We start from the raw sequence: 47,417 nt of genomic DNA on the forward strand, positions 1-47,417 counted from the left end.
GCCCGGGCAGTCAACGTGTGCATAGTGACGGTTGTCTGTTTCATATTCAACGTGTGCGGTGTTGATTGTAATACCACGTTCACGTTCTTCCGGAGCCTTGTCGATATCGGCATAGTCTTCGAATTTAGCGTAGCCTTTTTCAGCCAAAACTTTGGTGATGGCTGCCGTCAATGTCGTTTTGCCGTGGTCGACGTGACCGATCGTGCCAATGTTGACATGCGGTTTGGTTCTTTCAAAATGTTCTTTAGCCATTTGTTGTTCCTCCAGTGTGATTTAAATTATATTAGGCATTAGCCTTTTTCACTGATGACTTTTTCAGCTACGTTCTTAGGAACTTCTTCGTAGTGGTCAAAGGTCATCGTATAAACGCCACGGCCCTGCGTACGGGAACGCAAATCCGTTGCATAGCCAAACATTTCTGCCAGCGGTACGAAGGCGTTGATATGTTCTGCACCGGAGCGCATTTCCATACCTTCGACACGACCACGGCGGGAGTTGAGGTCGCCGATGACGTCGCCCATGTATTCTTCAGGAACGACAACTTCGACTTTCGTGTACGGTTCGAGGAGAACCGGATCGGCTTTGCGGGCGCCTTCTTTAAAGCCCATAGAACCTGCGATCTTGAAGGCCATTTCCGAGGAGTCGACTTCATGGTAGGAGCCGTCATATACGGCAACTTTGATGTCAACCATCGGGAAGCCTGCCAAAACGCCAGTTTCCATTGCTTCTTTAACACCGGCTTCAACAGAACCGATATATTCCTTAGGAATAGCGCCGCCAACGACTTTGTTTTCAAATTCGTAGCCTTTGCCCTGTTCCTGCGGAATGAGTTCGAGCCAGCAGTCACCATACTGACCACGGCCGCCGGACTGACGTTTGAAGAAGCCGCGGGATTTGATTTCTTTGCGAATCGTTTCGCGATAAGCAACCTGCGGTTTACCGACGTTGCAGTCTACTTTGAATTCGCGGGACATACGGTCGACGATGATATCCAAATGGAGTTCGCCCATACCGGAGATGATGGTCTGACCCGTTTCAGCATCGGTCTTAACTTTGAAGGTTGGATCTTCTTCAGCCAGACGAGCCAGGGCAATGCCCATTTTTTCCTGGTCAGCTTTGGTCTTCGGTTCAACAGCGACAGAAATAACCGGATCCGGGAATTCCATCTTTTCGAGGATGATCGGATTCTTTTCATCGCAGAGCGTATCGCCTGTCGTCGTATCTTTCAAACCTACGATGCCGCCGATATCACCGGTATAAGCTTCCTGAACTTCTTCACGGTGGTTAGCGTGCATACGAAGGATACGGCCGACACGTTCTTTTTTGCCCTTCGTCGAGTTGTAAACATAGGTGCCCGACTGGAGGGTACCGGAGTAAACTCGGAAGAAGGCCATCTTGCCAACGAAGGGGTCAGCCATGATCTTGAAGGCCAAGGCAGACAAAGGAGCCTTGTCATCAACAGCACGGGTTTCTTCTTCATCGGTGTCGGGGTTGGTGCCTTTAACAGCCGGAATATCCAGCGGCGACGGCATGTAATCGACGACAGCGTCGAGAAGCATCTGAATCCCTTTGTTCTTGTAAGCAGAACCGCAGAGGACCGGGAACAATTTGTTCGTGCAGACGCCCTTACGGATAGCTACTTTCAATTCGTCGACGGAGATTTCTTCGCCTTCGAGGTATTTCATCATGAGTTCTTCATCGGTATCGCAAACAGCTTCAACCATGATGTCATGATATTTTTTTGCTTCTTCTAATTCGTCTTCCGGGATGTCAACGATTTCGATTTCTTTACCGAGAGCATCATCATAGATTTCAGCTTTCATGGTAATGAGGTCGATAATACCGCTGAATGTCGATTCAGCACCGATCGGGAGCTGAATAGCGACGGAATTGGCCTGAAGACGGTCTTTCATCATTTCGACAACGTTCAGGAAGTCAGCACCGGTCGTATCCATCTTATTGACGAATGCGATACGGGGAACATGATAATGTTCAGCCTGACGCCATACCGTTTCCGACTGCGGTTCTACGCCGCCCTTAGCGGAGAAAACAGCAACAGCACCGTCGAGTACGCGCAGGGAGCGTTCAACTTCAACCGTGAAGTCAACGTGCCCCGGAGTATCGATGATGTTGATGCGGTGATCTTTCCAGTGAGCTGTCGTAGCAGCAGACGTGATCGTAATACCGCGTTCCTGTTCCTGAGCCATCCAGTCCATGGTAGCAGCGCCGTCATGAACTTCGCCGATTTTATGAACTCGGCCGGTGTAGAACAGAATACGTTCGGTTGTCGTGGTTTTACCAGCATCGATGTGAGCCATGATGCCAATGTTTCTCGTTTTTTCCAAAGAAAATTCTCTTGGCACGGTTTTTTCCACTCCTCAAAAAATAATAAATATCGTAAATTACCAACGATAATGAGCGAAAGCTTTGTTAGCTTCTGCCATTTTATGAGTATCTTCCTTTTTCTTGATAGCAGCGCCTGTGTTGTTGAAAGCGTCCATCAATTCGCCAGCGAGCTTTTCTTTCATCGTACGTTCGCCGCGCTGACGGGCATAGCCGACAGTCCAGCGGATACCGAGGGACAAGCGACGGTCTGCACGTACTTCAACAGGAACCTGGTAGTTAGCACCGCCGACACGACGAGCACGGACTTCCAGGACAGGCATAACGTTGTTGAGAGCCTGTTCAAATACTTCCAAAGGATCTTTATTCATTTTCGAACGGATGATGTCGAAAGCATCGTAAACGATGGTTTCAGCGACACCTTTTTTGCCGTCCAACATAACTTTGTTGATGAAGCGCGTTACCAATTTGGAATGGTACACCGGATCCGGCAGCACATCACGCTTCGCAACGGGGCCTTTTCTTGGCATGTCTAATTCCTCCTCTATATTGTGTATGTCATCTGTTTCATCTTAATGGTAAATCTTACTTACCTTTTTTTGCGCCGTATTTCGAACGGGACTGCTGACGATCTGCAACGCCAGCTGTATCCAAAGCACCGCGGACGATATGATAACGTACACCAGGAAGGTCTTTGACACGACCGCCTCTGATTAATACAACACTGTGTTCCTGTAAATTGTGACCAATGCCAGGAATATAAGCTGTTACTTCGATAGAGTTCGTCAAGCGAACACGGGCAACTTTACGCAGAGCCGAGTTAGGTTTCTTCGGCGTAGCAGTGTATACACGAGTGCAGACACCACGTTTCTGCGGGCTGTTTTTCAAAGCCGGCGCATTCGATTTGGTTAAAGCAACCTGACGTCCTTTACGAACTAATTGGCTGATTGTTGGCATGTGGGCACCTCCTCTCCAAACAATTAGATTTATAATGTAATCATCAACGAGCAGAGCTCATAAGATGATATTACCAAAAGTTATTTCAACAAGCCTACGGCCGCAGCCTTTACTTTGATATGGCAGGCCACTCCCAGCTCTGCCATGGTATACGTGCGGTCGACAGGAATGTGCGCCCCTTCAGATGCTTCTACAAGCGGCGCTACGACTTGCTCATCGCAGTCCTTGGCGATGTACAAGTGTGTGACTTCGTTTCGTTTCATTGCCTTCAAGGTTTGCTTGGCCCCCACAGTTTTGCGGACACCGGCAGCGACATCTAAGCTCACGAAACCTCACTCCTTACGTCTTGCAAATTAGGCGCAATGCACGCATTGCGACACTTAGATATTTTATCATCATGGTAATTATCTGTCAATGCGTTTTTTGGTAAAAACTGCGTAACCAGTACATCTTTTATTACACTCTCCCGTGTGTTTCATATTCTTTCTGAGCCACTCCAAGCAGGTCAAAATCAGGACGCTCTGTCAAAAATAAAAAAGAAGCCCTCTTGCGAGGGCTCCCTTTCTCTCTTAGTGTCCGGCTTCCGGTGCTTCGACAGCACTTTCAGGGGCATCTACGGGATTTCCGTCTTCGTCTTCATAGCTGATGGACGGGACGGTCTTTACTACTTTTACTTTACGGTAGCGGCTCATGCCGGTCCCGGCCGGGATGAGTTTACCGATAATGACGTTTTCTTTGAGGCCTAAGAGCGGATCGATCTTACCCTTAATAGCGGCATCGGTCAGGACACGAGTCGTTTCCTGGAAGGATGCAGCCGACAGGAAGGAATCCGTTGCCAGTGCGGCCTTGGTGATACCGAGGAGCATCGGTTTGCCGATGGCGGTCTTGCCGCCGTTGTTAGCGATGCGCTTATTCATATCTTCAAAGATATTGACGTCGATATAATCGCCCGGCAATACATCTGCATCTCCGGATTCTTCAATCTTCATCTTGCGCAGCATCTGGCGAACGATGACTTCGATGTGCTTATCGTTGATACCAACACCCTGTGATTTGTATACCTTCTGTACTTCGTATACCAGGTAGCGCTGTGTTGCTTCGACGCCCTGGATACGCAGGATATCGTGGGGGTTGATGGAGCCTGCCGTGATACGGCTGCCCTTTTCGATGACATCGCCTTCGTGTACGACGAGGTGCGAACCGAAGGGGATCGTGTAGCTCCGTTCTTCGCCATCTTTCGAGAGGACGTGAACGATGTTGATGTCGTGATGGTCTTCTTTTTCTGTAATCGATACGGTACCGCTGATTTCCGTGACGATAGCGTTGCCCTTCGGCTTACGAGCTTCAAACAATTCTTCGACACGAGGAAGACCCTGGGTAATATCGCCGGCCGATGCAACACCGCCGGTATGGAAGGTACGCATCGTCAGCTGTGTACCCGGTTCCCCGATGGACTGGGCTGCAATGGTGCCGACCGATTCGCCGACATTGACCTTGCCGCCAGTACCGAGGTCGCGGCCATAGCACTTAGCACAGACACCGTAACGGCTGTGGCAGGTAAGGACGCTGCGGATGCGGACGGTATCGTAATATTTAGCAATTTCTTTCGCCTGATCGGCCATGATTTCTTCATTGAGGGCCACGATGACGGCACCCGTTTCCGGATTGACCAGGGTTTCAGCGGCCGTACGGCCTTCGATTCGTTCTTCGAGCGGTTCAATGACGCCGTTGCCTTCGACGATGGCCGTGACTTCTACGCCGCGGATATCGTTGTTGCGGGCTTTGACTTCTTTGACGTCGCTATTGAGGATGCGATCGATAGCGTCTTCCGTAAGCGGCGTTCCTTTGGCGCAGATTTCAATGCCATTGGAATCGATGACGGCTTCTTCGATGGTCTTGCCGAGCATGTTTTCCGCCATGGATTTGCGGATCGCTGCCCGGAACCCTTCTTCCGGAGCGCCGAGGGAAACCGTTTCGATGACGTTGGTATGATTGAGGTCATCGTTGATATCCATCTGGCTGCCGCGGAGATAGAGTTTCGGAATCTGGTGTTCAATGATCGTGTCCATGTCGTCGTTGGTCAGGAGGTGTTCTGCTTCAAATACAGCTTCACCCGTTTCCGGATCGATGGCTTCGCGGGCGAGAACCCGGCCAATCAGTTTATCGCGAAGGAGGTTGACAGCCTGGCGGCAGGAGCTTGCCAAGCGGGCCCGTTCGCGGACGAGATCGATGCCGAATACGTCGCAGTCGTCTTCGCGGACGATGACATCCTGGGAGACGTCGACGAGACGGCGGGTCAGGTAACCCGAGTCAGCTGTACGGAGAGCCGTATCGGCCAAACCTTTACGGGCGCCGTGAGACGAGGTGAAGTAGTCCAGTACGGACAGGCCTTCACGGAAGTTTGCCTTGATCGGCAAGTCGATGATACGACCCGACGGGTCAGCCATCAGACCACGCATACCGGCAACCTGACGAATCTGCTGTTTATTACCACGGGCACCGGAGTCAGCCATCATGAAGATGGAGTTGAACGGGTCCATGTTATCCATCATGACTTCCGTAACGTCGTCGGTCGCTTTTTCCCAAATAGCACAAGTCTTGCGATACCGTTCATCTTCCGTAATGAGACCGCGCTGATACATCTTGGATACGTTCTGTACCTGTTTGTCAGCAGCGCCGAGGATATCCCATTTTTCTTCCGGAATCTGAATGTCCGAAATCGCGATGGACATACCGGCCTGACGAGCGTAGTGGTAGCCGATAGCTTTAATATTATCGAGAAGTTCTGCCGTCTTAGTGTTGCCAAAGAGGTGGAAGCAGGCATCGACAAGTTTGCCGATTTCCTTCTTGCTCATGAGGACGCCGAGGCAATCGACGTCGACATATTCCTTGCCTTCTTTGAAAGCTGCGACAGCATCTTTATCAATCTTATGTTTCGGAAGCTGGCGGACGGCCATGAGGTCGACGCCGAAAGCTTCTTTCAACTGGGAGAAACCGTAATCCAGGATCTGACCGTTTTCATCTTTGACTTTGATGAAGTGCGTCCAGTCGATGATGCCGTTTTCGTAAGCAAATACGGCATCCTTCGGATCGTCGAATACCATGACCTTATCCGTATGGAAGAGGCGCAGCGGTTCGTAGATCTGGTAGTTGTACAGGAGCTTACCTGCCGTCGTTTCGATGAGGCCGTGGCCCGGAATGCGGACCTTGATCAAGGCTTCGATATCGATGACTTTGGCATCATAAGCCAGCATGACTTCATCGTAATCGGAGAAGATCTTGCCTTCACCCTTGGCAGACGGTTTAACCAAGGTCAGGTAGTAAGCACCGAGAACCATGTCCTGCGTCGGAACAGCAACCGGCTTGCCGTCTTTCGGAGCCAGGATGTTGTGCGACGACAGCATGAGCGTCCGGGCTTCAGACTGGGCTTCTACCGACAGCGGCAGATGGCAGGCCATCTGGTCACCGTCGAAGTCGGCGTTGAAAGCCGTGCAGACCAAGGGATGGAGCTTAATGGCTCGACCTTCCCAAAGGACCGGTTCAAAGGCCTGGATGCCCAAGCGGTGCAGTGTCGGGGCACGGTTCAAGAGAACCGGATGTTCCTTGATGACGTCTTCGAGAACGTCCCAAACTTCATTGCTGACGCGTTCGACTTTTTTCTTAGCGTTTTTAATGTTGGTCGCAATTTCTTTTTCGACAAGCTTCTTCATGACGAAAGGCTTGAAGAGTTCCAATGCCATTTCCTTCGGAAGACCGCACTGGTGCATCTTCATTTCCGGACCGACAACGATAACCGAACGACCGGAATAGTCGACACGTTTACCGAGCAGGTTCTGACGGAAACGGCCCTGCTTCCCTTTCAGCATATCCGAAAGAGATTTGAGGGGACGGTTACCGGGGCCCGTAACGGGACGGCCGCGGCGGCCATTGTCGATGAGAGCATCGACGGCTTCCTGAAGCATGCGCTTTTCGTTGCGGACGATGATGTCCGGCGCACCCAATTCAAGGAGGCGGCTCAAGCGGTTGTTACGGTTGATGACCCGGCGATAGAGGTCGTTTAAGTCAGACGTTGCAAAACGGCCGCCGTCGAGCTGAACCATGGGGCGCAGTTCCGGCGGAATGACCGGAATGACGTCCATGACCATCCATTCCGGTTTGTTGCCGGAATGACGGAAGGCTTCGACGACTTCCAGACGGCGGATCGCACGGACGCGGCGCTGGCCGGAAGAATCGCGGAGTTCATCGCGCAGCTCTTTATCGAGCTGGTCGAGGTCGAGTCCCTGAAGGAGCTCTTTAATCGCAGCGGCACCCATGCCGACGCGGAATTTATCGCCGTACAAGTCGAGATACTGGCGATATTCCGTTTCCGTCATCAGCTGCTGCTTCTGGAGAGACGTATCACCGGGATCGAGGACAATGTACGAAGCAAAGTATAAGACTTTTTCCAGCGAACGGGGCGAAATGTCGAGGATCAGCCCCATCCGGCTGGGAATGCCTTTAAAATACCAAATATGAGAAACAGGTGTAGCCAATTTAATATGGCCCATCCGTTCACGACGGACTTTGGCGCGCGTGACTTCGACGCCGCAGCGATCGCAGACGACACCTTTATACCGGATACGTTTATATTTACCGCAATGGCATTCCCAGTCCTTCGTCGGCCCAAAAATGCGTTCGCAGAACAACCCATCCCGTTCCGGTTTTAATGTACGGTAATTGATCGTTTCTGGTTTCTTGACTTCCCCATGAGACCATTCGAGAATCTTTTCGGGCGAAGCAAGGCCAATCCGCATGGAATCGAATTCATTCACATCAAGCACTAATACCGCTCCCTTCTATCGACTCGTTATTCATCTTCGTCAGTAGTATCATCATCGTCAGCCTGTTCTGCTTCGGCAACGGCATCGAGGCTCATAGCACTCATGACGTCATCTTCGTCGCCGTTGGCAGCGGGTTCCTGATCGCCATCTTCACCGTTTTCATCACTGCCTTCAGCAGGTACTGCCGGAGTATCCGGACCATTTTCACCTTCCATGACGCGACGGAGTTCGTCGTTCTTTTCCGGTTCCGTTTCATCGTCTTCGTCAAGTTCCTTGATGACGACTTCATCGCCGTCTTCATTGAGGATCTGAACATCGAGGCCGATAGCCTGGAGTTCCTTGAGGAGGACCTTGAACGATTCCGGTACGCCCGGTTCCGGAATGTTTTCACCTTTGACGATCTTTTCGTAAGCCTTGACACGGCCGACGACATCGTCAGATTTAACCGTAAGCATTTCCTGGAGGGTATAGGCTGCGCCGTAAGCTTCCAGAGCCCAAACTTCCATTTCCCCGAAACGCTGGCCGCCGAACTGGGCTTTACCGCCGAGAGGCTGCTGCGTAACCAAGGAGTACGGGCCTGTCGAACGAGCATGGATCTTATCGTCGACAAGGTGATGCAGTTTCAGGAAGTATGTATAGCCGACAGTGACGCGGCGATCCATCGGTTCGCCCGTACGGCCGTCGTAGAGGACGGACTTGCCGTCACTGGGGAGACCTGCGATTTCAAGGGCATTAAATACATCTTCAGCCTGAGCGCCGTCAAAGACCGGGGTAGCAATGTGAATCCCGGCTACGTCCGGTTTCGGCATGCCGTACTTATCAAAGTCATAGCCGGCAGCACGAAGTCTTTCTTCGAGACCCGGATCCATTTCCTTGATCTGTTTGCCCAATTCATGGACAGCCCAGCCAAGGTGAGTTTCCAAAATCTGACCGATATTCATACGAGACGGTACGCCCAAGGGGTTCAGGACGATCTGGACCGGCGTGCCATCGGGCAGGAAAGGCATATCTTCCTGGCGCATGACGCGGGAGACGACACCTTTGTTACCATGACGACCGGACATCTTATCGCCTTCGTGGATCTTACGTTTCTGAGCGATGTAGACGCGGACCAGGCGAGTTACGCCAGGCGGCAGTTCGTCGTTGTTTTCACGGGAGAATACGCGAACGTTGACGACCTTGCCCGATTCGCCGTGAGGAACGCGCAGGGACGTATCACGGACTTCCCGTTCCTTGTCGCCGAAAATAGCGCGGAGGAGACGTTCTTCCGGAGTCAGTTCCGTTTCACCTTTCGGCGTAACCTTACCGACCAGTACGTCGCCAGGGAATACGTCGGCACCGATCATGATGATCCCGTTTTCATCGAGGTTTTTCGTGCTTTCTTCGCTGACATTGGGGATTTCACGGGTGATTTCTTCAGAGCCGAGTTTCGTATCGCGGGCATCGCATTCATATTCTTCAATATGGATCGAAGTATAGAGGTCGTTCTTCGGCAGTTCTTCACTGAGGAGAACGGCGTCTTCGTAGTTGTAGCCTTCCCAAGGCATGTAAGCTACGAGGATGTTGTAACCGAGGGCTAATTCGCCGCCATCGGTTGCCATGCCGTCGGCCAGGACCTGACCTTCGGTAACGACTTCGTTTTTGTAAACCAAAGGACGCTGGTTGATGCAGGTACTCTGGTTGGAGCGAACAAATTTAATCAGTTTATACGTATCAATCGAGCCGGAATCAGTACGGACTTCGATGGTATCGCCGGTAACGTGGGATACGACGCCGCTGTGTTTTGCCAGGACGCAGACACCGGAGTCGCAGGCTGCCTTGTATTCCATCCCGGTCCCGACGAGCGGAGCCTGGGTACGGAGGAGCGGTACAGCCTGACGCTGCATGTTCGCACCCATGAGGGCACGGTTGGCATCGTCGTTTTCAAGGAAGGGAATCATCGAGGTACCGACAGATACGACTTCCTTCGGCGATACGTCCATGAAGTCGACGCGGTCAGCCCGGAATTCACGAGTATCTTCACCGTGACGGCAGGCAACGCGTTCGTTGACGAAATGGCCGTCTTCGGTGAGCGGTTCGTTGGCCTGAGCAATGACGTACTGTTCTTCTTCATCGGCGGTGATATAGTAAACCTTTTCCGTTACGACGCCCGTTTCTTTGTCGACGCGGCGGTACGGAGCTTCAATGAAACCGAATTCATTGACCTGGCCGAAACAAGCCAGGGACGAAATCAAGCCGATGTTCGGACCTTCCGGCGTTTCTACCGGGCACATACGGCCATAGTGCGAATGGTGGACGTCGCGGACTTCAAAGCCTGCACGTTCACGGGACAAACCGCCGGGGCCAAGGGCACTCAGACGGCGTTTATGTGTAATTTCAGCCAAGGGATTAGTCTGGTCCATGAACTGGGACAGCTGGCTGGAACCAAAGAATTCTTTAATGGCGGCTACGACCGGGCGGATATTGATCAGGACCTGGGGCGTAATGCTTTCGGCATCCTGAATCGTCATGCGTTCGCGGACGACACGTTCCATTCGGGTGAGGCCGATACGGAACTGGTTCTGGAGGAGTTCGCCGACGCAGCGCAGACGGCGGTTGCCCAAATGGTCGATATCGTCGACAGTGCCAAAACCATCCATCAAATTGAGGAGGTAGCCGATATGAGCGATGATATCTTCGCGGGTAATCGTCCGATGGTCATAAGGCAGGTCGCTGTTATTGCAAATAATCTTATAGACAGAGCCATCCTGCTTTTCAACGAAGGCTTCTACCAAACCGCCGCCATCACCGAGGGGTGCATCAGCTGCGATTTCACGGTGGAAGACACCGCTTTCACGGATTTTTTCAACTTCTGCCGAGCCGATTTCCGTATGGGCATCGACGATGATTTCCCCCGTTTCCGGATTGACGATCGGTTCGTGAAGGGTAAGGCCGAAGAGACGGCGTTCCCAACCGAGCTTCTTACCGGCTTTATAACGACCGACACGGGCCATATCATAACGGCGCGGGTCGAAGAACAAACCTTCAAAGAGATTGCGGGCGCTTTCAACAGTCGGCGGTTCACCGGGGCGAAGTTTTTTATAAATTTCAATTAAGGCTTCGTCCTGATTTTCCGTCGTATCTTTTTCAAAAGTAGCCTTCAGGCGTTTGTCATCGAAAAAGAGATCAAGGATATCCGAATTGGACGCCCAGCCCAGGGCACGGATGAGAACCGTAACCGGAATCTTACGGTTGCGGTCAATACGGGCATAGATGATATCGTTGGCATCGGTTTCGAGTTCAATCCAGGCGCCGCGGTTCGGGATGACCGTCGAATTGTAAAGGCGGATGCCCATCGGGTCAATTTCGCGACCGTAGTATACACCCGGAGAACGAACGAGCTGGCTGACGATAACACGTTCGGCCCCATTGATAATGAATGTGCCTGTATCAGTAATCAGAGGGAAGTCACCCATGAATACTTCCTGGTCCTTAATTTCACCTGTTTCGTGGTTGACAAGACGGATTTGGACTCGGAGCGGTGCGGCATAAGTCGTATCGCATTCCTTACATTCACGAATGTCGTACTTCGGTTCCCCTAATTTAAAACCCTCAAAGGATAAAGACAGGTTGCCCGATGCATCTTCGATAGGAGAAATGTCTTTGAAGATATCTTTAAGTCCCTTTTCGAGGAACCATTCGTAGGATTTATTCTGTAAATCCAACAAATGAGGCATTTTCAAGACCTCGTTAATCTTAGCATATGTGTATCGAGTCCTTTTCCCTACTTGTACAGGTTTGAACATGCTGATTCTTCACCCCTTATAAAAAGTAAACCATTATAATCGCGCCAAGCGCGTCGTTAAGCGCTTCATAAAGCGACAAAAAAGCAAGGCTCTTAGAGACATTGAACCTTGCTTAATTTTTTGCTCACCGGAAGCGTTTCCTCCATGCATCTCATAACATCAATTGAACATTCTGCAATGAGTTATTATAGCATATAGAAAATATTCCGTCAATATTCTTTTTTAAATAATTTAGCCTGATTTTACTGCTGAACCCGGGCCAGGGTATATTTCTTTTTGCCCTTGCGGACGATGACGAATTTCCCGTTCGAGTTCTTATGGGGTTTGACGATTTCATCGACGCTGGTCACTTTGACGCCGTTGATGGTGACGGCACCGTTGGTGATGTCTTCACGAGCCTGGCGTTTCGACTTGTAAATGTTGGCATCGATGAGCCAGTTGACGACGTCCTTGTCTTCGTTGGTAACGTCGACGGTCGGCATCTTCCCGAAAGCCTGTTCCAATTCGTGTTCCGACAAGTCAGCAATGCTGCCGTGATACAGGGCTTCCGTAATATTCTGGGCTTCCTTCAAAGCTTCCGGGCTGTGGACGAAGGTCGTGACTTCTTCAGCCAGGCGGCGCTGAGCCAATCGTTTTTCCGGTTCCGTTTCAACGGCTTCGGCCAGGGCGTCGATTTCTTCTTTGCTGAGGAAGGTAAAATACTTCAGGTATTTTACGACGTCGGCGTCATCCTGATTGAGCCAGAATTGGTAGAATTCGAAGGGCGACGTCTTTTCCGGATCGAGCCAAACGGCACCGCCGGCCGTTTTACCGAATTTCGTGCCGTCCGACTTCAGCATCAAGGGGATGGTCAGGCCAAAGGCTTTAGCTTCGCTGCCATGCATCTTGCGGATCGTATCGATCCCGGCCGTAATGTTCCCCCACTGATCGGCACCGCCGATCTGAAGCTGGACGTCGTTCTTTGAAAAGAGGTGTTCAAAGTCGATGGACTGGAGGATCTGGTAAGAAAATTCAGTAAAGGAAATGCCCGCTTCCAAGCGGCTGGCAACGACTTCCTTGCTGAGCATGATGTTGACGCTGAACAGTTTGCCGTAGTCGCGGAGGAATTCCAAGAGGCCGATTTGGCTGAGCCAGTCGTAGTTATTAACAAAGGTGATATTCTCTGAATCACCGAAGAGGTGCGTGAACTGGGCTTTTAATTTTTCTGCATTGTTCTTGATGGTATCAAGGGTCTGCAGCTGCCGTTCCGTCTTGCGGCCGCTCGGATCACCGATGGTACCCGTACCGCCGCCGATGACGACGAAGGGATGATGACCGGCATTGGCAAAGCGCTTGAGCATCATGAACGGGATCAAATGCCCGATATGCATGCTGTCGCCCGTCGGATCGACGCCGCAGTAAAGAGAGATGCTCTTTTCTTCCGTCAGCTTCCGCAGCCCCTCTTCATCTGTCATCTGATTGACGGCGCCGCGCCAAGACAATTCATCAATGATATTCATCGAATTCGCTCCTTTATTATAAAAAATGATAAGATACATTTCATTATAACGAGGCCTGTCCGTTCCGTCAATGCAGATCCCCTTTAAATATTTTCTTATTGGACAGTTTTTTCTAAAATTACGCCCTGACGATACGCTTCGAGGAGAGCCTTTAAGTCGTCGATCATTTGCAGCAGCTTTTTCCCGTTATCCGTATCGCCGATCATGACCCGCTTCGGTTCCAGTTCGACCTGCGTCGATTCCGAGTCGATGTCGACATTATTCATCAAGGCCTGATAGACATCTTCAAAGGGATAGTGGGATTTGATGCGGATGCCGTGAGAATTGAAGATCAAGGTATAGCCGGCAATCCCCGTCGAGCCTTGATAGGCCTTGCAGAAACCGCCGTCGATGCAGATTTCCTTGCCTTCGGCCCGGACCGGACTTTCGCCCTTCTTGACCTTGACCGGCGTATGACCGTTGATGATATGCCCCTGAGGCGAATCGATGCCGAACTCATGGAGGATTTTAATGCATTCATCCTTATCCCGATTGAGGTGATAATAAGCATTTTGCGGTTCTTTCCACGTAGCCTCATCGACGATGTAGCTCCGTTCAAGGGTCTTTACGATACGGCCCGACACCGGCGAATCGGCGCCGCACCACAGGTACCACATGTAATCGAGGCTGTCCGTATCGCGCTGGTCATAGGCTTTACGGATCAGGTGCTCGACCTTATCCATGAAGGCTCTGCCCTTATACGGTTTGCCTTCGAGGTAAATTTCTTTAAAGCTGCCGTCCGGATTGAGGGGCAGGCCGCCATGGAATAAGAGATTATTATTCATGCAGCGGTACAGAGACCCGTGGCTGTAGAGAAAACGGATATGGCGCTGAAGGCGTTCGCTTTCGAGAAATTCCAATTGGATATCGTTCATCAATTGGTGTTCTTCCGGCGACAAGGTGTAGGGGTCCATGGGATCGACAGTGGGAAAGTCTTTCGTTTTCAGCTCATAGGTCTTGCCGTCCAAATCGACGGTGCCTTTTTCCCAATCGAATTTATGGAACAGCAGTCGGTCGTCCATATTATAGTCGGGATGGCGATAAATCGTCTGTCCTTCCAATTTAGCCACGATGACGTTGATGGCCTTTACCATCGGTTCGATGCCATCATTTTCCTTATATGTCTTCATGGCAAAGAGGGCAAAGGGCCGCAGGCTGATGCCATAACCACTTTCTAATATTTCCATATTATGGTAACGGATGTTGTTGCGCAGTACGTTGGCGATGCAGGCAAAGTTTCCGGCTGCCGCGCCCATCCAAAGGACGTCGTGATTGCCCCACTGAATGTCCAGCGAATGGTGCCCCATCAAGGTATCGACGATTTTATCGGCATGGGCCCCGCGGTCATAGATATCACCGATGATGTGCAAGTGGTCGACGGCCAGACGCTTAATGAGGGCTGCCAGGGCATAGATGAATTGGCGGGTACTGCCGGTCTCTAAAATCGTATCGAGGATCTTGCGATGATATACCAACTGATTCTGATCTTCGTCGGGCTGGGCATGGATCAATTCGTCGATGATGAAGCGGAAGGCTTCCGGCGTAGCCTTACGGACCTTAGAACGCGTATATTTAGACGACAGGAGTTTGGCCAGGTCGATCATCCGTTCCAGCGTCGTCCGGGCCCATTCGCCCGTGACTTGGCCTTCTCGATAGAGCATATTCAGTTTTTCCTTCGGGTAATAAATGAGAGTCAGTAAACTATCCTGTTCTGCCTTATCCATCTTATCCGAAAAAATCATCTCTACCTTTTCCCGGATGACGCCGGAGCAGTTATTCAAGATATGATAAAAAGCCCCGTATTCACCGTGAAGGTCACTCATAAAGTGTTCCGTCCCTTTCGGCAAATTGACGATAGCCTGTAAATTAATGATTTCTGTAAAGGTCGCAGCCTGGGTCGGATAGTCTTTCGCTAAGAGTTCCAGATACCGCAGATATTGAGCAGAATACGCATCGTAGGTCTCCATTCGAGTACCCCTCTTTTCCATATAGTATATATTGTATGATTCATTTACCCTTTATTGTATATCATCGACGTAAAAGTGACTAGATTTTTTTGGATTTTTCAACGATTTCAAAATGAGTATGAGCCGGCTTATTACATGAAGTAAAATCATGTTTCAGTTAATTTTAATGCATAGCTATGCTTTGACCTACGGTAACCCCTCTTCACCCCCTTAAAAACCCTTGAATTTTCATTATTTTTTTCGCATGACGGCATTTCGATGCCGCAATGAAAAAATATTTTCCGCATTGTGGTGTTTCCAAGACGGAAAAAACATGCTATTATGTAATCGTAGAAATCAGTTTTAGGTATAACTATTTTAAATGAGGTGACTACATTATGAACAAGTATTTGCAATCTGTTATTGAAAACGTCCGTGTCAAACATGCCAACGAGCCAGAATTCGTCCAGACGATCGAAGAAGTTTTGAGCTCCCTCGATGTTGTCGTCGAAAAACATCCGGAATATGAAAAGTACGACCTGATCAGCCGACTGGTCGAACCTGAACGGCAATTCACATTCCGCGTTGTCTGGGAAGATGACAATGGCAACTACCACACCAACACCGGCTACCGCGTCCAGTTCAACGGCGCAATCGGGCCCTACAAAGGTGGTCTCCGCTTCCAGAAAAACGTTTACTCCGGCATCATCAAATTCTTGGGCTTTGAACAGATCTTCAAAAACGCTTTGACCGGCCTTCCTATCGGCGGCGGTAAAGGCGGTTCCGACTTCGACCCGACGGGCAAGTCCGACGCTGAAATCATGCGTTTCTGCCAGAGCTACATGCAGGCATTATATCGTTACATTGGTCCCGATATCGACGTACCGGCTGGCGACATGGGCGTTGGCGGCCGCGAAATCGGCTTCCTCTTCGGTGAATATCGCCGCCTGAAAGGCAACTTCGAAAACGGCGTTCTCACTGGTAAAGGCTTCAGCTATGGTGGTTCCCTCATTCGTCCGGAAGCAACGGGCTACGGCGCTGTTTACTACCTCGAAAACGTCCTCCGCGATGACGGCCAGGATATCAAAGGCAAAACGATCGCAGCTGCAGGCTTCGGCAACGTTACCTGGGGCATCTGCAAAAAAGCTGCTGAACTCGGCGCTAAAGTCGTTACCCTCTCCGGTCCTGATGGATACATCTATGATCCCGATGGCGTAGTTACCGAAGAAAAGATCAACTACCTCCTCGAAATGCGTAACAGCGGGCGTAACCGCGTACAGGACTATGCTGACAAATTTGGCGTAGAATTCTTCCCTGGCGAAAAACCGTGGGGCCGCAAAGCCGACATCGTTATGCCGTCCGCTATGCAGAACGACGTTCACATGGAACAGGCAAAACAGATTGCTGCTAACAAAGTACGTTACTACATCGAAGTCGCCAACATGCCGACGACCAACGATGCACTTCAGTTCTTGATGGAACAAAAAGACATGATCGTCGCTCCGTCGAAAGCCGTTAACGCAGGCGGTGTTGCTACGTCGGCCCTGGAAATGAGCCAGAACAGCGAACGCCTCGTATGGACGGAAGAAGAAGTTGACGCTCGTCTCCACGAAATCATGAACACGATTTACAAAAACTGTAAAGATGCAGCTGAACGCAATGGTCTTGGCTACAACCTCGTAGCTGGCGCTAACATCGCTGGTTTCGAACGTGTTGCTGATGCAATGCTGGCTCAAGGCGTCTTCTAAGATACCTAAAACTGAATAGAGAGCCTGAAAAAGGACCTGTCACGGAAGTGGCAGGTCCTTTCTTGCGTTCCCGACGCCAGGGATAGCTGTCGAGGCTCACTTATTTGTTATACGCGGACGGCAACGTGGCCTTTAAATTCATCCATCATGGCCTGACAGCGTGTCTCATCGCTGCCCAAGAGAATGGCCAGCCGCCCCATGATTTCCGCACCGCGGACGATGATCGGTTCAATCGCAGGGTCTTTGACGGCATTGGCGATTTCAACGGAGTGTTCCGGCATGGGCACGTCGCCCAGGGCCAGATGAAGGTGCAGGGCCGGGCACTGATGGCTGACGTTGCCGACATCGGAGCTGCCGCAGTCCTTCGGCGCTTCATAGGCGATGCCCATATCGGACAAAACTTGTTCCGCCGCCTGGGTTGCCGTTTCATTCCAGACCATATTGTCGAATTTTTCCCCCATTTGACGGACGTCATACGTCGTTTCCGTAGCGATAGCCGCCCCTTCAAAGCACTTCATGACCTTCTCCACGACCGTATCCAAATAAGCCCGTTCGCTATGGCGAATACAGCATTCCACTTCAGCATAGTCGGGTACGACATTCGAAGCCCTTCCGCCGTCGACGATATACGAACCGATGCGCGTTTCCGGTCGGACATGTTGGCGCAGCATATCGATGCCGTGGAGGGCCAGCATCGCTCCATTGAGGGCATTTCGCCCATTCCAAGGTTCGCCGGCAGCGTGGGCCGTCTGGCCGTGAAAGGCAATGCGATAGTCATCAAGAGCTAAGAAATGGGAATTGGCATTGGTCTTGGTCGGCGATATGTGGACCATGACCGCCAGGTCATAGTCATGGAAAACGCCGTGCTCACACATGATGACCTTGCCGCCGCGCAATTCTTCATCAGGCGTACCGATGAGATCGACGTCGACGGGAAGGTCTTTCAAGTCTTTTAAGGCGGCAGCGGCGAGCAGACTCATAGCCCCGTTGGCCGAATGACCGCAGCCGTGGCCGACGCCGGGCAGGGCATCGTATTCGGCAAGCAGGGCAATTTTAAGAACAGCCTTAGGCGACCGGGAAACAACGGCCCGAAAGGCCGTCTTCTGTCCCGTAAAATTTTCTTCTACAGCCATGCCTAAAGCCCGGCAAGCATCAACATAGCGCTGACAGGCGTGAAATTCTTCCCCCGACAGTTCCGGATCATTAGCAATGGCATAATTCAACTGAAAGGCCTGGTCCTTATGGACATCCAGTCCCGATTTCAAAGCAGCAACAAGATTCATGACGATTAAAAGCTCCTTCTATCCGATGATAAACATGTACAAAGGGATGATGACGATACCCATGACGACGGTGATAAAGGAAACCTGCGTCGAGTAACGGACGTCGGCACCGACGGATTTGGCAACGACCGTCATCTGGGTCATGGCCGGCATGCTGGCCTGCATGGTAAAGACCTGGGCCGACATAGGCGTTACCGGAATGAAAGGCAGGAGGGCCAGGACGCAGGCCGGACAGACGAGAAACCGACCGACCAGGGCGCCGATGACGTCGCGGTCCCAGTGAACATCTGAAAGAGAGATTCCGGCCATTTCAATGCCGATGACCAGCAGCGACAACGGCGTCGCCATATTGCCGACGTATTGGAAGGACGTAAGCAGGAAATCAGGCAGTTTAATGTTGGCCAGGACAAGAGCCAGGCCGATCAAAAAGGCCATCAGAGGGGGAGAAAAGACCTTTTTAATGGTCTGCATGGAAAATAAGGGCATATTCCCCTTCCCTCCCTGGCTGTCATTGACGATATGATAGACGCCAAAGGTCCAGAACATCGTCGTATTAGCCATGTAATAGAGCATAACCGATGGCACGCTCTGCGTTCCAAAGAGGGCCAGGTTGACCGGCAGACCGATGAAAATCGTATTGGCAATGAAAAAGCAGGTGACAAATACCCCTTGCCGATCTTGACGGATGTGCAGCACTTTGGCAACAAGGCGGCCGACGATATACGCTAAGAAAATCGACGCAAAAGGCAGTATAAGATCCGGTGCAATACGAATCAACGAGTCATGCGTAAAATCCTTTTCCATTTGACAGAGCATGTACAGGGGCAGGCTGACCTTCATGACCAGCTTTGAAAAAACAGCGCTCATATTCGAGCCGAACCACCCTTTTTTTGACAGCACAACGCCAATGGCAATGATAAATAAAACCTCAAAAATTCCCTCTAACCCATGAAGTACGCCTTCCAAAAAATCGCTTCCCTTCTACAAATGGTATAACTCCGGCCGCCGATCGCGGAAGACATTGATACGGCTGCGGATATCATCGACGACAGACAAATCGATCGTTTCCGTAAGGACGGCATCGTCACTGCCGCCTTCGATCAAAACATTCCCCTGGGGATCGGCCAACAGAGAATGACCGCCAAACGTTAAACGGCCGCAGGTGCCGCAGCTATTGACCGCGGCGACGAAAAACTGGTTTTCAATCGCCCGGGCCCGATTGAGGAGTCTCCAGTGTTCCAGCCGTTCTTCCGGCCAGGCCGCCGGTACGAAGAGTACCTTGGCACCAGCTAAGGCCGCCATACGAACCCATTCGCTAAAACGGACGTCATAGCAGATAATCGAGGCCATGGTTACCCCATCGAGGGAAAACACATTGAGATCCCTTCCGGCCGTAAAAGCCTTATCCTCTTTGCCAGGCGTAAACAAATGGCACTTATCGTACGATGAAACGAGGGCGCCGTCACGGTCAACGATATAGGTCGTATTATAAATGCCATCTTCATGACGGCGGGCAATGGAACCCCCGACCAGATGGATATGATATTCTTTGGCCAAATCCTGTAAAAAAGCACGGGCCAGAGCACCTTCTTCATCGGCCTTTTCACGGATGTCGGAAGGATAAAAAGACGTATCCCATAATTCCGACAAGACGGCCACATCGGCACCGTCTGAAGCAGCCGTCTGTACATGGCGACGTGCTTGTTCAAAGTTTGCGTCCCGGTCGCCGGGGACGACCGAAAATTGAATCAGTGAAATTCGCATAATTTCAACCCCTTTCAGGACGGGTAAACAGCCATCTCGTTTGACTGTAACCGCATAGTATAAATATAAATATATTATAGTTGATGAACGGAAAAATAACAATTCCTTGCAAATCTCCGACTCCCTTGTTATAGTTAAATTACTTTAATGCGCAAAGAAGGGGTATCATGGAACAGGATCAAACGATGAAGGACTGGTTAGAAAACCTGATGACTTGCCAGGCCTGTCATCTACGACAAGAAGGCAACCGAGGTCCGACTCGGTATACCGGAAATATCACGTCGCCCTTGATGTTCGTCGGCGAAGGACCTGGCGGTGTGGAAGATGAATACGGCGTTCCCCTCGTCGGACCGTCGGGGCAGCTCCTCGACAAGGCCCTGTGGAGCGTCGGATTGACTCGGGACCGGGTCTACGTCACCAATATCGTAAAATGCCGGCCCAAAAACAATCGCACACCGACCTTAGATGAAGGCCGTCACTGTGCCGATATCCACTTAGTCAAAGAAATCGACCTGGTTCAGCCAAAGGTCATCGTCTGTTTGGGAAAAGTCGCCTTCCAGTACTTCTATGGCAAGGCCGCCAGCATCATGCGCAATCGCGGCAAGTGGTTCACCTGGCGTGGCTACCCCGTCATGCCGACGTATCACCCGGCCTTTCTCCTGCGCCAGACCGGCCACGACCTGGTCGAATCGAAATGGCAGGTCTATTACGACTTTAAAGCCGCCGTGGAAAAGGCTAAAGCCGAAAATCCGGATTATACCTACCAAAGCCCGGAAAAGACGAATCTCTTAGAACAATACACCGCCTTAAAAGAAAGCCGAAGCTTTTGATTTTAGCCAAAAAAAAATTGCCGTCACCATGACGGCAATTTTTTCATTTGCAATGTATTCTGTTCTTCAGTAAAACCTGCGATTTCTCAGTCAAAATGCCGGTCATACAGATGGCTGTTTTCCAAGAATTCTTCAACCGTCGGGAACCCGAGTTTCTTCAAGAGTTCGATGACATAGGGGTTTTCCATCGGCGTGCGAGAGAAGGCCTGTTTACCATAAGCCTGTACGTTGGCTTTGCCTTCTTCTTTCTTGATGATGGCGCGAGGACCGCCGACGCAGCCGCCGATGCAGCCCATGCCTTCAAAGAAGTTACCGTCGCGGTTGCCTTCCAAAATGTCGTTGATCATAGCTTTACAAGCCGGAACACCATCGGCCTTACGGGTCTTGATATCGACCTTGCGGTCCGGATCGAGCTGATGTACCGTCGTCGTAACGGCTTCGGCAACGCCGCCTGCATAGGCATAGCTGATACCGGCTTCGGAAGCGTGCGGTACGTTGTCTTCCGGAAGGGACGCCAAGTCGATGTCAGTTACGGAGAATAAATCTTTTACTTCCTGATAGGTTAAGACGTGGTCAACGGCGCCGACCAAATCCGGTTCATTCCGTTCGGCTTTTTTAGCCAGGCACGGGCCGATAAAGACGGTCTTAGCCTTAGGATGAAGGGCCTTTACCGTGCGGCCGCCAGCAATCATCGGCGATACCGAGCCGGGAACGTTCGGCAGCAACTGGTGATAGAGCTTTTTAATCATGGCAATCCACATCGGGCAGCAGCAGCTGGTCAGCTGGAACTGATCTTCACTCTGGATGTTGCGGTCGAATTCCAAGGCTTCTTTCAAAGTCAGGATGTCAGCAAAAACAGCGACTTCCAGCATACCCGTAAAGCCTAACCGTTTAAAAGCCGTGCGCAGTTTACCCATGGTAACGTCAGGACCGAACTGGCCGGCGACGGCCGGTGCAACCATGGCATAAATCGGGCCGTCGTATTCGCGAAGCTCCTGAACGACGGGAATGATGTCCTTGCGGGTCTTCAAGTTGTCGAGCTTGCAGGCATCGACACAGGCCTGGCAGCCGACGCACTGGCTGTCATCGACTTCAACGCCTTCAGGACCGCGTTTAATAGCGCCCCAATCGCACGCTTCTTCACAGCTGTGCGGTTCATCAGGAGGGCAGAGGCAGGGCTTAACCCGCCAAACCAGCGGATGGTCATCGGGATGAGCTAAACAGTCGATCAATCTCGGTTCCCCTTCAACACCAATAGGTTTACCATCAGCAGCGCGTTTAAGCATTTGCTGATATAATTCATCTAACGTTTTCATACATGAACCCCCTTAAAGAAATAACGAAGCCAAATCAGTTAGTTTCATTATAACAGATTTTTAAGGGGGCTGACAGTTTTTTTACTGAAATTTTAGTCTAATGTCAAAAGCAATGCCATTTTAAACGGACCATCGGCCGTAACGGCGTGGCGGCCGTTCTTGGAAAAGGCAAAGTTTTCACCGGCCTTAATGGGGAAATCCTGACCTTCATATTGAATGACAGCCTTACCTTCAAGGGCAAAAACAAGGGCTTCGCCAGGTGCAGCGTGTTCCGAAAGACCGGTACCGGCGCCAAAGCTCATGACGACGAATTTCATCTTCGGCGACTGGATGATGTCGCGATTAATAATTTTACCTTCCTGGCAGGGAACGAGTTCAGCCAGGGAAAAGAGTTTTCCAGTATCGATATTCATAAGAGATTCCTCCTCAATCGTAATTTCAACATAGACGGCACCATCACGGCTTCTCATACCGACGGCTTTACCAGCCGGTACAGCCACGACCTGCCCGGAAGGGACTTCCCGATCACCGACCTCCCCATACAGAGACAGGCTTCCGGAAAGAACATAAATGACCTTGGCTTTCTGATACGTTTCAGGACTGATATCCGTATGAGCGGCCAAAGAAAAGTAAAACAGATGATAGTCGGGCTCATTGACGACTTCCTTAGAAATCGTACAGCCTTCTACCGGCAAATTATCTTCATGGATAGAAAAAACAACACCTTTTCGTTCATTCATGGTACTCCCTCCTTTTCATGGCTTTAGTATACCCAATCGGTATTGTTTAGGCGGTTGTAAATCCAACAGAAAAATAAAATTTATCGCCACAGGAAATTAAAAGCTAGACGGATCAATCTAGGGAAACTAAAATCAACGCTTTACAAAAAGGGACTTTACTGTTAAACTGATATAGTAACTTAATATGTGCGGGTGTAATTCAGTGGTAGAATACGAGCTTCCCAAGCTTGGTACGAGGGTTCGATCCCCTTCATCCGCTCCATGATATAAAAAGGACTCACGACATGTCGTGAGTCCTTTTTTGTCGCCTTGTTTGCACGGAGATTGATAGATGAATCATCGTCCCTCATAAAAATTATATCGCTGATGCGCCTTTGTATAAAACAAATAATTTTAAAATAATTTCATTTTATCAATATATCGTTACTTCGATATATGTAAATAAATATAATCACAAAAAGTTTATCAGACTCTAATGATTGCCTTTTATTCGATAAATGAAGCTTATAATATGGCTTAAAATTCAGGGATATCAAACGCTTAAATCGTTATGTAATATACATATTAAATACATATTTTAAGAATTACTCTTGAATTTTTAAACGTGTTGGTGTATTATTACTGTAACAGATTTGACACGTCTTTTTGTGTTAAATAAAAAAAATATAAACTGAGATGCGTATATTACCCATCGCTTAAGTTTTTTCGCTGCATGAATCTCGATATTTTTTATCAACAGCCCTCCCACTCGTGAGTCCTGCTGATTTTTGTTTACAGAAAATACGGATATTTTTTATCATATATCCGTCAATCTTTGACCTATACCCTCGAAAAAACTTACATGAATGGATAGTCTCCGCATTCCGAACTCACCAAGGAGGAGTACGTTGATGAAAAAATCAATCTACCAAAGAAAAACTGCCCTGAGAGCCGTCTTCGCCGTATTGGCTATCTGTGGAACCCTGTCGGTATCAGCTGCCACTACCGATCCCGCTCTGCTGGATTTAACGACGTCCGACACGACACACAAGAACAGCGTAACCAATAACGGCAACTCCAAAAAGGACACCATCGCCATTGGTTTTGATAATACCGTATGGGATGGCGGCTTAGCCATCGGTTCCAACAATACCGTAAGCAATGCGGCCTCCATTCATCTGGCTACGGCAATCGGTCGAAACAATACCGCCAACAACAATTCCGTCGTCGCCGGCCACAGTAACACCGGCATCGGCGGCAGTGCCGTCTTTGGCTTCAATAACTATGGGTCCTCTTATGCAACGGTTCTCGGCCTCAATTCTAAATCTGCCGGTGGCATTGCAATTGGGGATGGTGCCAGATCCGGCGCTTTCCAGATTTCTGATAAGCCCAATACCGCAACTATGGTAACCTTTACCACCGCTATCGGCAATGGTGCTGTATCCTTAAACGGGACCTCGATTGGCTTTAAGACTAAATCAAATCTTGAAGGGCTCGCCCTAGGCAACGAGACCAGCGCCTTGTACGGCGGCACGGCCCTCGGCAGCAGCGCTTCAATAGCGGAAAACACCTACTCTATCCTGCATGCCGACGGTGTTGCCCTCGGCGACGGTGCCTATGCCGACCGCAGTTACGGTGCCTATGGATACGCCCCCCTCAGCGATATGGCTGCCACCTTAAATACAGAAGATTCAATGGCCAATGATCTTGCCTTAGCAAAGCAGATGGGCGACTCTGTCCTTACAGCGGTACAGAACTTCTACGATACATACGGCGAAGCTACCTATAAACAGTGGCAGTCTCTGGCAGCAGACTATGACAAAGCAGACATCGCTTATAATAAGAAAAAAGTTGCCATGGAAGAGACAACCTATGCGTCTGAAGCCGACCGCCTAAAAGACTACAATGAGTTAGAGAATTTACGCAAAAAGCTCACAGATGCGGGAAATACTTTGACGGATTTTGAAAAAGCAAACACCCATGATGGCGTCAGCCTCAGAAATGCTGTCCGCCTCAAAGAACATACCCTGTCGCCCTTCAAGGCTAACGGCAGTGCCGTCAGCATCGGCCGAGCAGCCGTCATAGGCGCCGATGGGTCCGTTCTGACAAGAGCGATTACTCGACAACTCACCAACCTGGCCGCCGGTACAGCTGACACCGATGCCGTCAACGTCGCCCAGCTGAAACAGGTAAAGACTTATGCCGATGGCATTGCCAATACGGTCAAAGAACTAACTGACAAAGTCGTCAACGGCAATCGTGACTTTGCCGGCGATGACCAGAATAAGGTCAGCGTCAAAGTCGGTGAAACCATGGAAATCACCGGCGGCGCTGCTACAAATAACCTGTCTGACGACAATATCGGTGTCGTAAAAAAAGGGGAAAATGGCGTTTCCATCAAATTGTCCAAGGACTTAAAAGGCCTCAATACGGCAGAATTCAACACCAGCATCACTGTCGGTACCGGCGACAACAAGACGGTCATTACCGGCGACTCCATTCGCACGGGCAATACGACAATCAACAACAACGGCCTTACAGTTGTAAACGAAGACTCGTCGAAAAACATTACCATCCAGAATGACAACATCAACATGGGTGGCAACACCATCCACAACGTTGGTGAAGCTCAGAATGCCGGCGACGCCATCAACAAAGGTCAGTTCGACCGGACGATTAGCACCCTCAACAGCGGCATGAGCGACATGAGCAGCCGTATCGGTCAGGTTGACCGCAACGTCAAACGCGTCGGCGCCGGAGCCGCTGCCTTAGCCTCCCTCCATCCCTTGGATTTTGATCCCGATGATAAAGCATCCTTCGCCGTCGGCTTCGGTTCCTATAAGAGCGAACACGCTGCTGCCCTCGGTGCCTTCTATCGTCCTAACGAAGACGTCATGGTAAACCTTGCCGCAACCATCGGAAACAGTGATGATATGTACAGTGCCGGCGTTTCCTTCAAGATTGGCTCGTCCTCTCCTTACACTAATATGAGCAAGTCTGAAATGGCAGTCAAACTGGAAGAATTGACGGCTCAGAATCAAAAGATCGAAAGCCAGAACCAGGAACTCAACGAACGATTGGCTAAATTAGAAGCCCTCGTTGCCTCTAAATAATAACTTATCCTACCTATAACCGAGACATCCTTTGATATGATTATCATATTAAAGGATGTCTTTTTCATTCATTATCATATCTTCGTCATATTCAGCCCATTTATCACAATCCCGTTCATGATTCTAACAACGTATTGCTTGTAGGAATTTTTCTTACAATTTGCTTATTTTACGGATCCCAGAACCAATTGTTATCGGCGTGGTTAAGCTGTTTATCGATATTTAAAGTTTGTAGGAATATTTCCTACAAAACATTTGTTTACAAATATAATAATGATATATTTAAATAAAAATCGTTATAAATAGTTGCATTTTGTCATAAATAGGAGTATTATACTCCATGAAAAGTGCATAGCAAAAATACACTTAATATTCCTTGGGCTTGCATATTGCCGGTTCATTTATTTTTCCCGTTAAACAGGATTTTTTTAATCTTATTTAACGTCTTATTTTGGATTAAATGTGTCGCATTTACTTAAAACAAATTGGACTGGAATTATCCCATCAGGAATCGCTAAGGAGGAAGTTTGATTATGAAAAAAGCAAAAAAATTGGCTCAAAAAAAGGCTGCTCTAAGTACAGTCTTAACCGTATTAGCACTCTGCGGTACCTTATCGGTCTCAGCCGCCGATCCCGTTACAATGGATTTAACATCGGGCACGGATCACCCGAATAAAGTATCATCCAGTTCCACCACGGCCGATACGGTAGCCATCGGCTTTGACAACAAGGTTTATAATGGGGCCCTGGTCATCGGCGATGACAATTACGCGATCAATACGAATAGTACAGCTGTCGGACGAAATAATAATGCCAACAACGGGTCCGTCGCCGTCGGCTACAATAATAAGGCCCTGGCAGGGAGTACCGTCATCGGTCAGAACGGCTACGGTACCAGTTGGGCCACCCTCGTCGGTAAGGATTCAAGAAGTGCCGGCGCCGTCGTTATGGGCCGGGAAGCCAGCGGCGGGATTTTTAATATCGACCTTACCACCAAAAATGACCCGACCCTCTCCTACACGTCAACGGCCATCGGCAACTTTTCCTCCGCTCTTGTCGGGACATCCCTTGGCGCCAATACAAAATCAGATCACGGCGGCGTTGCCGTTGGTGCCGGAGCCAATGCTATGTACGGCGGTACAGCCATCGGGAAAGGCGCTTCTACGGCAGAAAGCACCTACTCTTACCTCCGCGCTGACGGCGTCGCCTTAGGGGATAGTTCCTATGCCACTCGTGGTTACGGCATCTATGGCTACGTTCCTCTCAAAGACACGACAGACATTGTCAAGAACGTGTACGCTACAACAGCGGCTACGGACTCGATGGCAAACGATATGGCACTGGCCAACAAGACAGGCGACGCCAGTGTCGTCTCTGCCGTTACCAACTTCTATAATCAGTATGGCGAAGACGTCTATAATGACTACAAAACGATAGAATCAGCCTATGAAAAGGCCGTCATGGCCTATGATAAACAGGCTGCTAAAATGAACAGTACGACCTACGCCACGGAAGCCGATAGAGCTTCCGACCTGGCCACACTCACCAGCTTATCGGACGGTAAAAAAGCAGCCATCGCTGCCTTGAAGGCCTTTGAAAATGAACATACAGGCATTGCCGCTGCCGTTCTCCGCAAAGATAGTGCCCTGTCCACCTATAAGGCGACAGCTGCTGCCGTTAGCTTAGGCTATGGTACTGCAGATAGTAACGAAGCCGTTACCCGCCAAATCACCAACCTGGCTGCCGGTACGGCTGACACTGATGCCGTCAACGTTGCCCAGTTGAAACAGGTAGCCACCATTGCCAATAATCACACTGCCATTACCGTAGACGGAAAAGCTCCGACAGCTGGAGAAAACGGTGAACTCGGCGACTATGTCGGCGACAACAACCTGACCATGGCCGTAAAGGACGTAGACGGTCAGAAAACGTACGACTTAAAACTGAGCAACAGCCTCGTCATTGGTGAAAAAGGAGCCGATGGCGCTGATGGTACAGACGGTACACCAGGCAGTATCGGCATCGTCGGCCCGAAGGGTGCAGACGGCAAAAATGCCTATGCCGATATCTCCGTTAAAGATGGGGCCAATGGCCTTAACGGCGAAAATATTACTCGTATCGTTTACACCGATGAAGATGGAACGGAACATCAAGTCGCAACCCTCGATGACGGCTTGAAATTTACCGGCGATACAGCAAACGTAACCGTCGCCAAGAAATTGAACGAAACCCTCCCCATTACCGGCGGTGCCGATATGACCAGACTGAGCGACAACAACATCGGCGTCGTCGCTGATGCAGCCAGCGGCCTGACGGTTAAATTAGCCAAGGACCTTAACCTGGCTGACGGCAGCATTACCCTTATCGGCGCCAAAGACGCTGACGACAATACCTTGGTACAAGGCCAGGACGGCAAATGGTATTCCGACTTGAGCGATGCCACCTATGACGCTACGAGCGGTACTTATATCAAGACCGACGGTACGACGGTAACAGCTGTCGACAGTCCAACCACATCCACGGTTAACTTATCAGGAAGCGGCCTCGACAACGGCGGACAGACGATTACCAACGTCGCAGCCGGCGTCAAGGATACCGACGCCGTTAACAAAGGTCAATTAACCCAGGCTATCTCCGATGCTACAGCCTCTGTAAACGGGAAGCACACGACGATTACCGTAGACGGCACGGAAGCAAAAGCCGGCGAATACGTCGGCACGGGCAACTTGAAACTCGGCCTGACCGAAACAGACGGCCAGAAGACGTATGATCTGAAGTTGAGCAACAATGTCACTATTGGCGAAAAAGGTGCCGACGGTGCAGACGGCACGCCTGGCAGTATCGGCATTGTCGGACCGAAGGGTGCAGACGGAAAGAACGCCTACGCTGACCTCACCGTCAAAGACGGAGCCAACGGCCTTGACGGCGAAAGCCTTACCCGCATCGTTTACACCGATGAAGACGGCAATGAACACCAAGTCGCCACCCTCGATGACGGTTTGAAATTCTCCGGTGATACTGGCTCCGTTGCTAAGAAGCTGAACGAAACCTTGTCCATTACCGGCGGTGCCGACATGACAAATCTGAGCGATAAAAATATCGGTGTCGTCGCCGATGCAAACGGCGGCTTGACCGTTAAATTGTCCAAGGATTTGACCGGTATCAACAGCATTACCGGCCTGAGCAATACGACATGGGATGCGAACAACATCGTCAGCGGTCGTGCGGCAACGGAAGATCAGCTGCAGGCCGTTGCCAGCGGCATCACCAACACGGTAAACGCCAATAAAGTCATCGCCGGCGACAACATCAGCGTCAGCCAAAACGCAGATGGCAGTGGTACGACGGTTTCCTTGAAGAATGACATCACCTTAGGTGATAAAACCGATGCTGCTAAACAGGTAAACATTAACGGCGATGCTGCTACGGTTACGGCCGGCAGCGATACCAATCAGGTCGTCGTCGATGGCTCTAAAGGCCAGATTACGACGGGCAGCGGCATCACCCTCGGCAATCAGACCGTCGATGCTGCAAAAGCCGACGGCACAGTCGTTAAGTCCGAAACGGGCAGCTACCTTACCGGTCTCGATAATACGACATGGAATCCGGACACGAATGGCTACGTCGCCGACCGGGCCGCTACGGAAGGTCAGCTCAAAAATGTATCCGATACGATCAAAAATATCAGCGATACGATTAGTGTCATCGGTACCGGCACTCGCGACTTTGCTGGTGACGATTCGACCAATAAAGTCAGCGTCAAACTCGGTGAAACCATGAATCTTACCGGCGGTGCCGACGTCAATAACCTGTCCGATAACAATATTGGCGTTGTTGCCAACAGCGCTAAGAACGGCTTCGACATCAAGTTGTCAAAAGACTTAACGGGCCTCAATTCGGTAACGACGAAAGAACTGAACAGTGAAACGGCTAATATCACCAACAGCATCACCGTCGGTACTGGCGACAACAAGACGGTCATTACCGGTGACTCCATCCATACAGGCAATACGACGATCAACAACAACGGCCTGACGGTCACCAATTCCGATTCGACGAAAAATATTACCATCCAGGATGGCAGCGTCAACATGGGCGGCAACGTCATCCATAACGTCGGTGACGCACAAAGTGCCAGCGATGCCATCAATAAAGGTCAGTTCGACCGGACGATTGACAATATCGGTAACGGCATGAACGAAATGAATGGCCGCATCAACCAGATCGGCCGCGACGTCAACCGCGTCGGTGCCGGTGCCGCAGCCTTGGCATCCCTCCATCCACTGGATTACGATCCTGATGACAAAGGTTCCTTCGCTGTCGGTTTCGGTTCCTACAAGAGCGAACACGCTGCCGCTGTCGGCGCCTTCTATCGTCCAAACGAAGACACGATGGTAAACTTCGCAGCCACCGTCGGAAACAACGACAACATGTACAGCGCCGGCGTTTCCTTCAAGATTGGCTCTTCTTCGCCTTACGCTCATATGAGCAAATCTGAAATGGCCGTCAAACTGGAATCTCAGGATAAACAGTTGACCGACCAAAATCAGAAGATTGAAACCCTGGAAAGCCAAAACCAGGATCTCAACGCACGACTCGCTAAATTAGAAGCTCTCATCGCCTCTAAATAATACGATCTCCTCCTTAGCAAAAAAGGCATCCTTTGACTTGCATCCGCATCGAAGGATGCCTTTTGCTTATTGTTTTGCCGTCTTATGGTCAACATGCATAACGGAGAAAAACCTCAGTTGACAGGAGTATGAAGAGGTATTATACTAAGCTGTATTTAACAAAATGCAGTTTCTTACAAATAAAAAAAGGAGGCTATCATGCTATTTAAAACGATTAGTCGCCACCTCATCGGCAAGCCTTTGGAAAACACCAAGCTTGAAGCCGAACAGATGCCAAAATGGAAGGCCCTGCCTATCTTTTCATCGGATGCCCTGTCATCCGTCGGATACGGGCCGGAACAGATTGCCATCGTCCTGGCGTCGGTGCCGACCTTAGCGACATACCGTTATTTCGGACCTATCGTCTTAGCTATTATCGCCTTATTATTCATCGTTGCCTTGTCCTATACCCAGGTCGTCCGCGTCAATCCGGGCGGCGGCGGTTCTTACGGCATCGCCATGAAATACCTCGGCGTCTATCCGGCCCTGACCGCAGGGGCGGCCCTCCTGGCCGATTATATCCTGACCGTGGCCGTTTCCATTTCTTCAGGGACAGCCGCCCTGGTCAGTGCCTTCCCGGTCCTGCATCCCTATCACGTCTACATCGACCTTGGCGTCCTCATCCTGATGATGATCGTCAACCTGCGCGGTACAAGGGAAGCATCGACCTTCTTCGTCTGGCCGACGTACTTCTTCTTAGCCGCCATGGGGATCACCCTGGTCGGCGGCTTCTATCAGATTTGGAACGGAACCCTCACGGCCCATACCGTTGCCGTTGAAACAGTGGCTCCTTTGAATCAGGCAGCCTTGATTCTCATCGTCCTTCGAGCCTTTGCCAACGGCTGTAGCTCCATGACCGGTGTCGAAGCCATTGCCAATGGCGTCACTATGTTCAAGGCACCGCAGCAGAAAAATGCCATTGAAACGACGGCCATCATGGCCTGTATCCTGGCAACGATGCTCGGCGGCCTCGGCTACCTCATCGTCTACCTTCACCTCTTGCCGACCCAGGGTTACACCTTGTTGTCCCTCCTCGTCGAAGATATCTTCAGCCGTACCTTGATCTACTACATCATCCAAATCCTGATGATGGTCATCCTCTACATTGCCGCCAATACGGCTTACAACGGCCTGCCGCCGCTCCTCTCTTTCATGGCCGTCGACGGCTACGTGCCCCGCTACTTTGCCAACCGCGGTGAACGATTGAGCTATTCCAACGGCATCGAAGCCCTGACCATCATGGCCGGCATATTGATTGTCCTCTTCCAGGGCAATATCGAGCACCTGATCTCCCTTTATGCCATCGGCGTATTCCTCTCCTTTACCATCGCCCAATCAGCCATGGTCGTCCATTGGAGACAATGCCGTGAACGGAACTGGCGCCTCTTTGCCGGCATCAATGGCTTCGGCGCTCTGGTCACGGCCTGCGTCGTCGTCATCGTCCTCATCACTAAGTTTATTTACGGAGCCTGGATCATCGTCCTCCTCATCCCGACCCTGGTCTATATGTTCCTTAAGATTCACCACCACTATGACGACGTCCGCGAACAGCTGCTGCTGACGCCGGAAGAATATACCAAGGTCATGACGACCGACTTAGGCCACAATATGATCGTCATCCCGATTGCCTCGCCGACCCAGGCCGTGGCCCGAGCCATTCGCTACGCGAAAATCATCAGCGGCCCGGAAGACAAGATCTACGCCGTCCACGTCTACAGTGACGAAGAGCGCGGCAAAAAGATCAAAAACCTGTGGCAGAAACTGGAACCGGATATCGAACTGATCATGCTTCAGTCGCCTTACCGGCAGCTGACCGACCCGCTCATCACCTTCATCCAGGAAATGCGAAAAGAGACGGCACCGAAAGATACGATTACCGTCCTCATTCCGGAATTTGAAACAAAAAAATTATGGCACCGCCTGCTCCACAACCAGAGCGGCTGGCTCCTGAGGCTGCGTACCCTGCCTTACATAGACGTCGTCGTATCGACGGTTCCCCTGCAGTTTACGCGATAAAAAGCCCGTAACAAAATAAATCATATAAACGCCAAAAGCCCGGCGAAGGAAATCCCTTCGCCGGGCTTTTTTACGATCTACGGATCAAATGTAGGCTCGAGCTATTATTTGTTATAGAGCATGCGAACCGAATTGAGGACGCACAAGGCGGCAACGCCGGAATCGGCAAAGACGGCACCCCACATGGAGGCAAACCCGGCAAAGCCGGCAACCATGACCAGGCCCTTGACGCCTAAGGCAAAGACGACGTTCTGTTTCGCAATCTTCATCGTTTCTTTGGAAAGATGGAGTGCCTTGGGAACGGCGCTGACCTTAGAGTGCATGAAGACGACGTCAGCCGCTTCTACGGCCGCATCGGCACCGCTGTTCATAGCCGCGCCGACATCGGCACCGGCCAGGACCGGTGCATCGTTGATGCCGTCACCGACGAACATGACCGAGCCGTATTGTTTGCGAAGTTCATCCAGTTGACGGACCTTATCCTGAGGCAGGAGTTTAGCCCGAACGTCATCGATTCCCGTCTTAGAAGCGATGTAATCGGCAGCCTGCTGCGAATCGCCGGTAAGCATGGCCGTCGTAATCCCCAAGCTGGAAATGGCCTTGATGGCATCGACAGCGTCTTCTTTCAGCGTGTCGGAAATGACGATTCGTCCGGCATACTGACCGTCGACGGCAATGAACAATTCGGCACCGTATTCAGCCGCTTCCAGCGAAGGAAGGGCAAGCTGATGGCGGTCCATGAGCTTTTGATTGCCGCAGAGGACGTCATGGCCTTCGACAATAGCTTTCAGACCATGGCCGGCAATTTCTTCAACCTTAGAAGGCGTTCCTAAGGTCAATCCCCGTTGTTCCGACGCTTCGACGACGCTGCGGGCAATGGGATGGTTCGAGGCCTGTTCCACTGAAGCGCAGAGGCGGAAGACGTCTTCTTCACGACGGCCGTCGGCAGGACGAACTTCATGGACGACGAAGTTGCCCTTGGTAATGGTACCGGTCTTATCGAAGACGACGGCGCCGATATTTTTGAGCTGTTCGACGGCGATGCCGCCTTTAAACAAGATGCCCTGCTTCGATGCCGCACCGATGCCGGCAAAGAAACTGAGGGGCACGCTGAGGACCAGGGCGCAGGGGCAGCTGATGACCAGGAAGGTCAGGGCCGTATAGATCCAGTAATGCCACTGGCCCGTTACCAGAGACGGGATGATGGCTGTCGCAGCCGCGATGGCGACGACGGCCGGCGTATAAATGCGGGAAAAACGGGTGATGAAGCGGTCGATTTTCGGTTTACGGGCCGCCGCTTTTTCGACAGATTCCAAGATTTTGGTGACCATCGATTCGGCCAGCGGTTTGGTAACCTTGACGTGGAGGACGCCCGTCGTGTTGATGCTGCCGGACATGACTTCCGAGCCTTCATGGCAGGCCACGGGAACGGGTTCCCCGGTCAGGGCCGACGTATCGAGAAGGCTGTCGCCGGAAACGACGACGCCATCTAAGGGAATGCGGTCGCCGACGCGGACGACGGCGACGTCGCCAATGACGGCATCGCGGGCCGGGACTTCGACGGTACTGCCATCTTCCATCAGGCGGTGAATGACGTCAGGACGCATATCGATAGCCGCGGCAACCTGTTTACGGCTGCGGTTTACGGCCCGTTCTTCAAGGGCTTCGCCGACACGGCTGAAGAGCATGACGGCAACGGCTTCGGGATAGTCGCCAATGGCAAAGGCCCCGATAGTCGCTACGGCCATGAGGAAGTTTTCATCGAAGGGCTGACGCTTCAGGATGTTTTCAGCCGCTTCACGAAGCACACAATACCCGAGAAGTAAATAAGCGACGATATAAGCCGGAAGGGAAAAAGCTTCGGGAACAAGGTCGGTCAAATAAGTAATTAAAAAGACAAGTGTGCCGACGACCAGGGTCCACAAGGCGCCCCCTTCTTCCTCTTCCACGTCTTCATCGTGGCAGCAGCTGCAGGTGCCAATCGAGGAAAGGCTTACGACTGCCTCACCGTCGCAGCAACTGCACTGTCCTGCTTCTTCCATGTGATGATCGTGATGATCGTGATGATCGTGATGGTGATGATGACCGCAGCAAGTGCAGTCGTCTTCATGTAACGTTTTCTCTGCCATAATACAGCCCCCTTTTGAAAAACACTCTTTATATGATTAATGATAGCATTAAACCAATATATGTTCAAGTGTTCATATGTTAATTTTATATGCAGTTTAGGCATCCAAAAAGGCCGTCCCATGCAAGATTTTTATCGCATGAGACGGCCGTGCTATTAGGCTATTATCGATATCAGAAGGTAAGCCGCATCTGATGCCAGACGACACCGCCGTGGACCGATTTATCGCTCACGCCCTCATCGACGAACCCGAAGGAGGCGTAGTAGTGGACCAGTTTATCTTTACAAGTCAGTACCAGCCCCTTTCGCTTCTGCTGCCGAGCCGCATCAATGGCAGCCTGCAGTAATGTCCCGGCATAGCCTTGACGGCGGCAGGAAGGAACCGTATTGACACCAAATATCATCTGCCAGGCACCGCGTTCATTATGAAGCGAGGCATGAGCGTACATCTCATCGGTCAAATCCGGTTCATCGGTCACCATGCCGTCGACGAAGGACAAGAGCTGCCCCTTTTCATCAAACAGCAGCCAAAAATGATTGCCATAATGGGTCAGGCGGTCCCGAAAATCTGCTTCCGTTGCCGCTTCAGCCGGCGGAAAGCAGGTCGCTTCAACGGCCGTAACGGCCTGTAAATCTTCTAATGTTGCGGTTCTTATATTCAAAACGATCACCTCATCATAATTATATCGGGAAAAGTCATCGACCTCCGAAGATTCCCTACTTCGCGACATCAACATGGTCACGTATGGCTTCATAGATTCGCTGCAATCCCTTTTCAACGACGGCGCGGGGCATGGCCAGATTCAGGCGGATGAAGCCCTTGGCATTTCCGACAAAGAGACGGTCGCCGCCTTCTAAGAGGACGCCGGCCTGATTGGCAAAGAAGTCCGGCAGATCCGACACGTCACCCAGGTAAGGATTCATGTCCACCCAGGCCAGGTACGTCGCTTGGGGGATCTTGAAAGAGATCCGAGGCAGTTTTGCATTCAGGGAGTCATGAACATAGTGGAAATTCCCATCGAGATAGGCCCGCAGCTGTGTCAGCCACTCGCCGCCATATTCATAGGCCGCTTCATGCGCCGCCAGGGAAATGGGATTCAGGTCGCCCACATTTTTATCATGCTTTACAAAAGTCCGCCGCAGTTTCGGATCGCGGATGATGACATTAGAAAACATGAGCCCTGCCAGATTAAACGTCTTGCTGGCCGACATACAGGTAATGAGTTTCGGGTAGGTATCCATGATTTTTGCCATGGGAATATGGCGGACTCCGCTGCGAAGGAGGTCGCAGTGGATTTCGTCACTGATGATCCATAAATCATTGGCTTCTACGATGTCGGCGACTCGCTTCAATTCATCAGCTGTCCATACGCGGCCCGTCGGATTGTGCGGGTTGCACCAGATGACCAATTTCATCTTAGGATCTGCCGCTTTTCGGGCAAAATCATCAAAATCGATGGTATAGGTATCGTCTTCATCCCGGCGAAGGGACGAGCAGACGTATTCTTTACCGGAGTATTCCGCCGCATGCTGAAAGAATCCGTACGAAGGCGTCGTCATAAGGACTTTCTCATCGTCTTTAACAAGATCTTCGACGAATTGATATAGAGCCGGTATGATCCCCGAAGAAAAGGTCAGCTCTTCTTTAGGAAATTCCCAGTCATACATCTTTTGGCACCAGCCGGAAAAGATTTTATAATACGAATCATCACAGAGCACGGTATAACCGAAGATGCGCCGATCGATGCGGTCTTTCATAGCCTGGCACACTTCCGGCGGGGCTGCAAATTCCATATCGGCCACCCACATGCGGATAAATTCTTCGTCTTTAAACGGAAATTTCTTTTTCCCGGCAAAATCCTTGAAAATATAGCCTCTGAATCCGTCGGTATTTAAGGCATTCGTACCTCGCCGATCGATGATTTCATCAAAATCGTATATCATGAACGAGTCCCTTCTTTCCTCACAACATCAACAAGAACAGGTTGCCCTGCCGTAACTGCTTGATGGAGCAAAGTATAGCAAAGTATCGGTTTATCGTCAAAAGCGTATTTTTCTACTGATACGATATTTTTCACGTCTTTTGTTTCATCTAAGTAGACTTTAAAGGTAAATTAACGTATACTTAGCCTATATGATGAAAAACATCGGTTTGGTATATTTTAATGAAACGGATGATGGATATGTCACTCATTTCCCAAGAAATAGGAAAAAAAATCAGGCTCTACCGGAAGCGCAGCCATTGGACGATTGAAGAATTAGCCGTTCACATCTATAAGAGCAAGGCCACGGTATCAAAATATGAACGCGGTGAAATTGCGATCGATATCGAGACCCTCTATGACATTGCCGAAGCCCTTCGGGTTTCTATCGATGACTTGCTGTATCGGGATGCACAGAAGGCGCCGACCGCCTTTTGGGAAGACGTGCCGACCTTCTTCAAACATGTGTCCCGCCTCTTTTATTATTACTATGACGGGCGCAGCAACGACGTCGCCCTCAGTGTCATCGACATCTTATCCCGCCGGCCCGACGGCAGCTTCGCCATCGCCATGTATATGAACTGTGAGAACCCTGAACAGTATCAGAACTGCGAAAACACCTATACCGGCTATATGAAGCATTATGACTCCATCACCAATCTGGTCATGGAGCACACCACGTCACCTATGGAGCTCTATATGATCAACATCTTAGCTCCCTTCCTCGATGCGCCTCATAAATGGGCGATGGGAAAAGGCATCTCTTTTCGCCCCTTCATGCCCGTTGCCACTAAATTATGGATCAGCAAAAAGCCGGAAAAAATAACGAAGGACTTCGCCGATACACTGCGCATTTCAAAAGAAGATATCCGCCTCCTCAAACTGTACAACGCCTTCGTCGTCACGGGCTGACAGCCCATTTCGCACCGTCACCCCTTTCTTCGTTTGGTCATAAAATTGAATACATTTTCCATAAAAAAAGGCCCTGCACTATTCCGAATGCAGGGCCTTTATGTAAGCGGTTGTTATCTCATACTATATACTATTTCTATACGTGTTTCAAAAGGAGGAGAGTTTGGTTAGGAAACCCTTTGATTATCTGAGGATGGCACCAGAGATGATCATCTGCTGTACCTGGTTAGTACCTTCATAAATCTGGGTGATCTTAGCATCACGCATGTAGCGTTCAGCCGGATATTCACGAGTGAAGCCGTAGCCGCCGAAAACCTGAACAGCGTCGGTGGTTACCTGCATAGCGACATCAGAAGCGTACTTCTTAGCGATAGCAGCATCGACAGAGTAGGATTTAACGTCGGGCTGAGCCATCTTCCAAGCAGCCTGATATACAGCAAGGCGAGCCGTTTCAATCTTGAGTTTCATATCGGCGAGCATGAAGCTGATAGCCTGGAACTTACCGATCGGTTTGCCGAACTGGGTACGTTCTTTTGCATACTGGAGAGCTGCATTGTATGCGCCTTCAGCGATGCCGAGAGCCTGAGCGCCGACACCGATACGGCCGCCGTCGAGGGTCATCATAGCGATCTTGAAACCTTCTCCTTCTTTACCGAGGAGGTTTTCAGCCGGGATTCTTACGTTCTGGAATACGAGTTCACGCTGTACAGAAGCGCGGATACCCATTTTAACTTCTTTCTTGCCGTAGGTGAAGCCTTCCATGCCTTTTTCAACGATGAAAGCGCTCATGCCTTTAGCGCCCTTCGATTTGTCCGTCGAAGCGAAGACAACGGTGATATCGGCTTCGCCGCCGTTGGTGTTGAAGACTTTAGAACCGGTCAGGGTGTAGCTGCCGTCTTCGTTCTTAACAGCCGAGGTGGAACCGTTCAAAGCATCGGTACCGGCATTCGGTTCGGTAAGACCGAAAGCGCCGAGTTTCGTGCCTTCTGCCAAGGGTTTGAGGAATTTGGCTTTCTGTTCAGCCGTGCCAAATTTCCAGATCGGCCAGGAGCAGAGCATGGTATGTACTTCGAAGCTGAGGGCAATGGAGGGGTCGACTTTAGCGACTTCTTCGCAGGCTACAACGAGGCTGAGGAAGTCGGCGCCAACGCCGCCATTTTCTTCTTCCCAAGGAATACCGAGAAGGCCGAGAGTGCCCATTTCATCGAGGATAGCGCGGTCAAAAACTTCTTTTTCATCGCGGTCTTTTACAGTAGGAGCTAATTTTTTTTCAGCAAAATCTTTTGCGAGATTGGCAATATCTTGCTGTAATTCAGAAAGTTTAAAATCCATGATTGAATTTCCTCCTAAAAGATTATGTGTATATCTTTATATTTAAAAACGGCGAGGCCGTCTTTAAAGCATCATTGATAGCCCAAAGCCCGCTTGAAACGGGCTTCAAGCTATGCAGCCTGCCAGGGACGACAGGTGTATGTTATGTGGCCGGCTCCTCACGGGGTCCCGCCCAAGTGAAACCAAAAGGCTTAGAGAATTTCCGAGAAGGCCTGGATACGCGTACGGAGCTGTTCCAAGGACGGCGATTCGATATCGAGGTCGAGGACGGTGTAGCGGACGCCGGCAGCTTCGAATTCCGGTTTGTAAATCGGATAGTCAAATTCTTCAGGATCGCAGAAACGCATCATGCAGACGACGACGGCGTCGGCATTGTATTTCTTGGTCATGTCGATGAGCATCTGTCCACGCGGTTTGTCCGGGTTCAGTGCCAGGGGGCAGCCGTCGAAGTCCTGCCACTGCTGGGCAAGCTGTTCCAAAGGATCGATACCGGACGGTACATCCGTGCGGAACTGACGGGATTCCTGAGCCAGGTCATCGGCGACGACGGCGATGTTGAATTCGCTGAAGATATCGAGGAATTCATCCGGTTCGGCCATGATGCCCGAAAGGACGACTTTCTTACCATTCCACGGCTGTACCGGTTCTTTTTTGACAGCGTCGATGAGCTGACGAACCAGGGCCGTGTGTTCAGCTTTGTCCATGAACCAACGAGCTTTGATGACGTCGTGACGTTTTACCGGCGTGAAGATCTGCGGGTACTGAGCAGCGAGGTCGCAGAATTCGCGCATGGTGCGGCGGTTTTCATTGTATACGTTGATAGCTTCCTGGATGGCAAGGTCGGAAATCTTGACGCCGAGGATGCGTTCCAATTCAGAGCGGACGTGTTCGTATTCGGCTTTGAGGAAGTCGACAGCCGGGCGGATCTTACGGTTCTGAGGATGGGTAAAGACGATGACCGGAGCCTTGCCGTGCCATTTCTGGCTCATGCAGCGAAGGGTATCGCAGGGAACGGAAAAGATGACGGCGTCGAGGCAGTCATAGGTACCGTTGAGCTGGAGTTCCATATCGGCCTGCATCAAAGAACAAGCAAAGGGAGGCAGATAGGTACGAGCGGCTGCGATCTGCGGCTTCTGGGCACCGAACATGCCTACAGGGAGACAGCCGGCAGCGTATACGATTTCTTCCGGAGCATAGTAAGGCATCATGCCGACCAGGCGTTTGCCCTGGCTTTTATAGTTTAAAACCGTCTTTTGAGGATGGTTGGATACTTCTTGAAATTTGCTGATAAGTTCATCAATCTGACTCATTAGTGATTTCCTCCTTCACTGGCTTTTTTGTCTGCCATCATTTCGGTCAAAGCTTCGACACGGGTATCGAACTGAGCTTCTGAGAAGTTGCGGGCATCGGTCTGGTCACCGTCAAAGATGACGTACGGTACGCCGAGGTTCTTCTGAACGCGCTGGCCGCCTTCGTTGTTGAGGAGGCTCATGTTCTTGCAGGAACGGTTCTGATGCATGATCAGGCCGTCGCAGTTGCCGTCGCGGACGACTTTTTCAAGAACGGCACCACGCTGTTCGAGGCAGCAGTTGATGTACGTGCGGGAATAAGCTTCTGCCATGGATTCGAGGTTGCCCGGTTCGTAAGAAACGTCCCACATGCCAGGATAAGCCGAACCGGTCATGAGAGCGCCCTGGCCCTTCAGTTCTTTAAAGGTGTGGCCGAGAGCGATCCAAACGGCAATGCCTTCCCAGGTAACACGGGATTTTTCATTGTCGCCGAAAGCCCATTTCTTGTTGGCAACTTTTTCATCCAATTCTTTGAGGAATTTGTTGAACGTGATTTCAGAGTAGTTTAAGGAACGAGCGGCAACGGCGAGGCCCATGTAGTTGAAGAGGTCAAAGCCGTTGAGCGGCGACGGTTTATATTTGAAGTAGGTTGCGATTTTATTCCAGGCAGCGATGGAGCGCTGAGTCTGTTTCTGAACTTCAAAGAATTTTTCATAGTCAAAGGGACGGCCGCAGAGTTCTTCGAGCTGAGAAATAGCATGTTTGAATTCGCCGACGATGTACTGTTTTGCGTGTTTCGTAACCGGGAATTCATGGTTGAACGGTACGTCGATGTTGATGAGAGGAACGTTCAGTTCTTTAGCCAGGTTTTCATACCATTTGAGGAGGGTATTGCAAATATTGTTGCAGGTGAGGACGACGTCCGGAAGGGGAATGGGAGAAGCCGGCGAATTTTTCAAAGCTTCCGGCGTTTTACCCGTAAGGGCTTCCTGTTTGATGAGTTCCATGTAGCCCATGTTGACCCGGCAGTAGGAACAGATATCCTGGTTATAGCCTTTGTTTTCAGCAACTTCGAGCATAGCCGGAGCGCCGTGACGGGCACCGATGCCGGCAGCGTGGGTTTCCGGATATACGATGGCAATATCCATAGCCGTGCAAAATTCCGGAGGTGCTACCGAAGCGGACCAGCAAACGAGGCGGCCTTCTTTTTTAGCTTTGCGTGCGTCTTCATCGACTTTCGGCAAGAAGTAACCAAGGGCGTCCTTGGCGCTCATGCTTTCAATATCTACTGTTTTTTCTTCACTCATGATTCTGTTCTCTCCTTTGACTTATTTCTTGATTTTATCATAAGCAATCAGAGCGGCTCCCAAGGCGCCAACGGCCTGAGGATGAAGGGCTACTCTGACAGGGATACCTAATTCTTTCGATACGGCATCTACGACACCGGGGTCGCGGGAACCGCCGCCGGTCATGGTCAGGTCGCTGCCGACACCGACGCGGCGCACGAGGGCGCAGGCCTTAGCGGCAATGGACTGATGGACACCGGCTACGATGTCTTCTTTCGGGATGTTCTTCGACAAAAGGGAAATGACTTCCGATTCGGCAAAGACCGTGCAGGTACTGCTGACAGCGGCAGGATGCTTCGATTTGAAGTACCAGTCCCCCATTTCAGACATGGGGATTTCCAGTACCTTGGACATGACGTCGAGGAAACGGCCCGTACCGGCAGCGCACTTGTCGTTCATGGCGAACTGCATGACCAGGCCCTGACTGTTGAGCTTAATCGACTTGACGTCCTGGCCGCCGATATCGAGGATGGTCGTCGTGCCCGGGCATTCAAAGAGGGCACCTTTCGCATGGCAGGTAATTTCGCTGACTTCGCCTTTGGCGCAGTCGACATTAAAGCGGCCGTAGCCGGTGGCGATAATATTCGCCATATCTTCTATCTTTAAGTTCGTCTTTTCAAAGACTTCGTCCAAGACCCGTTCCGGACCGGATGAACCGGTACCGATTTCAACGACGGCCTGGGCAATGATTTTCTTACCGTCTTCCAAAATGACGGCTTTCGAAGAAGACGAACCAACATCGATTCCGAGAGTATACATGATGGTCACCTTTTTTCACAAAAATCAATTCTGAAACGGATTGGGATTGCTGCGATTAATGGGCGCAACGGTTTGGACGTATTCGACGAGGATGCCGGCGTCCGTGCTGGGACGGCGGAAGTTGACAACGATGTCGTCTGTGCCTTGAACGGCTTTCTTTTCCAGCATGCAGCCCGGCTGCTGGCCTTCCATGATCTGCCGTACCTTTTCGACGTCGTCGACTTCAAAGGCGATGTGGGCAATGCCGCCCTTGCCGTGATTGAAGTCCTTCAAGACGCCTTCGCGAGGAATGATGAATTCAATGGGCGTGCTGTTTTTATCTTTCTTGGTAAAGATGAGGTCGGCATGGTAGGCGTCGACGAAGCCGGAATAGTCGACTTCAAGGCCGTTGGTTTCTATGAAATCATGAGCCTTTTCCAAAGTCGGCAGGACGATGCCAATATGGTGAAGACGCATGGGGTGCCACGGTTCGCGAAGCTTTCCCTTTTCGGCCCCCATGGCTTTTACGAAAGGATCTTCGCCACGTCCCGTAATGGGCGCCGTCGTCTGAACGTATTCGACGAGGATGCCCTGGTTGGTCGAAGGACGGCGGAAGTTGACGATGATATCATCCGTCCCCTGGACGGCCTTCTGTTCGAGCATGCAGCCCGGGCAGTTGGCTTCCATTTCTTTACGGACGCCTTCGACGTCGTCGACTTCAAAGGCGATGTGGGCGATGCCGCCGCGGCCGCCGTTGAATTTGGTGAGGACGCCGGAGTGCGGGATGATCATTTCGATAGGGCTTGCATAATCACCGAATTTGGTAAAGATGAGGTCGGCCTGGTAAGCGTCGACGTAGCCGGCATAGTCGATTTCAAGGCCGTTATTCTGCATGAATTGATGGGCTTTTTCTAACGTCGGCAAGACGATGCCTACGTGATGGAGTCTCATTGGTTTCATAGTAAGGTCTCCTTTATGGCGAGAAGCTTTATTTTTTCAGTCCCATGGGGCCGTCCTGGAAGATGCGGGCGTCCATGGTTTTGGGGTTGTTAATAATCGGTTTGAAGTCCATGTGAGCTAAGATATCTTTTTCGATATCGATGCCCGGTGCGACTTCGACGAGGGCCAAGCCGTCTTTGGTCAATTCAAAGACGCAGCGTTCGGTGATGTAGAGGACGCGCTTGCCATTGCGAGCGGCGTAGGAACCGTTGAAGGTAATCTGATCGACGGCTTTGATGAATTTCTTGGACTTGCCTTCTTTAAGGATCTTGACCTTGCCGTCTTCTACAGCGACTTTCAGGCCGCCGGCCGTAAAGGTGCCACAGAAGAAGACGTTTTTGGTCTGCTGAGAAATATTCGGGAAGCCGCCGCAGCCGGCAACGTGGGTACCAAACTTGCTGACGTTGATGTTGCCCGTGCTGTCGCACTGAGCCAGGCCCAGATAAGCCATATCCAAGCCGCCGCCATCGTAGAAGTCGAACTGATACGTATGGTCGATGATGGCATCGGCATTGCGGGAAGAACCGAATCGAACGCCGCCCTGCGGTACGCCGCCGATGGCACCGCCTTCGACGGTCAGGGTAATCGTATCGGCGATTCCTTCTTCACCGGCAACGGAGGCAACGTATTCCGGAGCGCCGACGCCGAGGTTGACGACGGCGTTTTCAGTCAGTTCCAAAGCGCCGCGGCGACCGATGATTTTCTTGGCACTCATGGGGAGTACTTCATCAGCAGCGCCTTCCGGGGCACGGTGTTCACCGCTTAAGGACGGATCGTACTGACAGTCATAGGTCTGCTGATGATCTTCCGGAGCGGCGATGACGACATCGTCGACATAGATACCGGGGATCTTGACCATCCGCGGGTCGAGGCTGCCGTGAGCGACGACGTCTTTGACCTGGACGACGACTTTACCGCCACAGTTGTGAACGGCCTGGGCTACGGAAATGCTTTCAAAGGGCCCGATTTCTTCATCCATGGTAATGTTGCCCGATTCATCGGCATAGGTACCGCGGAGGAAAGCAACCTGTACGGGGAAGGTCGGATAGAAAAGCTGTTCATGGCCTTCGACTTCAATCAGTTTAACTAAGTCTTCCTTGGTGACGTCATTCAGTTTGCCGCCGAGCTGACGGGGATCCAAGAAGGTTTCCAAACCGATATCGGTGAAGACGCCGAGCTTATGACCGGCCAAAGCACGGAACCAATGAACGAGGGTGCCTTGAGAAAAGTTATAGGCTTCGATTTTATTATCGACAGCCAACTGCCCGATTGCCGGTACGGTCTGCCAATGACCGATGATGGCCCGTTTCAAAAGGCCCGTATGAGCCAGGTGTTCGGCAGCGCGGCCGTCGCGAATCCCTTGCGAACCTGCGTAAATATAGGTAAGGTTCTGCGGTTTGTTCGTTTCCAAAAACCGTTTTTCCAAGGCTTTGGTCAACGCTTCCGGATGGGCGCTGCTGACAAACCCGATCGATGTGATCGTATCGTTATCCTTTACCAGCTGAGCTGCTTGTTCAGCCGTAATGATTTTAACTTTTCTCATTCCCCTGATTGCCTCCTGCATATTGAATGGTTCGACGTGCGTCGTTCATTCTTTGTGAAAATTTTCCATATCCCAATTACTTAATAGAATGATATCACTTAAAATCGATAACGTCAACGAATATTATTGAGAAAATTCATTTTGCGGAATGAATAATTCTAAAATCAATTCCGTTTAAGAATTAATCGTTTTGATATAAAAACTCGAATCTATTCTGTAAGCATTATTCATTACAAATTTACAATGGCTTTACAACCATGACTTCTTCCCTTTTTCTTTCTGAATGGAAAGATTCCCTTCATTTTATTTCTAATAATCAAAATCATAAATATAAAAACTCTCCTAAAACTTGCATGATTAAAAAGTACCGTCTCTTTTCATTTATGATAATTAAGCATGGTTTGTGAATTACGGTACTTATTTTGTTTGGAGAATAGTTTGTAATAAGAACATTATGTCTCATCCATCCTGTCAACCATAAAAAAAAGCGGACACGACAGATGCCGCATCCGCTGCTTACTAAACGGGTTAACTCACCAAAGCGTGACCAAAGTAAACGACAATCCCCAACAAGATGATATATGGGATATATACTTTCACGATGGCCCTTAAAATTTCATTATCCCGCCCAGAAAGCGAAATCGCTCCTACCGCAATGGCAATACTCTGCGGCGAAATCATCTTGCCGGCACAGGTTCCGGCTGCATTGGCCGCTGCCAGCCAGGCTTCATCGACATGGATGGCGACTGCCGCATCGGTTTGAAGATTGCCAAACAAGACGTTGCTCGACGTACCGGAGCCGGTGATAAAGGTACCAATCGATCCGATGAGAGGCGCAATCGCCGGATACATGGATCCCGTCGCCTCGACGGCCGTCCGGGCAATCTCCGAAGTCATCCCGCTGTAGCCCATGACCTTAGCCGTAGCAATGACGGCGATGATGGTAATAATGGTATTTCGCAGTCCCACGATGGTCTGGCCCAGTACAGTCACCATTTCACCAAAGCTGGAAGACTGCACTCTACCACTGATAAACGCAGCCAACAAGATGAGAACCCCCGGCGTATTCACCCATACAAAGGTATAGGGAACGCCGCCTTCCCCGGTATAAATCAGGACAGACGATTTAATCGCCATGAGCGGACCGTGGATGAAGGGAATGAGCTTCGACGTCAACAGCAAGAAGACGAAGATTAAAATAAAGGGTAAGCAGGCGAGCAGTCCCCCCTTGAGCGAGACATGAGCCGGATGTATGTCCATGGTATATTCCGGGTCCTCCGTCGATTGAAACCGGGAATACACGATGATGACCGCCATGATGACGACCGATGCCCCCATGACAGCCAGTTCAGGACCGACCGTAGCGGCGATGACGAGTTCCGGAAGGGCCAGTGCCAGTCCCGACAAGAGGGTAATCAAAAAGACACCTTTCAAGGCTTTTACCGAGCCGCCGATAATGAGGACGATGAGGAAGGGACAGATCAGATTGAGGGGCAGCAGCTGCAAACTGATATACGACGAAAGCAAAATCGGATCAAGGCCGGTCAAATTCGCTAAGGTACTGGCCGGAATGCCGATTGAACCGTACGTCGTCGGAACGGAATTGGCTACCAGACAGACTAGGATCGACTTGATCGGATCGAAGCCAAGAGCGACTAACATCGATGCCGGAATGGCAATGGCCGTACCGAAACCGGCCATACCTTCCATAAATGCGCCAAATCCCCAAGCGATGAGCAGTGCCAGGATACGGCGGTCCTTGCTGACCGTCATCAGCATATGTTTGACAATATCCATACTCTTGGTATGAACGGCGAGATTATACGTAAAAATCGCCGCAATGATGACCAGTAAAATAGGCCAGCAAGCCAGGGCAGCCCCTTCCAGCGCCGCCGTGACGGCATCCAATCCAGCCATTTGATACTCCGTGAGGGCTACTGCAAACGCCAGGACCAAGGCTAGGGGACAGGCCTTAAAACCAGGCATCTTAAAGACCCCCAGGGATACGATAAGCCATAGAATCGGAGATAATGCCAATAAAAATACCATAATAGAAACTCATCCTTTCTTTTCGCTTTTTTAATTCTTCAAGAGAATCATTTTTAAAAATATCAATTCCCTTATGACATAAAAAGATTATATAATAGACAGAAAGGATAAATCAATATATTTTAATCTTTATCAAAACATATGCCAAAGCTTGCCATGATTAAAGCATAAAGTTATTTATCGAGTCACTCGTCCTATGTAATCAAAAAAAGCTACCCCCGAAGTGAACCGACCCCCTAAAGTTGGACCAA

The 47,417-nt window shown here is 50.6% G+C and carries 30 protein-coding genes and 1 tRNA gene; 7 read left to right on the forward strand and 24 right to left on the reverse strand.

Annotated elements, in window-relative coordinates; translation table 11 throughout:
- The 9 genes from HMPREF3201_RS10580 to HMPREF3201_RS10620 all read right to left on the reverse strand — a co-directional run.
- Window positions 1–252, reverse strand: a 252-nt coding sequence (locus tag HMPREF3201_RS10580; protein ID WP_231726844.1) for a GTP-binding protein, incomplete at its 3' end; no start/stop codon positions are given.
- Window positions 253–290: 38 nt separating this feature from the next.
- Window positions 291–2,363 (reverse strand): elongation factor G, encoded by a 2,073-nt coding sequence (gene fusA, locus HMPREF3201_RS10585; RefSeq protein ID WP_062413030.1) that lies wholly within the window; start codon window positions 2,361–2,363, stop codon window positions 291–293.
- 39 nt (window positions 2,364–2,402) lie between these two features.
- Entirely contained in the window at window positions 2,403–2,873 is a 471-nt protein-coding gene (gene rpsG, locus HMPREF3201_RS10590) for a 30S ribosomal protein S7 (protein ID WP_062413031.1), read from the reverse strand.
- A 55-nt stretch (window positions 2,874–2,928) separates the two neighbouring features.
- Window positions 2,929–3,300, reverse strand: coding sequence for a 30S ribosomal protein S12 (gene rpsL, locus HMPREF3201_RS10595; RefSeq protein WP_044505178.1), 372 nt, complete (start codon window positions 3,298–3,300; stop codon window positions 2,929–2,931).
- An 80-nt stretch (window positions 3,301–3,380) separates the two neighbouring features.
- On the reverse strand, window positions 3,381–3,626 hold the full coding sequence (locus tag HMPREF3201_RS10600; protein WP_062413032.1) for a ribosomal L7Ae/L30e/S12e/Gadd45 family protein: 246 nt from the start codon (window positions 3,624–3,626) through the stop codon (window positions 3,381–3,383).
- Window positions 3,627–3,869: 243 nt separating this feature from the next.
- Window positions 3,870–8,120, reverse strand: coding sequence for a DNA-directed RNA polymerase subunit beta' (rpoC, locus tag HMPREF3201_RS10605; RefSeq protein ID WP_062413033.1), 4,251 nt, complete (start codon window positions 8,118–8,120; stop codon window positions 3,870–3,872).
- Between the two features lie 26 nt (window positions 8,121–8,146).
- Window positions 8,147–11,905 (reverse strand): DNA-directed RNA polymerase subunit beta, encoded by a 3,759-nt coding sequence (rpoB, locus tag HMPREF3201_RS10610; protein WP_062413034.1) that lies wholly within the window; start codon window positions 11,903–11,905, stop codon window positions 8,147–8,149.
- A 242-nt stretch (window positions 11,906–12,147) separates the two neighbouring features.
- Window positions 12,148–13,404 (reverse strand): tyrosine--tRNA ligase, encoded by a 1,257-nt coding sequence (gene tyrS / locus HMPREF3201_RS10615; protein ID WP_062413035.1) that lies wholly within the window; start codon window positions 13,402–13,404, stop codon window positions 12,148–12,150.
- 95 nt (window positions 13,405–13,499) lie between these two features.
- Window positions 13,500–15,410: a fructose-bisphosphatase class III gene (locus tag HMPREF3201_RS10620; RefSeq protein ID WP_062413036.1), complete on the reverse strand. Its 1,911-nt coding sequence runs from the start codon at window positions 15,408–15,410 to the stop codon at window positions 13,500–13,502.
- 377 nt (window positions 15,411–15,787) lie between these two features.
- Between HMPREF3201_RS10620 and gdhA the strand changes: the two genes are divergently transcribed.
- A complete protein-coding gene (gene gdhA, locus HMPREF3201_RS10625) occupies window positions 15,788–17,137 on the forward strand; it encodes an NADP-specific glutamate dehydrogenase (protein WP_062413037.1) in 1,350 nt (449 codons plus the stop codon).
- A gap of 107 nt (window positions 17,138–17,244) precedes the next feature.
- Here the strand turns inward: gdhA and HMPREF3201_RS10630 are convergent, their stop codons facing one another.
- The 3 genes from HMPREF3201_RS10630 to HMPREF3201_RS10640 are packed head-to-tail and all read right to left on the reverse strand — an operon-like array spanning window position 17,245 to window position 20,184.
- Window positions 17,245–18,420, reverse strand: coding sequence for an amidohydrolase (locus HMPREF3201_RS10630; protein ID WP_062413038.1), 1,176 nt, complete (start codon window positions 18,418–18,420; stop codon window positions 17,245–17,247).
- Window positions 18,421–18,438: 18 nt separating this feature from the next.
- The gene (locus tag HMPREF3201_RS10635; protein ID WP_062413039.1) at window positions 18,439–19,386 is read right to left on the reverse strand and encodes an AEC family transporter; all 948 of its coding nucleotides are present in this window, start codon (window positions 19,384–19,386) and stop codon (window positions 18,439–18,441) included.
- Window positions 19,387–19,401: 15 nt separating this feature from the next.
- Window positions 19,402–20,184: a carbon-nitrogen family hydrolase gene (locus HMPREF3201_RS10640; RefSeq protein ID WP_062413040.1), complete on the reverse strand. Its 783-nt coding sequence runs from the start codon at window positions 20,182–20,184 to the stop codon at window positions 19,402–19,404.
- A 167-nt stretch (window positions 20,185–20,351) separates the two neighbouring features.
- On the opposite strand from HMPREF3201_RS10640, the gene HMPREF3201_RS10645 reads away from it, so the two are divergent.
- Window positions 20,352–21,014, forward strand: coding sequence for a uracil-DNA glycosylase (locus HMPREF3201_RS10645; protein ID WP_062413041.1), 663 nt, complete (start codon window positions 20,352–20,354; stop codon window positions 21,012–21,014).
- An 86-nt stretch (window positions 21,015–21,100) separates the two neighbouring features.
- Here the strand turns inward: HMPREF3201_RS10645 and HMPREF3201_RS10650 are convergent, their stop codons facing one another.
- Entirely contained in the window at window positions 21,101–22,330 is a 1,230-nt protein-coding gene (locus HMPREF3201_RS10650; protein ID WP_062413042.1) for a [Fe-Fe] hydrogenase large subunit C-terminal domain-containing protein, read from the reverse strand.
- Window positions 22,331–22,422: 92 nt separating this feature from the next.
- On the reverse strand, window positions 22,423–23,070 hold the full coding sequence (locus HMPREF3201_RS10655; RefSeq protein WP_062413043.1) for a cupin domain-containing protein: 648 nt from the start codon (window positions 23,068–23,070) through the stop codon (window positions 22,423–22,425).
- Between the two features lie 188 nt (window positions 23,071–23,258).
- Here HMPREF3201_RS10655 and HMPREF3201_RS10660 point away from each other — a divergent pair.
- The 4 genes from HMPREF3201_RS10660 (at window position 23,259) to HMPREF3201_RS10675 (ending at window position 32,848) form a co-directional block, all read left to right on the forward strand.
- Window positions 23,259–23,332: transfer RNA gene (locus HMPREF3201_RS10660), tRNA-Gly, on the forward strand.
- Between the two features lie 628 nt (window positions 23,333–23,960).
- Entirely contained in the window at window positions 23,961–26,162 is a 2,202-nt protein-coding gene (locus HMPREF3201_RS10665; RefSeq protein WP_062413044.1) for a YadA-like family protein, read from the forward strand.
- Between the two features lie 533 nt (window positions 26,163–26,695).
- A complete protein-coding gene (locus HMPREF3201_RS10670) occupies window positions 26,696–30,793 on the forward strand; it encodes a YadA-like family protein (RefSeq protein WP_062413045.1) in 4,098 nt (1,365 codons plus the stop codon).
- Window positions 30,794–30,991: 198 nt separating this feature from the next.
- Window positions 30,992–32,848, forward strand: coding sequence for an APC family permease (locus HMPREF3201_RS10675; protein WP_062413046.1), 1,857 nt, complete (start codon window positions 30,992–30,994; stop codon window positions 32,846–32,848).
- 104 nt (window positions 32,849–32,952) lie between these two features.
- Here the strand turns inward: HMPREF3201_RS10675 and HMPREF3201_RS10680 are convergent, their stop codons facing one another.
- The 3 genes from HMPREF3201_RS10680 to HMPREF3201_RS10690 form a co-directional block, all read right to left on the reverse strand.
- A complete protein-coding gene (locus tag HMPREF3201_RS10680; protein WP_062413047.1) occupies window positions 32,953–34,977 on the reverse strand; it encodes a heavy metal translocating P-type ATPase in 2,025 nt (674 codons plus the stop codon).
- A 172-nt stretch (window positions 34,978–35,149) separates the two neighbouring features.
- The gene (locus tag HMPREF3201_RS10685) at window positions 35,150–35,638 is read right to left on the reverse strand and encodes a GNAT family N-acetyltransferase (RefSeq protein ID WP_062413048.1); all 489 of its coding nucleotides are present in this window, start codon (window positions 35,636–35,638) and stop codon (window positions 35,150–35,152) included.
- 55 nt (window positions 35,639–35,693) lie between these two features.
- Window positions 35,694–36,920: a MalY/PatB family protein gene (locus tag HMPREF3201_RS10690; protein WP_154254588.1), complete on the reverse strand. Its 1,227-nt coding sequence runs from the start codon at window positions 36,918–36,920 to the stop codon at window positions 35,694–35,696.
- A gap of 230 nt (window positions 36,921–37,150) precedes the next feature.
- Here HMPREF3201_RS10690 and HMPREF3201_RS10695 point away from each other — a divergent pair, with 230 nt between their 5' ends.
- The gene (locus HMPREF3201_RS10695; RefSeq protein ID WP_227163216.1) at window positions 37,151–37,870 is read left to right on the forward strand and encodes a helix-turn-helix domain-containing protein; all 720 of its coding nucleotides are present in this window, start codon (window positions 37,151–37,153) and stop codon (window positions 37,868–37,870) included.
- Between the two features lie 183 nt (window positions 37,871–38,053).
- On the opposite strand, the gene HMPREF3201_RS10700 is transcribed toward HMPREF3201_RS10695, so the two are convergent.
- The 7 genes from HMPREF3201_RS10700 to HMPREF3201_RS10730 form a co-directional block, all read right to left on the reverse strand.
- On the reverse strand, window positions 38,054–39,202 hold the full coding sequence (locus HMPREF3201_RS10700; RefSeq protein ID WP_062413050.1) for an acyl-CoA dehydrogenase: 1,149 nt from the start codon (window positions 39,200–39,202) through the stop codon (window positions 38,054–38,056).
- Window positions 39,203–39,393: 191 nt separating this feature from the next.
- Window positions 39,394–40,512 carry a 2-hydroxyacyl-CoA dehydratase subunit D gene (locus HMPREF3201_RS10705; protein ID WP_062413051.1) on the reverse strand — a complete coding sequence of 373 codons (1,119 nt, stop codon included), beginning with the start codon at window positions 40,510–40,512 and terminating at the stop codon, window positions 39,394–39,396.
- Entirely contained in the window at window positions 40,512–41,798 is a 1,287-nt protein-coding gene (locus HMPREF3201_RS10710) for a 2-hydroxyacyl-CoA dehydratase subunit D (protein WP_062413052.1), read from the reverse strand. The genes HMPREF3201_RS10705 and HMPREF3201_RS10710 overlap by 1 nt, the downstream gene beginning before the upstream one ends.
- A gap of 21 nt (window positions 41,799–41,819) precedes the next feature.
- Window positions 41,820–42,596: an acyl-CoA dehydratase activase gene (locus HMPREF3201_RS10715; RefSeq protein WP_062413053.1), complete on the reverse strand. Its 777-nt coding sequence runs from the start codon at window positions 42,594–42,596 to the stop codon at window positions 41,820–41,822.
- Between the two features lie 24 nt (window positions 42,597–42,620).
- Complete coding sequence (locus HMPREF3201_RS10720; protein ID WP_062413054.1) at window positions 42,621–43,535, reverse strand: VOC family protein; 915 nt, start codon at window positions 43,533–43,535, stop codon at window positions 42,621–42,623.
- Window positions 43,536–43,563: 28 nt separating this feature from the next.
- Entirely contained in the window at window positions 43,564–45,117 is a 1,554-nt protein-coding gene (locus tag HMPREF3201_RS10725) for an acyl CoA:acetate/3-ketoacid CoA transferase (protein ID WP_062413055.1), read from the reverse strand.
- Between the two features lie 528 nt (window positions 45,118–45,645).
- Window positions 45,646–47,166: an L-lactate permease gene (locus tag HMPREF3201_RS10730; protein WP_062413056.1), complete on the reverse strand. Its 1,521-nt coding sequence runs from the start codon at window positions 47,164–47,166 to the stop codon at window positions 45,646–45,648.
- Window positions 47,167–47,417 lie beyond the last annotated feature (251 nt).

The organism is Megasphaera sp. MJR8396C (assembly GCF_001546855.1).
In the GTDB taxonomy this organism is placed as follows: Bacteria; Bacillota; Negativicutes; order Veillonellales; family Megasphaeraceae; genus Megasphaera.

Coding starts and splice junctions, on each gene's coding strand:
- HMPREF3201_RS10705 (WP_062413051.1), bottom strand. CDS start 40,512: ATGAGTCAGATTGATGAACTTATCAGCAAATTTCAAGAAGTATCCAAC.
- HMPREF3201_RS10630 (WP_062413038.1), bottom strand. CDS start 18,420: ATGAATCTTGTTGCTGCTTTGAAATCGGGACTGGATGTCCATAAGGAC.
- HMPREF3201_RS10720 (WP_062413054.1), bottom strand. CDS start 43,535: ATGAAACCAATGAGACTCCATCACGTAGGCATCGTCTTGCCGACGTTA.
- HMPREF3201_RS10680 (WP_062413047.1), bottom strand. CDS start 34,977: ATGGCAGAGAAAACGTTACATGAAGACGACTGCACTTGCTGCGGTCAT.
- HMPREF3201_RS10640 (WP_062413040.1), bottom strand. CDS start 20,184: ATGCGAATTTCACTGATTCAATTTTCGGTCGTCCCCGGCGACCGGGAC.
- HMPREF3201_RS10710 (WP_062413052.1), bottom strand. CDS start 41,798: ATGAGTGAAGAAAAAACAGTAGATATTGAAAGCATGAGCGCCAAGGAC.
- tyrS (WP_062413035.1), bottom strand. CDS start 13,404: ATGAATATCATTGATGAATTGTCTTGGCGCGGCGCCGTCAATCAGATG.
- HMPREF3201_RS10650 (WP_062413042.1), bottom strand. CDS start 22,330: ATGAAAACGTTAGATGAATTATATCAGCAAATGCTTAAACGCGCTGCT.
- rpsL (WP_044505178.1), bottom strand. CDS start 3,300: ATGCCAACAATCAGCCAATTAGTTCGTAAAGGACGTCAGGTTGCTTTA.
- HMPREF3201_RS10620 (WP_062413036.1), bottom strand. CDS start 15,410: ATGGAGACCTACGATGCGTATTCTGCTCAATATCTGCGGTATCTGGAA.
- rpsG (WP_062413031.1), bottom strand. CDS start 2,873: ATGCCAAGAAAAGGCCCCGTTGCGAAGCGTGATGTGCTGCCGGATCCG.
- HMPREF3201_RS10730 (WP_062413056.1), bottom strand. CDS start 47,166: ATGGTATTTTTATTGGCATTATCTCCGATTCTATGGCTTATCGTATCC.
- HMPREF3201_RS10675 (WP_062413046.1), top strand. CDS start 30,992: ATGCTATTTAAAACGATTAGTCGCCACCTCATCGGCAAGCCTTTGGAA.
- HMPREF3201_RS10665 (WP_062413044.1), top strand. CDS start 23,961: ATGAAAAAATCAATCTACCAAAGAAAAACTGCCCTGAGAGCCGTCTTC.
- HMPREF3201_RS10695 (WP_227163216.1), top strand. CDS start 37,151: ATGATGGATATGTCACTCATTTCCCAAGAAATAGGAAAAAAAATCAGG.
- HMPREF3201_RS10670 (WP_062413045.1), top strand. CDS start 26,696: ATGAAAAAAGCAAAAAAATTGGCTCAAAAAAAGGCTGCTCTAAGTACA.
- HMPREF3201_RS10645 (WP_062413041.1), top strand. CDS start 20,352: ATGGAACAGGATCAAACGATGAAGGACTGGTTAGAAAACCTGATGACT.
- gdhA (WP_062413037.1), top strand. CDS start 15,788: ATGAACAAGTATTTGCAATCTGTTATTGAAAACGTCCGTGTCAAACAT.
- HMPREF3201_RS10655 (WP_062413043.1), bottom strand. CDS start 23,070: ATGAATGAACGAAAAGGTGTTGTTTTTTCTATCCATGAAGATAATTTG.
- HMPREF3201_RS10690 (WP_154254588.1), bottom strand. CDS start 36,920: ATGATATACGATTTTGATGAAATCATCGATCGGCGAGGTACGAATGCC.
- HMPREF3201_RS10700 (WP_062413050.1), bottom strand. CDS start 39,202: ATGGATTTTAAACTTTCTGAATTACAGCAAGATATTGCCAATCTCGCA.
- rpoB (WP_062413034.1), bottom strand. CDS start 11,905: ATGTTCAAACCTGTACAAGTAGGGAAAAGGACTCGATACACATATGCT.
- HMPREF3201_RS10725 (WP_062413055.1), bottom strand. CDS start 45,117: ATGAGAAAAGTTAAAATCATTACGGCTGAACAAGCAGCTCAGCTGGTA.
- HMPREF3201_RS10715 (WP_062413053.1), bottom strand. CDS start 42,596: ATGTATACTCTCGGAATCGATGTTGGTTCGTCTTCTTCGAAAGCCGTC.